This is a genomic window from Paenibacillus sp. P3E (assembly GCF_001909045.1).
Classification (GTDB): Bacteria; Bacillota; Bacilli; order Paenibacillales; family Paenibacillaceae; genus Paenibacillus_AQ; species Paenibacillus_AQ helianthi.
The window spans coordinates 1-40,903 of sequence record NZ_LVWH01000192.1 but is presented as its reverse complement, the minus strand read 5'-3'; the positions used below and the strand labels follow the sequence as shown (position 1 = coordinate 40,903).

General features: G+C 52.9%; 36 protein-coding genes and 2 riboswitches. Of the genes, 4 read left to right on the top strand and 32 right to left on the bottom strand.

From position 1 onward, the window contains the following. The first annotated feature begins 152 nt into the window (after nucleotides 1–152). Nucleotides 153–335 (top strand): transcriptional regulator, encoded by a 183-nt coding sequence (locus A3842_RS23110; protein WP_074084638.1) that lies wholly within the window; start codon nucleotides 153–155, stop codon nucleotides 333–335. 156 nt (nucleotides 336–491) lie between these two features. On the opposite strand, the gene A3842_RS23105 is transcribed toward A3842_RS23110, so the two are convergent. The 4 genes from A3842_RS23105 to metA form a co-directional block, all read right to left on the bottom strand. Beyond that, nucleotides 492–4,814, bottom strand: coding sequence for a bifunctional 2',3'-cyclic-nucleotide 2'-phosphodiesterase/3'-nucleotidase (locus A3842_RS23105; RefSeq protein WP_074102870.1), 4,323 nt, complete (start codon nucleotides 4,812–4,814; stop codon nucleotides 492–494). A 284-nt stretch (nucleotides 4,815–5,098) separates the two neighbouring features. Then, nucleotides 5,099–6,235 carry a cyclic dehypoxanthinyl futalosine synthase gene (gene mqnC, locus A3842_RS23100; RefSeq protein WP_074102869.1) on the bottom strand — a complete coding sequence of 379 codons (1,137 nt, stop codon included), beginning with the start codon at nucleotides 6,233–6,235 and terminating at the stop codon, nucleotides 5,099–5,101. 249 nt (nucleotides 6,236–6,484) lie between these two features. Then, nucleotides 6,485–7,651, bottom strand: a complete 1,167-nt coding sequence (locus A3842_RS23095) for an aminotransferase class I/II-fold pyridoxal phosphate-dependent enzyme (protein WP_074102868.1) — start codon at nucleotides 7,649–7,651, stop codon at nucleotides 6,485–6,487. A 148-nt stretch (nucleotides 7,652–7,799) separates the two neighbouring features. Then, complete coding sequence (gene metA / locus A3842_RS23090) at nucleotides 7,800–8,729, bottom strand: homoserine O-acetyltransferase MetA (RefSeq protein ID WP_074102867.1); 930 nt, start codon at nucleotides 8,727–8,729, stop codon at nucleotides 7,800–7,802. Between the two features lie 87 nt (nucleotides 8,730–8,816). Continuing rightward, nucleotides 8,817–8,955, bottom strand: a riboswitch (SAM riboswitch). 427 nt (nucleotides 8,956–9,382) lie between these two features. Here metA and corA point away from each other — a divergent pair. Further along, entirely contained in the window at nucleotides 9,383–10,318 is a 936-nt protein-coding gene (gene corA / locus A3842_RS23085) for a magnesium/cobalt transporter CorA (RefSeq protein WP_074084643.1), read from the top strand. 71 nt (nucleotides 10,319–10,389) lie between these two features. On the opposite strand, the gene A3842_RS23080 is transcribed toward corA, so the two are convergent. The 16 genes from A3842_RS23080 to A3842_RS22990 form a co-directional block, all read right to left on the bottom strand. Then, a complete protein-coding gene (locus A3842_RS23080) occupies nucleotides 10,390–11,334 on the bottom strand; it encodes a 1-phosphofructokinase family hexose kinase (RefSeq protein WP_074102866.1) in 945 nt (314 codons plus the stop codon). Between the two features lie 136 nt (nucleotides 11,335–11,470). Next, entirely contained in the window at nucleotides 11,471–12,490 is a 1,020-nt protein-coding gene (locus tag A3842_RS23075; RefSeq protein WP_074102873.1) for an HRDC domain-containing protein, read from the bottom strand. A gap of 280 nt (nucleotides 12,491–12,770) precedes the next feature. After that, nucleotides 12,771–13,652: an ROK family protein gene (locus A3842_RS23070; RefSeq protein ID WP_305953394.1), complete on the bottom strand. Its 882-nt coding sequence runs from the start codon at nucleotides 13,650–13,652 to the stop codon at nucleotides 12,771–12,773. Between the two features lie 613 nt (nucleotides 13,653–14,265). After that, nucleotides 14,266–15,762, bottom strand: coding sequence for a cobyrinic acid a,c-diamide synthase CobB (locus tag A3842_RS23065; RefSeq protein ID WP_074102865.1), 1,497 nt, complete (start codon nucleotides 15,760–15,762; stop codon nucleotides 14,266–14,268). After that, nucleotides 15,755–16,870, bottom strand: a complete 1,116-nt coding sequence (locus A3842_RS23060; RefSeq protein WP_074102864.1) for a cobalt-precorrin 5A hydrolase — start codon at nucleotides 16,868–16,870, stop codon at nucleotides 15,755–15,757. Before A3842_RS23060 ends, A3842_RS23065 begins: the two co-directional genes overlap by 8 nt. After that, a complete protein-coding gene (gene cobM, locus A3842_RS23055) occupies nucleotides 16,863–17,666 on the bottom strand; it encodes a precorrin-4 C(11)-methyltransferase (protein ID WP_074084647.1) in 804 nt (267 codons plus the stop codon). The genes A3842_RS23060 and cobM overlap by 8 nt, the downstream gene beginning before the upstream one ends. After that, nucleotides 17,663–18,391 (bottom strand): precorrin-2 C(20)-methyltransferase, encoded by a 729-nt coding sequence (gene cobI / locus A3842_RS23050; protein ID WP_256701819.1) that lies wholly within the window; start codon nucleotides 18,389–18,391, stop codon nucleotides 17,663–17,665. Before cobI ends, cobM begins: the two co-directional genes overlap by 4 nt. 41 nt (nucleotides 18,392–18,432) lie before the next feature. Next, nucleotides 18,433–19,677, bottom strand: coding sequence for a bifunctional cobalt-precorrin-7 (C(5))-methyltransferase/cobalt-precorrin-6B (C(15))-methyltransferase (locus tag A3842_RS23045; RefSeq protein WP_074102863.1), 1,245 nt, complete (start codon nucleotides 19,675–19,677; stop codon nucleotides 18,433–18,435). Beyond that, the gene (locus A3842_RS23040; RefSeq protein WP_083609698.1) at nucleotides 19,670–20,821 is read right to left on the bottom strand and encodes a cobalt-precorrin-5B (C(1))-methyltransferase; all 1,152 of its coding nucleotides are present in this window, start codon (nucleotides 20,819–20,821) and stop codon (nucleotides 19,670–19,672) included. The genes A3842_RS23045 and A3842_RS23040 overlap by 8 nt, the downstream gene beginning before the upstream one ends. 54 nt (nucleotides 20,822–20,875) lie before the next feature. Next, on the bottom strand, nucleotides 20,876–21,547 hold the full coding sequence (locus A3842_RS23035) for a precorrin-8X methylmutase (protein WP_074102862.1): 672 nt from the start codon (nucleotides 21,545–21,547) through the stop codon (nucleotides 20,876–20,878). Nucleotides 21,548–21,556: 9 nt separating this feature from the next. Further along, complete coding sequence (cobK, locus tag A3842_RS23030) at nucleotides 21,557–22,336, bottom strand: precorrin-6A reductase (protein WP_074102861.1); 780 nt, start codon at nucleotides 22,334–22,336, stop codon at nucleotides 21,557–21,559. 5 nt (nucleotides 22,337–22,341) lie between these two features. Next, nucleotides 22,342–24,975, bottom strand: a complete 2,634-nt coding sequence (cobJ, locus tag A3842_RS32665; RefSeq protein ID WP_178382396.1) for a precorrin-3B C(17)-methyltransferase — start codon at nucleotides 24,973–24,975, stop codon at nucleotides 22,342–22,344. Nucleotides 24,976–25,080: 105 nt separating this feature from the next. Then, a complete protein-coding gene (locus tag A3842_RS23005) occupies nucleotides 25,081–25,938 on the bottom strand; it encodes an energy-coupling factor ABC transporter ATP-binding protein (protein ID WP_074102860.1) in 858 nt (285 codons plus the stop codon). 50 nt (nucleotides 25,939–25,988) lie between these two features. After that, entirely contained in the window at nucleotides 25,989–26,777 is a 789-nt protein-coding gene (gene cbiQ, locus A3842_RS23000; protein WP_074102859.1) for a cobalt ECF transporter T component CbiQ, read from the bottom strand. Then, nucleotides 26,770–27,075 carry an energy-coupling factor ABC transporter substrate-binding protein gene (locus A3842_RS22995; protein ID WP_074084653.1) on the bottom strand — a complete coding sequence of 102 codons (306 nt, stop codon included), beginning with the start codon at nucleotides 27,073–27,075 and terminating at the stop codon, nucleotides 26,770–26,772. Before A3842_RS22995 ends, cbiQ begins: the two co-directional genes overlap by 8 nt. Further along, nucleotides 27,072–27,839 carry an energy-coupling factor ABC transporter permease gene (locus A3842_RS22990; protein ID WP_074102858.1) on the bottom strand — a complete coding sequence of 256 codons (768 nt, stop codon included), beginning with the start codon at nucleotides 27,837–27,839 and terminating at the stop codon, nucleotides 27,072–27,074. Before A3842_RS22990 ends, A3842_RS22995 begins: the two co-directional genes overlap by 4 nt. 198 nt (nucleotides 27,840–28,037) lie before the next feature. Continuing rightward, nucleotides 28,038–28,229: riboswitch (cobalamin riboswitch) on the bottom strand. A gap of 125 nt (nucleotides 28,230–28,354) precedes the next feature. Between A3842_RS22990 and A3842_RS22985 the strand changes: the two genes are divergently transcribed. Then, a complete protein-coding gene (locus A3842_RS22985; RefSeq protein ID WP_074102857.1) occupies nucleotides 28,355–29,293 on the top strand; it encodes an ArsR/SmtB family transcription factor in 939 nt (312 codons plus the stop codon). A 144-nt stretch (nucleotides 29,294–29,437) separates the two neighbouring features. Here A3842_RS22985 and A3842_RS22980 read toward each other — a convergent pair whose 3' ends face one another. From A3842_RS22980 to A3842_RS22930, 11 genes are all read right to left on the bottom strand, one after another. Next, entirely contained in the window at nucleotides 29,438–29,713 is a 276-nt protein-coding gene (locus A3842_RS22980) for a DUF6171 family protein (protein ID WP_074102856.1), read from the bottom strand. 13 nt (nucleotides 29,714–29,726) lie between these two features. Continuing rightward, complete coding sequence (locus A3842_RS22975) at nucleotides 29,727–31,223, bottom strand: alpha-N-arabinofuranosidase (protein WP_074102855.1); 1,497 nt, start codon at nucleotides 31,221–31,223, stop codon at nucleotides 29,727–29,729. 191 nt (nucleotides 31,224–31,414) lie between these two features. Next, complete coding sequence (locus A3842_RS22970; protein WP_074102854.1) at nucleotides 31,415–32,341, bottom strand: 5'-3' exonuclease; 927 nt, start codon at nucleotides 32,339–32,341, stop codon at nucleotides 31,415–31,417. Between the two features lie 45 nt (nucleotides 32,342–32,386). Next, on the bottom strand, nucleotides 32,387–32,752 hold the full coding sequence (locus A3842_RS22965; RefSeq protein ID WP_074084659.1) for an arsenate reductase family protein: 366 nt from the start codon (nucleotides 32,750–32,752) through the stop codon (nucleotides 32,387–32,389). A 108-nt stretch (nucleotides 32,753–32,860) separates the two neighbouring features. Continuing rightward, entirely contained in the window at nucleotides 32,861–33,913 is a 1,053-nt protein-coding gene (locus tag A3842_RS22960; protein ID WP_074102853.1) for an RluA family pseudouridine synthase, read from the bottom strand. A 1-nt stretch (nucleotide 33,914) separates the two neighbouring features. Further along, nucleotides 33,915–34,478, bottom strand: coding sequence for a cob(I)yrinic acid a,c-diamide adenosyltransferase (locus tag A3842_RS22955; protein ID WP_074102852.1), 564 nt, complete (start codon nucleotides 34,476–34,478; stop codon nucleotides 33,915–33,917). Between the two features lie 369 nt (nucleotides 34,479–34,847). Further along, a complete protein-coding gene (locus A3842_RS22950; RefSeq protein WP_083606739.1) occupies nucleotides 34,848–35,105 on the bottom strand; it encodes an aspartyl-phosphate phosphatase Spo0E family protein in 258 nt (85 codons plus the stop codon). 135 nt (nucleotides 35,106–35,240) lie between these two features. After that, nucleotides 35,241–36,458, bottom strand: a complete 1,218-nt coding sequence (locus tag A3842_RS22945; RefSeq protein WP_074102851.1) for an aminotransferase class I/II-fold pyridoxal phosphate-dependent enzyme — start codon at nucleotides 36,456–36,458, stop codon at nucleotides 35,241–35,243. A 15-nt stretch (nucleotides 36,459–36,473) separates the two neighbouring features. Continuing rightward, nucleotides 36,474–36,974 (bottom strand): Lrp/AsnC family transcriptional regulator, encoded by a 501-nt coding sequence (locus A3842_RS22940; protein ID WP_074084663.1) that lies wholly within the window; start codon nucleotides 36,972–36,974, stop codon nucleotides 36,474–36,476. A gap of 173 nt (nucleotides 36,975–37,147) precedes the next feature. Beyond that, the gene (locus A3842_RS22935) at nucleotides 37,148–37,534 is read right to left on the bottom strand and encodes a spore coat protein (RefSeq protein ID WP_074084664.1); all 387 of its coding nucleotides are present in this window, start codon (nucleotides 37,532–37,534) and stop codon (nucleotides 37,148–37,150) included. A 45-nt stretch (nucleotides 37,535–37,579) separates the two neighbouring features. Further along, complete coding sequence (locus tag A3842_RS22930) at nucleotides 37,580–37,816, bottom strand: hypothetical protein (RefSeq protein ID WP_054939665.1); 237 nt, start codon at nucleotides 37,814–37,816, stop codon at nucleotides 37,580–37,582. A gap of 176 nt (nucleotides 37,817–37,992) precedes the next feature. Between A3842_RS22930 and A3842_RS22925 the strand changes: the two genes are divergently transcribed. After that, nucleotides 37,993–39,219, top strand: a complete 1,227-nt coding sequence (locus tag A3842_RS22925) for an NAD(P)/FAD-dependent oxidoreductase (protein ID WP_074102850.1) — start codon at nucleotides 37,993–37,995, stop codon at nucleotides 39,217–39,219. A gap of 120 nt (nucleotides 39,220–39,339) precedes the next feature. On the opposite strand, the gene A3842_RS22920 is transcribed toward A3842_RS22925, so the two are convergent. After that, complete coding sequence (locus A3842_RS22920; RefSeq protein ID WP_074084666.1) at nucleotides 39,340–40,869, bottom strand: flavocytochrome c; 1,530 nt, start codon at nucleotides 40,867–40,869, stop codon at nucleotides 39,340–39,342. Nucleotides 40,870–40,903: the final 34 nt, after the last annotated feature.

The window sequence follows — 40,903 nt, the reverse complement described above, 5'->3', positions numbered from 1 at the left end:
CCATAAGATATGTATTTGATATGATTATGATATCACTTATGGATATTGTTGTAAACTAAAAATATCACTGCATTCCGTCCTATTATCTCTTATACTAAAGAACCTATCTGAATTCATAGTCTTACAATTAAATGGAGAAGGACGTGGAACACATGAGTGTTAAGGAGCAAGTATTGGATATTATCAAGGCATCAGCAACGCCGCTAAGCGCAGGCGAAGTTGAAAAGCTGTCTGGTCTGGAACGCAAAGCTATCGATAAAGCCTTCACTGAGTTGAAAAAAGAAAATGCAATTGTCTCCCCGGTCCGCTGTAAGTGGGAAGCTGCTACAAAGTAACCCCCAAAGAGACCCGTGTGCATTAAACATACACGGGTCTCGCCATATACTGGTCATCTCTAGCTATCACTGCATCAAAAAAAAGGAGCTCCGCTGTCATCCAAAGATGACACTGAGCTCCTTTTTGCATTTGTTATTTCATGCTGGGTTCAAAGCTTAGGAAGCCTTCTTTTCCAGCATACGGTAAATGATAACCGCCGCTTGAGCGCGGGTTGCATCGCTCTTCGGTGCGAATTTCTCTCCATCCACCCCATTGACAATACCAAGCTGTGTAAGCTGGGCTACTGCATCCTGGGCGTAAGAAGCAATCTTAGACTTGTCGTTAAAGTTTGCCAGCGCTGACTTGGTATCCATTGGTTTCAATTGATCTTTAAGTGCAGCGGCGATCATCATCGCCATTTCTTCGCGGGTCACTTCACGCCCCGGTTCAAACTTGCCGTTGCCGGAACCTTTCACAATACCCGCATTAACAGCAGCAGTGATGGCATCTGTGTACCATACTCCTTGCTTCACATCATTAAATGAGGCGTTTGCTCCTGAAGTACTGAGATTCAGGGCACGAACCAGCATCGTTATGAATTCAGCACGCGTTACGGTTTTGTTCGGTGCGAAGTTGCTTCCGTCCAGACCCTTCACAATACCTTTGGATGCCAAAGAGCTGATAGCCTCTTGTGCCCATGCCACTTTACCCAGGTCCTTAAAGTTCGGTGCAGGTGTTGCAGTTGGAGCTGTTGGTTTTACACTTGGTGCAGGTGTTGCTGATGCAGCCGGCGTAGCCGTAGGAGTAGGTGTTGGTGTTGCCACAGACCCTCCCGGGTTCGAAGTTGGAGCCGGAGCTACAGTATTATTCGTGATTCGGCCTTCAACTTTTGCTGTGATTTGACCGCCCTTGAAAGTATTCTTAACGTAATTGTAGAATACATCCAGGTCAATCGGACCGGCCAGGGATTCACTGGCTGCAGTCAGCACCTTATAGTTGTCGCCGCCTGCAGCCATGAAGTTATTAACTACCGCAGTATAGTTTTGAGTCATGCTGATTGGTGTTCCGTCTGTCTTGGTAAGATTAGCGATACGATCAGCAACCGGCAAATACATGTTGGCCGTATATTTCAGGCCGGAAATTTGCAGTGTCTTCGTATCTGCAGTTCCATCAGCTTTGGTTGCCCATTGCTGCTGCAGCAGTGTCTTGATCTGTGCACCGGTAAGGGTCAGCTTTACAAGCGTGTTGCCAAATGGCTGGATCTTGGCCAAGTCGCCAAAAGACACATTGCCTTTCGGAAGATCAGCGCGGATACCACCCGGATTCATAAAGGCGAAATCAGCGAGACCTTTTCCATCGTGGAAATCAGCTTGACGCATAGCGTCTGCAATCAGGTTCCCTAGAGCAGCCTCATTATTGTAAGCATCAGTGCGGGTTACTGTTCCGTCTGTAGTACCTACAGGCAGAGTCAGTTCAGGGTGAAGTTTCAGATATTTGTCCACCAGGGCTGCAGTTTCCGCATCTGGTGTAACATTCTTTTGAAGAGTGCTGGTTACAGTCGCCGATTTGCTCTTCACATCACCAGTTACACTATCAATAACCAGCTTGATGTCTTCGAAAGCTGTACCATAGGAATAGGCTTGAACAATCAGCTTGCCGTTTACAACGCCATTAGCAAGTGCATGGTTGTCCCCTGCTACCACGACGTCAACAGGTGAGTTCGCCGGAAGAGCGTTAGCTAGGTCAGCCGCTTCTCCCGTAGTCACATCTGCTTTGGTTGTCGCCGGATCATGTGCAAGCACAACAATCGTCTGTACGCCTTGCTTCTGAAGTTCTGCGGCATATTTTTCAATCGCTGCAACTTCTTCTGTGGCGCTCAGGAATTTTACGCCTTTGGTTCCCTCAGGAGAGACTTTGCTTGGAGTGGCTTTGGTTACCACACCGATAAATCCGATTTTCACACCGCCTACTTCTTTAATTACGTAAGGGTTAATGATCGGATCTCCAGAAGAGCTGTCTACCGCGTTTGCATTGATGTAGTCAAAATCTGCGCCTTTATGAACGATAGTAGTGTTATTGACGGTCTTAGGATCTTTACCGCCAAAAATCTGTGTTTTCAGGGCTTCAACACCTTGGTCAAACTCATGGTTACCCAAGTTGCCCACATCGAATTTCATCAGGTTCATCCATTCCATCGTCGGCTCATCACGCTCAAGCGAGGATACTGGCGCAGATGCGCCAACTGAGTCACCGTTATGGAAGAGCAACGCATTTGCATATTTCGCACGGGTATCTTTCAAGTACGCTGCAAGAGTTGCTGCAGTTCCTACTGCATCGCTACCTACATAAGAAGTGGTGTCGAGTTGGCCGTGGAAGTCGTTGACCCCGAGCAGGTGAACTTCCACATCTCCGGTTGGAGCAACTGGAGTTTCTTTTAGATTAAGATTATAGATTTCAAATCCTTTGACATCTTTAGTGCCTGTGTCTGTAACATTGGCAGGCTTCACAGCAGCTGCCTTCGGTGAAGAAGTGAAGGTCACATTGACGTTCCCTTTGATTGGAGCGATCGACCAGTTGTTGTCTGCTGTCGGATCAACGGTGCCGGCTGCACTGATATAATCCATCAGTACCTGGCGGTTTTCCATTTGGGAGTCAATAATCATTTTCCCAGCTTTAACACCCGGGAAGTTACCGCCGCCGCTTGCGCGGTAGTTATTGGTAACCACGATGAACTGTTGGTCATCCTTCAAAGGTTCATTGCCGTACGTAATGGAAGTCACACGGCTGGAAGACGCATCATTAATCGTTCCATCCGGCTTGTACTTCGCATTTTTGGTTACATCAATTGTATATTTAATACCATCGATGACATCGAAGTTGTAAACAGCGAAAGCCGAGTTCAAAAGCGGCTGTGGAGTGGAGATCGCCGGTTTGATACGGTTGAATGCACCTGCACTCATCTCTACCCATTCCTTCACTGTAGAGCCTTTGACCACAATGGCTTTCAGCGTGTTGTCATAGAGATACAGGTCACTTGCGCTCGCAATCGTAAGATCGCCCTTTTGAATTTCAGTATACTCCTCAGGGCCATTGCGTCCGGCCTTGAAGGGTGCGCCTACACTTAGAATCGGCAGGTCCTTATACGGGGCAAGCTTAGCATCCGTATTGACCAGATTCGAAACATATTGCTGCTGGGCATAGGTTACGATCTGAACGGTCGGATCATCCTGCACCAGAGCAAAGTAGCTGTTCATCGGAGCATTGGTTTTCCCGAGCGGCTGATTCACATATTTGATCGTTGCTGCATGGGCAGCTCCAGCCACTGCATCGATAGCAGGATCAACGGCTACTCCGGTAATGGAGCGTGTAGAAGCCTTTGAAGATGCCTTGTCAACTTTCCAGCTGCTGCCATCCTTTACGATCTTCAGATCGATCAGACCCAGGTTGCCCCCGCCATAACCGGCTTGAACAGCTGGAACGCCGTTGATATGACCGTTGAGGTTATCGATCTTTGCTACATCGGAATCATATGGCTTTTTGGTTGCCGGATCCTTAAAGGAAGCATCCAGCTTAGTGTCATCCCCGTTCGTCGGGAACACCTTATGCGTATGGGAGAAGGTGATGGCGTCAATGCCATCAACCTTGCTCAGCAGGTTAATGGCATTCTCAGCTCCGGTTCCCGCAGCTGCAGTCGCATCAAACCCGGAGTGGGCCATGGCAATAATGACATCTGCGCCGGCACCCTTCATGATAGGAACAAATTTGGCTGCAGTTTCAGCAATATCCTTGGTGATTACCTTGCCTTCCAGATTCACCTTGTCCCAATCCATGATTTGCGGGGTCACCAACCCAAGGAGGCCGACATTAACCGTTACCTCATTACCGTTGCTGTCCTTAACTTTTTTAGGAATGATGACATACGGTACAAACGTATTTTTATCATCGGATACATTATAAATATTTGCATTTACATAAGGGAATATTGCTCCGGTATCAGCCGCACCGCTTCCTTTGATCGTACGGTCCAGATAGTCCAAGCCATAATTGAATTCATGATTGCCAAACGTTGCAGCATCATACCCCATAAGGTTCATGGCTGCAATAAGCGGATGAATCTGGTCTGGACTTGTCTTAAAATCTGATACCTGGGCCATATATGTACCCAGCGGTGTTCCCTGAATCAAATCACCGTTGTCAAGAAGGAGATTGTTCGGTTCTTGGGTCCGGGCTTCTTTTACCAGCGTTGATGTGCGGTCCAGACCTACTGTAGTAGAAGCCGCATTTTTGAAGTAGTCCCAACCGTATACATTGGTGTGTACATCCGTGGTGCTCATCAAGCGCAGATTAACTGTTCCAGGAGCAACAGCTTCAGCGCCTGCAGCCTCTGCCTTGCTCGCCCCCAAAACCGGAACTGCAAAAACTCCGCCCAGCACTTGTGCTGCCAGAACGGTGCTCGCCAATAAAGCGGCTACTGGCTTGTTCCATCTTTTTTCTACCATAAGTCAGATATCCTCCCCATATGTTTCTTATTCCTACTTATGCTGACCGCAAGATTGTATCATATCCAAAATTATGAATCTAGCAAAAACCATTAAATCTAATTAATAGTTGTGTAAAATATCACATCATTAGGGCTTTTTTTGTTCTTAATGACGATAAAAGTTTACAAAAAACAAAAAAAACGCCTATTCTCGAGGTTTTCATTAACGAAATCACTCAAGGATAGACGCCGCAAAAAAATCTTACACACAACGTTATGAATCAATAGATTTTTATTGAAGAATTAGTTCTGCATTACAAAATCATTGTCAATCTTCACATTACCGTCCTCAAAGGTCCGCAGGATATCGTAGCGCGTGTTGCGCTGTGCCGGAATTTTGCCGGTCTCGCGGATCAGCTGCGTGATCGACTCAATGTTGACCTTGTAGGTCGCACCCGCCGAGGAAACCACATTCTCTTCTATCATCGTGCTGCCAAAGTCATTGCAGCCATATTGCAGCGACAGCTTGCCGACTTCAGGCCCCATGGTTACCCATGAGGACTGGAAGTTCTTGATGTTATCAAGCACCAGGCGGCTGATGGCTACCGTCTTCAGATATTCCTCGGGGGTCTGCCGGTCCAGCTTCAGGTTCGTATTATCCGGCTGGAAGGTCCAGGAGATAAATGCCAGGAACCCTTCGGAATCATATTTATTCGCAATACACTCATCCTGGGCTTCACGCACCCGCAGCAGATGAAGTGCCCGCTCCTCCATACTCTCGCCAAGGCCAATCACCATGGTCGCCGTAGTGTTCATGCCGATCTTGTGAGCGGTCTGCATCACATCCATCCATTCACGCCACGAGCCTTTGAGACGGCTGATTTTGCGGCGGGTCCGGTCATCCAGAATTTCTGCACCACCGCCGGGAAGGGAGTCCAGGCCTGCCGCATGAATCTCGCGGACCACCTGTTCCAGCGGCAGACCGGATACTTCGACCATTTTCATAATCTCCGCAGGAGAGAAGGAATGCATAGTGATCTCCGGGAACCGCTGCTTAATTCCGCGCAGTAAATCCGTATAGTAGCTGAATGGCAGGTTCGGGTTGGTTCCGCCCTGCATCAGGATTTCCGTTCCGTTGACGTCGATGGTTTCCTGGATTTTCTGAAAAATCGTCTCGTCCGGAAGCACATAACCTTCCTCCGAGCCCGGTTTCCGGTAAAAGGCGCAGAAACGGCAGTACACATCACATACATTCGTATAATTAATATTGCGGCCAATCACAAATGTAGCCAGCGGGTCTGGATGCCAGCGTTTCATGATGATATCAGCGGCAGCGCCCATTTTCTCAATTTCGTTGCTCTCGAACAGCCGAATCGTGTCCTCCAGGCCAAGACGTTCACCCTTCAGCGTTTTGTCCAGAATCAGATCTATCGCACTCATCGTTCGCAGCCTCCTTTTTATGCCCATACTATATAAGAATGGATAAATAAAATTTGTACAACTTTTAAATAAGCTCGTTACTCCATCGTATCACAATCCGAACGGCTTGAAAAACCTTTGCCTCGCAGCGGGAACAATATTGAGACTCGATGGTGAAACACTTAAATCCATATATTCTAAAAAAAAGCAGCCTCCGCTTTGAGGCTGCTGCCAAGTTCATTATTCAGCTGCCATAGTCTGAACGGATGCTTACTCCAGCTCGGCCCGGGCAGCTTCCAGCGCCTGACCAAGATCTGCAATCAGGTCGTCCACATGCTCAATGCCTACAGAGAAGCGCAGCAGACGGTCATCCACGCCGACCGCATCGCGGATTTCCACCGGAATGTCGGCATGGGTCTGGACCGCCGGATAGGTCATCAGTGACTCCACGCCGCCCAGACTCTCGGCGAAGGCGATCAGACGGATATGGCGCAGCAGCGGCTCGACATATCTGGCGTCTTTTACCTTGAAGGAGAAGATTCCGGTGTTGCCTGAGGACTGGCGGTTCTGAATCTCATAGCCGGGATGATCAGGCAGTCCGGGGTGGAACACCTCAGCGATGGCTGGATGCTCGAGTAAATAGCGGGCCATCGCCAGGGCATTGCTCTCATGTCGCTCCATACGCAGAGCAAGTGTCTTCATCCCCTTCATTAGCTGGTAGCTGTCGTTCGGCGCAAGCACTGCCCCCAGTGAATTATGAAGAATTGCCATTTCTGCAGAGAGCTCGGTGCCTTTGGTTACAATCAGTCCGGCGAGGACATCGTTATGCCCCCCCAAATATTTGGTTGCGCTATGAACGATGATATCTGCTCCCAGCTCCAGCGGCCGCTGGAAAAAGGGAGTCAACAGCGTATTATCGACAATGGTGAGCAGCCCATGACGGCGTGACCATGTACAGACCGCTTCAATATCCGTAATCATCATCAGCGGATTGGTAGGCGTTTCAATAAATACAGCCTTGGTATTCGAACGCCGTGAAGCCTCCAGCCCGTCCAGATCATTCGTATCCACATAGGAAGCGCTGATGCCATATTTGGAGAGTATCCGTTCAAGCAGACGGTAGGTTCCGCCATACAGGTCCAGCGAAACCACCAGATGGTCACCCTGTCCAAACAAGGCAAACACTGTCGTCAGCGCCCCCATTCCAGAGCTGCAGGCAAAAGCCGCGTCGCCCGATTCCAGCTGTGCCGCAGCTTCTTCCAGCACCGAGCGGGTAGGATTCTTGGTACGGATATAATCAAACCCCGTGCTCTGCCCGAGTCTGGGGTGACGGAATGCCGTCGCGTTGTAAATCGGATAATTAACCGCTCCTGTAGCCGGGTCCTCCAGTGAACCTATCTGTGCCAATCTGCTCTCAATCCTCAGTTTCTCATCCATTGCTGCTGCCTCCTAAGTGTGATGTATGCGCAAATCTCTTCTATATATCAAGCAGTAATGGCTTCGCTGTCCTATAAAAAGGATGGTACCATTTCAGTGAGGAATAGAAGGATAATCGATAGCGTGAAATATATAGAATCTTATATTTTTAAAATACTAAATAATCAGCCTGGTCTATATCGTAAGGGGTCTCCTGGTATACATAGTAATTGAGCCAATTAGCGAATAATAAGTTGGCATGGGCACGCCAGACAGCCGGCGGTGTGCGCTGCGGGTCATCCTGCGGATAGTAGTGCTTCGGAATGGCAATGTCCATCCCTTTGGCAATATCCCGGTCATACTCCCATTTTAACGAAAATGGATCATATTCAGAATGTCCGGTCACAAAAATTTGTTTTCCGTCAAGCGTTGAAACCAGATACACTCCGGCTTCCTCGGATTCGGCAAGAATCTGCAGCTCGGGATTCGCAAGAATATCTTCACGCGAGACATCCGTGTGCCGGGAATGCGGAACATGGAACACCTCGTCAAAGCCGCGCAGCAGCTTCACGTTAGTATGGCTCACGGTGTGCGGAAAAACGCCAAAACATTTCTCGTCCAGATCAACCTTGCGTACGCCGAAGTGATGATACAGCCCGGCTTGTGCCGCCCAACAGATATGCATGGTCGAGGTCACATTGTGCTTGCTCCATTCAAATATTCCCTTAAGCTCTTCCCAGTAGTTCACATCTTCGAACTCCAGCTGCTCCACCGGAGCGCCGGTTACAATCAGCCCGTCAAAACGGCGGTCGCTGATCTCATCAAAGGTTTTGTAAAAACTCTTCAAATGTTCTGCCGAAGTGTTCTTCGAGGTATGGGAGCTCGGGTGCAGTAGCACAACATCTACCTGAAGCGGTGAATTCCCGACCAGACGCAGCAGCTGTGTCTCTGTGGTTTCCTTGGTAGGCATCAAATTCAGGATGGCGATTCGCAGCGGGCGGATGTCCTGGTGGAAGGCCTGGCTTTCATCCATTACAAAAATGTTTTCTCCGGACAAAACTTCTTTCGCCGGCAGACTGTCGGGAATTTTAATTGGCATATCAGTTTCCACTCCTTCATTGAGCTGAATATAAAAAAGACCTTTCTCGGGCGAGAAAGGTCATATATCTGTTAGTCATATGCGCCTCTCTCATCTGCCAGAGAACTTGAGCCAAGCAGCCTGAAAGGCTTACCTGCAAAAGCTTCCGCAAGAATTAGCACCGTGCGTTCACACGCCGGTTGCCGGGTTTCATCGGGCTAGTCCCTCCACCTGCTCTTGATAAGATTTAGCTGTATTCAATTGAGAAAAAGTCACATAACGTTAAATGCTTTTCTTAAAATTCACTTTAAATCATGAACCTCCTTTTCGTCAAGTCCATACAATGCTAATGGGTCCTTTACAGCCTCAAGAATTTAGCTTGAAAGACCTATACCCGGAGGTTATACTAGACAAGGGTTTCAAAGGCCCTACCTGACGAAAAGAAGAGGTGAGAGAAGAATGGAAGGCGACCCGAGTTCGCAGTTAAGCGTCCAGAAAGAGCAACCACACAGGATTAACATCAGCTTGCCGGCGGCGGGAGCATTTCTTCTTCATGCCCTCGAACTGTCATTTGGCCTCATGGATTGACCGTACCTCCGGCCAAGCTGATTTTTCCCTGTGCCTATATTAGCACAGACCCTGGAGAAGACTAGGGTCAAGAGGAGTGGAATCAGATGAAAATCCGGTTGGTAAACGCAGGAGTTTTTACCCCTGTGGATGACATTGAAGAAACATTGACTGTCCCCGCAGAGGGATTTTATTGGATTGATGCGGATGTTGAGGATCTGGAGCTGCTTCAGCCTTTGTATAATCTGCATGATTTAGCCGTGGAGGACTGCCTCAGTGAAGAGGATCAGCGCCCGAAGCTTGAAATTTACGAAAGCCATTATTTTATTGTAGTTAACAGCATCCGTTTTGATGATGAGGAGATTTTCCTCCGTGCACTCAACGTGTTTCTGGGCAGACATTTCATTATTACCGTGACCAAGCAAAAGATTCACGAGCTGCGCGTGCTGAAGCCCGTTCTGTGGGAGCAGGAAGTCAGCGAGCCGGACCGGTTCCTCTATCTGCTGATCGACCTTGTCGTAGACAACTTTTTCTCCGTCGGTGACCGGATTGAAGCGCGGATTGAGAAACTCGAAGAGGATATCCTGATGCACACCAAGAAATCGCATTTGAGCGAGATCATCGGTCTGCGGAGTGAAATTCTCTGGTTGAAGAAAATGCTGGGACCACAGAAGGAAGTTATCAACACACTTAACAAAAAAGACCTCCGTCTGATCGATGATCAGCTGCAGAAGTATTTTAGCGATATTTATGAAAATGCGGTCAAGATCTCTGAAACCTTTGAAACGTACCGCGATCTCATGGGGAACTTACGTGAAGCTTACCAATCCAGTATCGCCAACCGTGCCAATGAGATCATGAGAGTCTTCACCGCCATTACCACTATATTCATGCCGCTGACGGTCATCACCGGGATCTACGGGATGAACTTTGATAATATTCCTGAAATCCATACCCGGTACGGCTACTATGGAGTCATTGCCGTCATGGTTACACTTGGCTGCGGGATGCTGGTTATATTCCGTAAAAAGGAATGGCTATGAATCATACTGGACGAATAAGCAGGACGAAGGCCCCCTATACCGCATGGTAAGGAAGCCTTCGTCTTTTTGGTTTACTTTAGAGCTTCTGCATCTGCCGCCTCTATTTGCGCGAACAATCGTTCCGCATCTCCGCGTTTACACAGCTGACGCTCAGGGTTCATTACGGCCGCCGCTCCAGAGGCGATTCCGAATTGAACGGCCCGGCGCAGCGGCCAGCCCCGTTCCAGGCTGTAGACCAGCCCGCCTACCAGACTGTCACCGGCTCCCACCACACTCAGTACAGGAACTTCAGGGGCCTTGAGATGTTCACAGCCATCCCTTGTTATCAGCAAAGCGCCCTCGCCGCCAAGGGATACCAATACTACCTCTGTCCGTCCTTGCTCGATCAGTTCCAGCGCAGCTGCCCGAACCTCCGCATCACCTGTAATTGCGTGTCCAGCCAGCTCCTCAAGCTCACGTGCATTGGGTTTGAGCAGATATACTCCGGCATCCGCAGCCTTTTGCAGTGCTTCGCCCGAGGTATCCACAATAACCTTCGCCTGCCATGGCTTCACTGCCTCAATGACGCGGCCATAAAAATCTGCCGGACAGCCTGGAGGCAGGCTGCCGCTGGCCACAATATAGCTAGGCTTCCCGGTCAACGACTTCAATTGATCCAGGCACTGCTCCCAGTCGCCTTCAATAAAATGGGGGCCCGGCATGTCAAACCGGAACTGTTGCCCTGTGGATTCCTCCACGACAATCAGATTTTCCCGCGTCTGTCCGGAAATCGGGATCTCCTGGTGGCTGACGCCCTCCTTACCCAGCATCTCATGCAGCAGTTGCCCGTGAAGTCCGCCAGATGCATACAGAGCCAAGGACTCTCCGCCCAATCTGTGGATAGCCCGGGAGACATTGATCCCGCCACCTCCAGGTTTATAGGATGCCTCCTTGCAGCGCAGCTTGTTGTCCGGTACTACCTTGTCAATCCCTGTGCTGGCATCTACGCTGGGGTTAACCGTTAATGTTACGATCATCGGGTCTCTCTCCTTTTTACTCGGAATACATGTATTTTACTCCAAGATACAGTATTCTCCTAAAGGGAGGTCTCCATGAAGAGTGCTTCAATCAAGACACTTCCAATAATGATTCTGAAGAGGATGACCAGACTACCTAGAAATTCGTTGCCACACCTAGTTGAACCGCCTGCCCCCGCCGGTAACGGATGCGGATTAGGCGCAGCCGCTCATAGTAGACATCCAACCCTTCTGCAGGAGAGAAGCCTTCCCCATAGGCTTTGTAAAGGACAGGCTTCAGGAAGGTATCTCCCATAAGCTCGTAGGCAGTCCATACCTCGGCTTGCTCGTTGGGGGATACATCCGCCATTTCAAGTGCAATGAGTTTCTCCACGGAGTATCCGTCTTTTTCCAGTTCTTCTACAGCTTCAAGCACCTCACGGCGGCTCACACCACCCTGTGCCTTCAACTGCTCCATCCCAAGACCTTCCTCGATTCCCTGCAGCAGAACCCTTCGCAGCCGCAGCCGCTCCAGCTGCTTCTTGTATTTCAGCTCCTTCTGCTTGTACTGCCAGGCCATAAACCGCTCCTCATCAACGGCCTGATGCACCCAGCCCAGTGGAAAACTATGCTCCCGCTCTATGGCAGAGGTGATGCTCAGCCAGTCTCCGCCGTATTGCGAGGCTTTGCCCTCGCCTACACCCGGAATTTGCAGCAGCTCCTCCGGTGTACGGGGAAGAAAGGCGCTCAGCATCCGCAGCAGCCGGTTGCTGGCAAGAATGTAAGGCGCCTTCCGTTCACTGGAGGCCTTCCCCCGGCGCCAGGCGCACAACTCTTCATAGATGGATTCGTTGCCATGATGCTCGCTGAAATATTGCAGTTTCAGCTGTTCCTGATTGCGGGTGCCGGTGAGGCTGTCCTCATCGTGAAAGGAACCATCAATCAGCGGCCGATAACCGTCGCCCATCTTCACCGCGAGCTCATGCCGGTAAACGCAAAGCATCTCATTCCAGGAGCCGCCTTCATACCACAAGTTGTCTCCCATTTCCTCTGTACCGGAGAATTCACGCCAGCCAAGGCGCCAATGGCCTTCTTCTTCCCCAATCCAGAGCTGGGCGAATACCTCCTGATCGGCCCCGGATATTCTGGATAAACGGTTCATAAATACAATTTGCATCTGCATTCCCTACCTTCCTCGTCTTACAGTATGCATCATTCCCGTGCTGGCCGGATTCCGAGTTTTGCCGGACAAGCCAAAGCCCCAGGATAATAAAGGATGGCTGAAAATCTGAAGGCTATTCATCCTTAAATTTACACACAAAAAAGCACCTCTCTCACGAATTGCGTGAAAGAGGTGCTTCCTCTGGATGCTATACTGTTAATGCTTACAATACCTATTTATAGCGAAACAGTCAATCTCTTTTTATTCCGGGCAAAAATGGCTTAGCCGGCCTCCGCTACTCCCGGTCCAATGCCAGCTTAGCCAGTCCAAGCGCTCCGGAAAGACCCGCATTATCCCCAAGCTGCGGCGGAACAATATAGCTGCCGATGGCCTCATTCAGTGCAGGATGCTGAACATAGCCGCCCAGCAGCTCCTGAAGCTGTGTATGAATCAGCGGGAAAAGCTGGCTCTGCTTCATGACTCCGCCACCCATGACAATCTTCTGCGGCGAGAGAATAAGCACGTAATTCATCAGCGCATGCGCCAGATAGTGGGCTTCCATTGCCCAGGCCGGATGATCCGCCGGCAGCTCACCTGCCGGTTTGCCCCAGCGGGTGCCAATCGCCGGACCTGCCGCCAGTCCTTCCAGGCAATCGCCATGATAAGGACAAAAACCTTCAAAAGTATCTTCCGCATGGCGGCGCACAAGAATATGTCCCATTTCGGGATGAGACAAGCCATGAACAAGCTTACCTCCCACTACAGCACCAGCCCCAATTCCTGTGCCGACTGTGATATAGAGACAACTGTCCAGCCCTTGGGCCGCACCCCACTTGTATTCTCCCAGCGCCGCACCATTCACATCCGTATCAAAGCCGATAGGCACTGAAAAATGCCCGGCAACCGTTCCAACCAAATTATATTGTCCCCAATAGGGTTTAGGGGTGGTTGTGATGTAGCCGTAGGTCGGGCTGCCAATCACCGGATCAATAGGACCGAATGAGCCAATGCCGATGGCTTCTACATTTTTCCCGCTAAAATAATCCAGCACAAGCCCCATTGTTTCCTCAGGTGTGGTCGTCGGAAAGCTGACCCGGTCGATAATCGTACCGTCCTCGTTTCCAATCCCGCATACAAACTTTGTTCCCCCTGCTTCAATAGCTCCAAGTACTTTCACTGCAGCATTCTCCCTTCCCATAAACGTTCGGCCGTAGACAGGCCATCCGTGTAATAGAGCGTTCTCTTCTGAAATATAGCCTCGGATTGGACCCAGCCAAATCGAGGGTCTTCTCTGAAATTCCATCCTCTGATAGTGCCGCAGAAAGAGCGGCATGGGTAGCATATGCCCTTATTATACGTGGCCTGCTGATATATGACAAGCGGTTGACACATCAAAAAAGAAACTAGTTAGTAGACGGAAGTCCAGGCTTCTACCACACTCAGGATCAGATTTAGTAAAATTAAAGTAGAATAAATTCACCTCACGTTACGCATCCGCCAGGCTGGAGCGAACCGATGTGGAAAAAGTAGACTTAATCTGTGCCGTATGGCTGACCCATCACCTGTAGTGGGAAAAAGTAGACTTAATCTGGTCCAATTGATCCTAAAATGGTAAATTCGCTTGAATTAAGTCTATTCCGTCCCACTAAACTCTTTTTCGGAGCGTATATCAGCGATTTAGTTTTACTTTTTCCACTAAGGTCATGGCTTGAAAGGCTTCACCGTCCCCCAAATGTGCGAACAGTCCATTCTGGTCAGCCAAACTCAATCCTCCTTCAAAGGTATCAGCCTTATGACTCCAGGAAGCCTGTCTTTCTCCCCCGGTAGATACGGCAGGCTTCTACAAGCCGGGCTGCTGCCGGAAAATAGGAAGCCAGATGGATATGCGCATAGGCTGCCATGACATTCCCGGATACATACCCTTCCGGCTGGCTGCCGCTTCTGCCATGACTGTCATAGGCATACAACTGTGACTCTCCCTGTGCATAGTTCATCTGGGAATAGTGGAATTCGTGACCACGCAGGCGTTCTCCCTGCTTCAGTAACAGGCAGTCTGCCCGGGCGGTTACTTCGCGGTAGCCGAGTGCAGCGCGCTGCTTCTGCATGACCGTGTCAGCGGGGATAATCCCGGCCATTTGATGCATAGCCCCGCTCCGGTCGGTAAGACTCCGGGCCAGCACCATGTAGCCGCCGCATTCCGCGTACAGCGGCATCCCGGCTGCCGCAGCAGCCCTTAGGCCATCCATGAAGATACTATTTCCGGCGATCCCGGCAGCAAATTCTTCCGGGAAGCCGCCACCGATGTAGATTCCGTCTGCTTGTGGCGGTACACCCTCGCCGCTAAGCGGACTGAAGTAAGCCAGCCTTGCCCCGGCTTGGGCCAGCAGCTCCAGATTATCGGCATAATAAAAATTGAATGCCGCATCCCGTGCAACAGCGATGACCGGCGCAGGATCATATGCAGTGACCATCGCTTGGGGAGTATCCTCTGACGGTTTCCCGGCTGCTGAAACCTCGTCCGACCCAAGTCCCTTCGCTTTAGGATAGCGAAGGGCCGGCGCTGCCGCAGCAAGCTCCAGCAGCAGATCCAGATCGGTACCGGCCTCCAGCAGGTCTGCGGCGCGGTCGAATAACGGCTCCAGCTCACCGCGTTCGACAGCAGGCAGCAGTCCTAAATGCCGCTCCGGGATATCCAGTCCCCGGTCCCGTTCCAGCCATCCGATGACCGGAATATGGCAAGCCACTTCAATCGCCGCTTTGACTGTCCGGTAATGGCTGGCGCTGCCGCAGCAGTTCACGATCACTGCTGCGATATGCACCCCTGGCTCCAGCAACTGGAAGCCTAGGACAATCGCGGCCGCACTGCGGCCCATGCTGCGCACATCCACCACCAGCAGCACCGGACTATCCGTGAGCAGGGCAATTTCCGCCGTTGATCCGGTAAGCGCGGTCGCCTCTTTACCGTCATACAGCCCCATAACGCCTTCAATGACCGACAGATCGGCGGCCTCCGAGGAACGCAAATAATACTCCAGCATATATTCGCTGGAGGTCATCCAGGCATCCAGATTCCGGGCCGGCCGTCCCGTTACAGCCGCGTGGTAGGCAGGATCGATATAATCCGGGCCGCATTTGAAGGCCTGTACGGTAAGACCGCGCCGGGCAAACGCCCGGAGCAGTCCCAGTGTCACCGTTGTTTTGCCTGATCCGCTACCTGTGCCGGCCACCACAAAGCGCGGACGGAGCTGTGAAGGCCGCTCCCGCTCCGCTCTGCTCTCCTCATTCATGCAAGCTCTCCCCCGCTTCGTTAAACCTGACTCTCACTACAGCAATGGTTACATTACCGCTTTTTTTCTTCTTGAGCACAAGATCGCGGGCACCTGAGGACAGCAGGGCTGCCGGCTCGCAGACGCCGTAAGCTCCAGTCGCCTTAAAGACCGTCTCCGAAGGCTGCTCCAGCACGACCGTATTCAGCTGCTCCGGCGAATATAAGGCCAACTTCCAGCCGTATTTTGCACATAAGGCTACCAGACCAGCTTCATCCCCTTTGATCCCTGCGGTGGCAACATTGCGGACACTAAGAAGCGAAAGCCCCAGCTCCACCAGTGTATCCTGCACCACCGTTTCAAGCTCCTCCTGCGAGGTGCCACGGTTGCAGCCGAGCCCAAGCACAAGGCTGCGCGAACGGTAGACTACGGCCCGCTCGCCCAGTGCCGCCGACTCCGGCCCGGTCAATAGCCGGTCCGTGACCACGATCGCCGCGCTGAACGGTGCTTCCTGCAGCTCTGCCATGCTTCCGCAGAGGCGGACATGGGCAGGCAGAACCGCTCCCGGCGGCAGCCAGCTGCGTTCGCCGCTCTCCTGCAGGAAGGCCACCGCCTCCCCGTTGACCAGGGCGGCACTGACCGTTTTCATCGGCGCGAAGTGGTCTGCGCGCCAGCCGAACTCTGCACCGAGCAGATCCACGGAGAAGATGCCCTGCACATCCGAGGCGGTAGTGATCACCGGATGGCTGTCCAGCAGCTGCGCGATCTGCAGCGTCAGCCTGTTGGCCCCGCCCAGATGCCCGGAGAGCATGCTGATGACATGCTCTCCGCTTTCGTCAATAACGATGACGGCGGGGTCGGTTCTTTTATCCGTCAGCAGAGGAGCTATCAGCCTGACCGCCGCCCCCAGCGAAAAGAATAGAATAATCCCTTCGTACTGCCGGAACAGCTTCGGAAGCAGCTCTCTGACCGGCTCCGCGAACACCTGGAGGGCGCTTGAAGTCTCTTGCAAGTCTCCGCTGTACTTGGCATAACCATACACCTCCGTATCCGCAAGCAGCGCTCCCAGCTTCAGCGCCAGACGGATGCCGTTTGTGGTAATAGCAACCGCCGCATACCGGCTAGCCATCGGATTCGGCTCCTTCCCGGCAGCCGTGGGTAAACGTCTTGTCGTACAGCTTGGAACGGTGCTGATCACGATCAGTAAGCGCCGGATCAAGCGCCCAGCCGGCGAGGATCATCGCATGCATGGTAATGCCCGCATCCCGCAGATCATCTGCAAGACGGGACACCGTTGTCCGCAGAATCTGCTGGTCCGGCCAGGTCGCCCGCTTCACAACAGCCACAGGCGTGTCCGGACTCCACCCGGCAGCGAGAAACTCTGCAGACACATGTCCCGCCAGTGAAGCGCTGAGGAACAGGGCTACGGTGCAGTGATGCGAAGCCAGCTGCCGCAGCTGCTCCCGCTCCGGCACCGGTGTCCGCCCTTCGGCACGGGTCAGAATCACCGTCTGCGTCAGGTCCGGTACCGTCAGCTCGGCGCCCAGCGCCGCCGCGGAAGCAAATACAGAGCTGACCCCCGGCACGATCTCATAGCTGACACCGCACAGCTTCAGCAGCGACATCTGCTCCAGAATCGCCCCGTACATGGAAGGGTCGCCAGTATGGACGCGGGCTACGCTCTTCCCCTTCTTCACCGCCGCTGCCATGATCTCTACCTGCTGCTCGAGATCCATTCCCGAGCTCTGCAGCACCTCGGCTCCCGGCTTGGCGCCGGCAATGAGCTCCCCGCTAACCAATGAATCTGCGTACAGCACCACATCCGCGGAGCGCAGGATCCGGCTGCCTTTTACCGTAATCAGTTCGGGATCACCCGGGCCGGCTCCTACAATATAAACCTTTGGCTCTAAGCTCGACTTCGTCATTTGCTCACCACCATAAGACTCAGATATTCCAGCTCATGACCACGCAGCTCGCGTGCATCCCGCCACACCGTTTCATACGGGGAGGTCACCTTGGTGACTACAGATGCTTTTCCTTCAAGGCCCAGCTCGTCCAGCACATCCAGCACCAGGTCCAGTACCTTCGCCACCTTTAAAAACACTACTGTATCATGATGCAGCAACGCCTCCTTCAGCGCCTCGCGGTCGTCCGTAGCCGGAATAATCCCCACCCGCTGATTGCCGTCGGCAAGCGGTTGTTCCAGCGCCGCAGCGGCCCCCAGCACCGACGAAATCCCCGGAATTGAAACAACCGGTACACCTGGATGCTGCTCCTGCATCAGCCGGGCCAGATGAATGAAGGTGCTGTACAGATTCGGATCGCCCTCCGTCACAAAAGCAACATCCCGGCCCAGCTTCAGCTCGTTCCAGCACAGTTCTGCCGTACGGTTCCAGCCGCTGGCCAGGAGATCCGGGTCTTTGGTCATCGGGAACACCAGGCCCAGCATAACCTTTTCGTCTGCATTAACATGCAGCTCTACAATCTCGTGGGCATAGGATTTCCCGCCCTTTTTGGTAGCCGGGTAGGCAATCACCGGACATTCCTTCAGCAAACGGCAGGCCTTCAGTGTAATCAGCTCAGGATCACCTGGACCCACGCCCACACCGTACAAGGTGCCGGTCCTGTTATCCATTTCTTGTGTTGTCATCTGCGCTTCCCTCCTATGTACTGCTAAGTAAGTGCAACATCCTAATCTTTGGGGTTATTGCAGTCCTGCCTGCGGCCGCTTACCACGTAAACGGGGTTCATCCCCTCAAACCGGGTCATGCCGAGAATCGGCTTCCCCCGGGAAGCTTGAATCTGCGTCACTTCGACAGCCATTCCTTCAAGCTTCAGCGACTCCATACTGGAATAGAGCGTCTCAACCGTTATCGCTCCGATAACAAGCCGCCCTCCGGGCCGCAGCCGCTGAGCACAGAGGGAAATAATCTCCTTCAGGTTGCCTCCGCTGCCGCCGATAAACACCGCATCCGGGTCCGGCAGCCGGTTCAGGCCAAGGGGTGCTGTGTCATGGATGATCTCAAAATCAGCGCGGAATTTACGGCGGTTGGCTTCCATGTTGGGCAGGTTCTCTGCACTTTTTTCAAGGGCGTATACCTTGCCGAGGCGGGCAATCCGCGCGCACTCCGCCGCCACTGCCCCCGATCCGGAACCGATATCCCAGACCACTGCGTCCTCGGATAAATTCAGCTCTGACAGGACAAAGGCCCGCACCTCGCGCTTCGTGATCAGGCCTTTCTCCGGACGCCGCTGCTGGAAGGTTTCGTCGGGATAGGCAAATCCCCGCCGCACTTCACGGACAGCCTCCGTCTTGCGCCGCAGGATCACCACGTTCAGCGGAGCAAAGCTCCCTTTTCCCAGCTCATCCAGCTCCCAGAACCGGCAGGCCTCCTCTTCCCCGCCCAGCCGCTCGCAGACAAATGCCTCATATTCCGTCATTCCAAACTCGCATAAATAGGCTCCTATGACTGCAGGGCTGTTGACCTCATCGGTCAGCAAAGCGATTTTGCGCTTACCGTCGATCCGCTGGGCCAGCCCCCGTATTGGACGGCCGTGCAGACTGACCAATTCCGCATCCTGCCAGCTGTCCCCGAGACGGGCAAACGCAAGCTGCACACTGCTGTAATGCGGAATCACCTCGACATGCTCCGGGCCGAATCTGCGGACCAGATACCCGGCAATGCCAAAAAACAGCGGGTCTCCCGAAGCCAGCACCACGGCACGGCGCTCTTTCCATACTTCCTCCAGTTTGTCTGCAAAGGCCTTCAGGCCGTTCTTCAGCACAATCTTTTCCCCTTGGTAGGTGTTAAAAAAAGATAACTGCCTCTCCCCTCCGAGCAGCACTTCGCTTCTATGCACCTTGCTCAGGCTATCCGGGGTCAAGCCTCCGGCTCCGTCCTCACCGATACCAATAATATATATAATGTCAGCCACGGATCTCCGTCCTTCCCAGCACCCGGCCCTTCATGGTGATCAGCACCATCTCCACCGTCATGCCGCCATGCACATGCTCCAGACAATGCCTGCAGGCATGCAGGCACAGCTGCTCAAAAAAAACGCCATTCCCGGCCTCCGTCATGTAGTCCACAACCTGTGAGGCTGTATTGGCTCCGGCAATCTCCGCTACCTGTCCGCAATCTGCCCCCGACTCCGCTGCAATCCTGGCCAGAAAACTGAAGTCGACCGGAGCATGTTTGGAATGAATCAGCATGGCGCCCTGCGCGACCTTCGAATACTTGCCTGCCATTCCTACCAGCGTAACTTTGCGGATTCCGAAGGCCTTGGCGTGTTCCAGCGAGTAGCCGACATATTCCCCCATCTGGATAAAAGCTTCCTCCGGAAGCGCTTCGAACATCGCCATAGCATATTTCTCACTGCTGCCGCCGGTGGTCAAAATAATCTGTTGGTTCCCCATTGCCGCAGCGACTGAAATCGCCTGCACCACGCTCGCCTTATAGGCTTCGGTGGAGAACGGCGTTACCACGCCGCGCGTACCCAGGATGGAAATGCCGCCGAGGATGCCAAGCCGGGGATTTAACGTTTTCAGTGCAATGGCTTCGCCTTCCGGCACACTGATGACCACCCGCAGCCCCCGGGCGGCGCCATGCTCCTCAAGCACCTCGGATACCTCCTCCAGGATCATGCGCCGGGGCACCGGATTAATCGCTGCTTCCCCAACCGGCACCGGCAATCCCGGCTTGGTCACTCTCCCCACACCTTTGCCACCATCAATCTCTACGCCAGGTATATCGCTCCAGCTTACAGCTGCCTCAATCCTGGCCCGATGCGTCGCATCCGGGTCATCTCCGGCATCCTTTACAGTTGCACAGAATGCCGAGTCCATGCCGCTGCGACCGCCCCCCGTCAGCTCGAACGTATGCCGGAAACCGGCGGGCAAACCAATCTCCACACGCTGAGGAACTTCGCCCGTAATCAGCAGAAGTGCTGCGCCTTTGGCGGCTGCGGCAGCACAGGCACCCGTCGTGTAGCCCCGGCGCAGCGCCGCCGGGGGATCAACATCCTCCAAATTCGCGCTGGGCTTACGGCCCTGCAAATCAAGTGACTCCTGTTGTCCCATGAGCTGAATGCCCCCCTTTCTCTGCTGTTTTAGCGTATTTTCACCACCGCTCTACTATCCCTGTTTCTGTGATTCTGCCGCTTGACGGACGGCCAGCAGGCTGAGTGCGTTGACTGCTGCAACCACAACCGTACTTCCGCCCTTGCGTCCGATGTTAGTGATATAAGGAATATCCAGCTTGCGCAGCTCATCCTTCGACTCGGCAGCAGATACAAAACCGACCGGCATGCCGATCACGAGTCCCGGTTGTGCAGCACCTTCTTTGATCAGACGGATCAATTCCAGCAGCGCCGTTGGCGCATTGCCAATCACATAGATCCCGCCAGGCGCTTCGGCGCAGGCTTTGCGGGTTGCGAGGATGGCGCGGGTTGTCCCTTCCGCCTTGGCAGCCTCAATCACATCCGGATCAGAGATATGTACCCGGACCTCGCCGCCGTATTTGTGAATCCGCTCCTTGGCAATCCCGGCTTCCACCATACGCACATCTGCAATAATGGGCTTCCCTTCCAACATAGCGGAAATTCCCGCCTCCATCGCCCGGGGATGAAACACCAGACTCCGTCCCAGTTCAAAATCGGCAGAAGCATGAATAATCCGCTGCACGACCGGGTACTGTAAAGGGCTAAATTCATGCTCCCCCAGCTCCCGGGTTATCATTTGAAAGCTCAGGCTTTCTATTTCCTGCGGCTGCACCGTAAGCGGCTTAAAATCCGTGCCAAACTCCATAGTTATCCCTCATTTCTTAATACAAGCTGTAACCGCGGAGACCATCTCTTCAAAGGACTGATACACCCGGCTGCTATCTCCAAAGACCGTTTGGGGGCGGGCAATCAAAATGACGCAGATTCCCATATCAAGCGCCGCATAAACCTTCTCATCGAGGGAACCTTCGGCGCCGCTCTCTTTTGTAACCATGACATGTGTACCGTACTGTCTATACAATGCTTCGTTCAGTTCCCGTGAAAAGGGTCCCTGCAGCGCAATGATGTTGCGCTGCTCTATCCCAAGGGAGAGGCATTTCTGTATATTTTCCAGACAGGGCAGCAGTCTTACTGTCAGCCGGATCGCAGAATCACCCAGCAGCTGTTCTGTAAAAATCTCTAAAGTTTTGCCGCCGGTAGTCAGCATAATAGAGCCTTCCAGCTGCTTGGCCCTGCGGGCAGCCTCTTCATAGGAATGCACAACAATCAATCGTGGATGCTTGTCATAACTGACGCTGCGCCGCTCATACCGCAGATAGGGCAGTCCTAGCGCAGCAGCGGCTCCCATCGCATGGGCATGCGCCTCCTGTGCAAAGGGATGGCTTGCATCGATGATGGCGCTGCAGCCGTTCTCCCGCAGACAGGCGATCATTCCTTGTTGATCCAGCCTTCCGACTCTGGCCGGAATGCCTGCTGCTTCAAGGCGTTCCGCACCGCTTACCGTCACGACGGATGCCAGCAGCCTAAACCCTTCACGGGACAGGGTCAGCGCTAATTCACGGGCATCACTGGTACCACACAGCATAAATATCATCGCGGTCAGCGCGCCTTTGGAGCCGTTGCCGGGTGCAGCACATCCCGTGAAACATCAGACGGGGTCAGGGTACCCGCAGCCTCTCCAGCCGCAGTTGCAGGTACACCTACTGTTGTCTCATGGTTGTGTACATGATGATCATGCGTGTGATCGTGCGTGTGATCGTGCGTGTGATCGTGCGTGTGATCGTGCCCGTGATGTCCGCCATGATGCCCGTGACCGCATTCGTGCCCGTGACCACATCCATGGCCTTCTCCCCCATGGGAGCCGTGATTATGCCCCTCTTCACAGTGATGGTGGTGGTGATGATGGTGATGAATAGATGCTTCATCGCGGTATTTGCAATTGTCGCAGTTGGCTGCGGTCCGGCCTGCTATAGTCTCATCAATCCGATCTAGCAGCATAGCGGACAGCAGCGGGTGTGAGCCTAGATAGCTCCCTGCCTCTACTTCAATCTCCGGGTGAGCTTCAGCAAAATCGTTCACCGTTTCGCTGAACTGCTTCATCAGCACCCCAGTGAACAATAAATACGGCAGCACGATGATTTTACGTGCGCCAAGTGCCAGGCACCGTTCCAACCCTGCGTTCAGCGAAGGCTTGGCCATGGCAATAAAGCAGGCCTCGACGCTTTTATAGGAAGTTCTTTCCCAGAGCATCCGTGTAAGTTTACAGAGGTCACTGTTCGCATCCGGGTCACTGCCTCCCCGGCCCATGATCAGCACAATGGTGTCTTCATCTGGTACATTGACCTTTTCCTCTGACAGTGCAGCTGCCGTCTCCAGCCGTGCAGATGCCTGAATCGGCCGCGACAACGGCATAGCCCCGGCGATGCGGTCCATCAGAATGTCTACCGCTCTCTCCTGCACGCCAATCGGTCGGCCATAGATAAATTCCACACCCGGATATTTCAGCTTTGCTTGATCCAGAGCCATCGGAATATCCAGCTTGGAATGTCCCGCCGCGAACAAAATAATCGGCACCACATAGACCTTACCGGCTCCTCCACGCACACATTGATCTATCCCTTCGGAAATGGATGGGGCCGACAACTCGATAAAGCAGGTTTCAATCGTAAGCTCCGGCCTCCGGGCAGCCAGCAAACTGGTGAAACTCCGCAGCTCCTCATTCCCCTCTTCCACACGGCTGCCATGTCCTACTAACAGCACAGCCGTTCTCCGGCGGGCACTTTCCGGGTTCTGCAGATGCTTGTGTTCAGCATGCAGTATGCTCTTCGAACTTGTAAAGTTCACAGCAATTCCCCGGCCCATCCGTTCAAAAAAAGTATAAAACCGCTCATTCGGATAGCCTTGCGCACAGTATTGTTCCACAACCGCTGTTACAGCGGCTATCGCTTCCTCTTCGTTCATTTCCTCACGGACCCGTGTGCCCGCATGTGCGGCACGTCCGGATTTTTTGCCGCCAAGGTACAGTTCAAAGCTTCCTTTGGAATAGATAAGGCCGATATCCTCCAGCACCGCTGAGTTGCACGCCATCCCGCAGCCAGTTACGCTGATCTGCAGTTCTCTAGGCGTAGATCGGCCGTTCAGCTGTTGAAATAACCGTTCTGCCGCTGCCCGGGCACCTTCTTTTCTCAAGTCACAAAAGCCACAGGTTTTCACCTTCACGTAGTCGCCCGGAGGCGATTCGTTTAGCCCTACCGCTGCGGGCTCATTGACTTCCGGTGGATACCCGACGTTCAGCACCGCTCCCGCGTTCACTGCATCCGTTTCACGTTCTGCTTGCACTTTCAGTACCGGACCAGCCAAGGTCTGCCCAGTAGTGGAAGCTTCACCGCCTGCCAGTGCCGCCGCCAGCGACCAAGGCTCCGCTGAGGTCCGCAGCCGTTCGTGCGGCTTCAATACCTGCGTATCTGCGCCTAGGCTATACTTGCGCCCGTAGCCGCGCGGTGTAACCAGGAGGCCTTCATAGACTATTGTGGCGGAATTCCCGACGATCACCGTCGAGAGCATACCGATCTCATGATTCAGCATATCCTGAAGCGTCGTGACGATGGTCTGCTGCCGGTCACGGTAGGCGCTTTTTACGATCCCGACCGGAGTGGCAGGTTCCCGGTAGCGGAGCAGAATCTGACGGGCCTCTTCAATCTGGTGGGTACGCTTCCCGCTGCGCGGATTGTAAAAGGCAATTACGAAGTCCGCGGCTCCCGCCGCTTCTACACGTGCCGCAATGCTCTCCCAAGGCGTAAGATGGTCACTCAGGCTGATCGTGCAGGAATCGTGCATAATCGGTGCCCCTAGCAGTGAGGAGCAGGATTGAATGGCCGATATCCCTGGAATCACTTCGACCTCTACACCAGTGTCGGGGGTCCAGCCCCGTTCGATCAGCACTTCGTAGACCAGCCCCGCCATTCCATATACACCCGCATCTCCGCTGGAGATGACCGCAATGGTCTGCCCGGCTTCGGCCCGGCGAACCGCTTCCTGGGCCCGGCTAACCTCCTCGGTCATGCCTGTACCGACAACTTCCTGATGGCGCAGAAGCGGCCGGATCAAGTCCACATAAGTGCTGTAGCCGATCACGGCCTCACTTTCTTCCAGCGCCGTTAAAGCGCGGCCCGTAATATGCTCCATAGCACCAGGCCCAAAGCCGATAATCAGCAGCTTTCCTAGCTTGTTCATTCTTGTTCCCCCGTTCGTGTGTAATGCTGTTCAACTGCTTCCTCTATGGCCTGCATCAGCGCATTAACCCTCACCGTAGTTCCTAACCAACCGGCTAGCCTGACACTACCCGTCCATCCTTTCACCCAGCAGACTGCCAAGCAGCGCCTTGAAATCCCCGGCATTCCGGGGAGCCGTGACTCCTTGCGTTACGTGCAGGGGCAGGCTGTGCCACAGCTCTGCCAGCAGCGGGAGCTCCAGGCCAATCGCCTGCAGAGTCTCCGGCCCCGCAAAAATATCATCCGGCGTTCCGGCGGCCCGGCAGGAGCCATGATCGAGCACGATGATCCAGTCCGCCCAGCGGTAAGCCAGATTCATATCGTGCGTGGCCATAACCACAGTTGTGCCCTTACGGTGTATACTGTCCAGGCCATCTAGAAGCTGTGCCTCGGACAGCGGGTCCAGGTAAGACGTTGGCTCGTCGAGCAAGATCAGCTCCGGTTCCATCGCTATTACGCCTGCAAGCGCCGTGCGCTTTTTCTGGCCCAGGCTGAGCTGATGGATGGGTTTATCCTTTAGAGCAGTAAGGTTCAATTGCTCCAGAACGGCAGCACAACGTGATTCAATTTCCTTCTCATCCATACCGGTGCCCCGCAGCCCGAAGGAGATATCCTCCATTGGCGTGCTCAAGATCAGCTGCTGCTCAGGGTCCTGAAACACCAGACCGACTCTGCGGCGCAGGGCGGCCAGTTCTTTTTTTGCGTAAGATACAGGCAGCCCCGCCTGCAGCAGCGTACCCTTTTGCGGCCGCAGCAGGCCTACCGCATGGAGAAATAACGTTGATTTACCGGAACCGTTATGTCCAAGCAAGGCTGTTTTACAGCCCTTTGGGACGGCCACGGTCAACCCGCGGAGTGCAGGCTCCATCGTGTCCGGATAATGAAACACAACATCTTCAAAGGCCAAACTGTAATCTATGTTCATGTGGCTCCTCTTCTCCAGGCGGCTTCACTCATGGATCATCATCTTTCGCATCAAGCCCATAGCAGCCACAGTTGTGCAGCCACCAGGAGCGCGATTCCGGCATAGGCTTCAAAGGCAAACCTTCGCGGCACTGTGCGCTTCACATAGGGCGGTAAAAGAATCTCCCCGGTAAATCCCCGGGTTGCCAGCCCCTGCGACAGCCCATAGTACCGGTGCATGGTGTTTGCGAACAGTGAAGCTGCCATACTTGCAGCCTCCTGCAGCTTCGACCAGAAGCCCCTTTGACCGCCGCGCAGGCGCCTGGCCAGAAGCAGTCCATGGGCTGTGTCATCCAGCAGGAACAGGAAGCGGTACATAATCAGCATCAGTTCCAGCACAATCTGCGGCATCCGCAGCCGGCGGAGCACCTGCAGCAGCTCGCCAAACGGTGTCGTCAGTATAATGAACAGGCAGCAGGCCAGGCAGGCTGACACCCGGGCCAGCAGCAGCACAGCCCGCATTCCCCCTGCCGGGGTCATGTACAGAACCCGGGACATGCCTGGAATCTGCAGATGCCAAGAAGCCTCTCCGGCAGCCGGATGGCCGAACTCCACCAGCAATGCCGGCAGGCTGAGGCCGAAGAACAACAACGCTGTGCCGACAAGAAGGCCATAAGCGCGCGGGGGGATTTTGGCGTAGAGAAGACACCACCGTATCATCCAGAGTGCAATAAGCATCTGAAGCGCCGGATGCAGCACATAAGCGAGTATGAACATAACTGCCGCAAAAAGGCTCTTCCACATCGGGGACAGCTGCCTCAGGGCATTGTTGCAGGATAACGCATCCATTCTTCTAATCATTCAGCTTCTGCCGGTTCTGCTGGTTCTGCCGGTCCTGTCTTCCCCTCAAGAGACCCAGCGTATAGCCGATCACTCCTGCACCAAGGGCTGCCTGCAGCGCGAACAGCATGCTCTCCGTCTCACCCGGCAGCTCAGCCAGCGGTTTGAACCAGGGCTTGTATGTGGGATCAATCTCCGTGATTGCACTCTCGGCCGCGTCATCGGCTCCGCCGAAATCCCCGTTCACAAGCAGAAGCGGCAGGACCACCAGCAGAATCACTGCGAGCAGCATCAACAGGTTTCTCCATTTGTTCTTCACCGTTCGCCGCCTCCCCCGGCTGCACGTTTGAGCAGTGACAGCTCCTGCGGACTGTAAGCCTTCAGCCAGTTCCAGAGCAGCACGGTCAAGAGTCCTTCGCTGACTGCCAGCGGAATCTGGGTCACGGCAAATATACCGCCAAATTTAGCAAAGGAAGCCAGCACGCCGCCATCTGCCGACGGAAAAGCCACCGCAAGCTGAAAGGAAGTGACGACATAAGTCATCAGATCCGCTACCGCAGCCGCACAGAACACCGCCAGCTTTTCCCGGCCGTTCAGTTTCATGATCAGCCTATAGGCCGCATAACCGGCAAAAGGTCCGGCCACCGCCATGGAGAAGGCGTTCGCGCCAAGTGTAGTAATTCCGCCGTGCGCCAGCAGCAGTGCCTGGAACAACAGCACAACCGATCCGATCACGCTCATCGGCAGCGGCCCCAGCATCACAGCGCCAAGTCCCGTCCCTGTAGGATGGGAGCTGCTTCCGGTTACCGACGGCATTTTGAGGGCGGACAGCACAAATGTGAAGGCACCCGACAGACCCATCAGCAGCTTCAGCTCGGGATTGTCCCGGGTGATTCGGGTAAGCTTACGGACTCCAAGTAAAAAGAATGGCAGAAAGGCCGCCCACCAGAACAACGCCCAGCCTACCGGTAAAAAACCTTCCATAATGTGCATCGCTTCAGCTGTGCCCGGTTCATTCAGCAACAAATAAACGGCAAATACACAGACCAAAGCTGCAAAACGCCAAAAACTGCGTTTGTGCATTCAAAAACCTCCATCCTTAATTTTCATATGCATGAAACATATACACTCTTACCTTTCAAACCAAAAACTCCCGCCCTGAGGGGGTGGGAGTTATATGTACGTGTTCAGATCACAAAGAGAAGGCTGCTCCGCCGCCAAAACAAGCAGCGCACCCCCATCTGATCATCCGTTCGTACACCGCTCCTATCCGCGTAGAGTCGTGTGTGCGCAAACAAGGTAGGTCTCCTGGCTCGGGATCACAGCATGGCTTTCGTCTTCCCCGGAGCTATCACCGAGTGACCTTTTGAAAGCCGGCTCTTCCTTACAGTGGCGGGACCGCTCGGGAGTTGCACCCGATTCCCTGTTATCCCTTGATATACAATCAAAGGCACCTTGTTTCGTCGCTGATTCATCCTGTACATCATAGCGGACATCGCTCACACATGTCTGTGATAAAAGTGCAGCCGCAGGAAGCTTGTAAGAATGCCACTTGAGTAATATAATTATTAACTATAATCCTGAATCGGAGGCCTTTCATGAAACTTGATCTTACTGAAGAATCCCTGCCGGTGTACGAAGCATTATCCAGCTCTGTACGCCTGCATATGCTCCGTCTGCTCGCCGTTCAGCCCATGAATGTCAAGGAATTAGCCGGATCGGTCAAGCTCAGCAGTGCGATCATGACCATGCATGTGCGTAAGCTGGAAGCCGCCGGGCTGATCCGCACCCATATGGCTCCGGGACGGAGCGGCCTGCAGAAGATCTGCACGATTGCCGTGGACCATGCTGAGATTCTGTTCCCGGGCCAAGACAAAACGGAGCGCAAAAGCCACCGGAATGAGATTCCGGTCGGGCATTATTCGAATTTCCAGATCGAACCGACCTGTGGACTGGCTACGACCGAGCAAGTCATCGGCAGCTTTGACGATCCGCGTTATTTCTGGGATCTGGAGCGGATGAATGCCGGTATTCTCTGGTTTGGCAAAGGGTATGTCGAATATAAAATCCCCAACTTTCTGCTGTCCAGCCAGCAGCCCGAGGAACTGGTTATAACGATGGAGATTGCCTCAGAAGCGCCGTCCATCAATAACAATTGGCCTTCGGACATCACCTTCACCCTGAACGGGCACAAACTTGGCTTTTGGACCAGTCCCGGCGATTACGGAGACAGACAGGGCAAATATACACCCTCCTGGTGGCCTGCACTCACCAATCAATATGGATTGCTCAAGCAGCTGAGGGTTACGCCCAAGGGCACTTTTATGGATGGTCATAAACTGTCTGAGGTTACGCTTGACCAGGTGGGCATTCGCAGCAAACAATGGACGTTCATGCTTTCAGTGGAAGAGGACGCCGAGCATATCGGGGGCCTTACCCTGTTCGGCAAAGGGTTTGGCAATTACAACGAAGACATGCTGGTTGATCTATACTATACAGATATGCCGGATAGCAGTGAGGCGGCTGGATCTGCTTAAGCCCGCTTATACGTGAGTGAACAAAAATAAGAACCCCCGAGTTCCACAGTTTACCAAACTGGTGGAATTCGGGGGTTTTGGGTTCAGTCATATTCATGCGATGCTGTATTCTAGACTGCCTGGCCTGACGACTTCTGTACGCGCCTATTCGTTAACAGGCTGCCATAGACCGCCGCCGGGGAGCGGACAACCGCGCGCTTTCAGCCGGGCCACAACCGGTATGATGCAGCCGCAGGCCGTGCAGGTTACGCCATCCTGCAGTTTGGGGCAGGTCCTGCAGATGGCGACCCGCTCCGTATACACCTGATCTGAAGCGGTGTTGCCTTCATTGAACATGGATGACGCCATTATACGGGCGATCTGTGCTTCTGTTACTTTATAATCGTCCCGGCAGCCTTTGCAGGCAGAGGTTGTGGCCATAACAGTACTCCTTTTATGCGTTCGGTGTAATTTCCAGTACCGTTACCGACATCGCCGGCAGTTCCACAGTAAGCGTATCTCCTTCCAGCTTGAAGGCAGTGAAGAGCTGCGGAGCAACCGCTTCCGGCTCACTGAACGAGTTATGGGCATCGATGGTTGCCCCGGCAAGCGTAGTGCCGGAAATCTGCACCGCTTTACCGGCAAGTCCGCGCAGCTCCAGCGGAAGCACCGCTGCGGATGCATGATTCAGGTTGCACAGGCTTACATGAATGACACCTTCAGCTGTTACCGATGCCGAAGCGGATACTTCCGGAATCTCCTTACCGTCATAGCTGTAAGAACCGCTGTCCAGCGTCAGATCGAGCAGTTCGGCGTCCTGATGCACCTTGTACATATTAAATACATGATAAGTCGGAGTCAGCAGCATTTTCTCGCCTTCGGTAAGAATAACGGCCTGCAGCACGTTAATCGTCTGGGCAATATTCGCCATCCGCACACGGTCGCTGTGCTTGTGGAAAATATTCAGTGTCAATCCGGCAACCAGCGCATCGCGGATCGTGTTCTGCTGATACAGGAAGCCCGGGTTCGTGCCCGGCTCCACATCATACCAGGTACCCCATTCATCTACGATCAGGCCGACTCTTTTCTCAGGATCGTATTTGTCCATAATCACGCTGTGGCGGGATACCAATTCTTCCATGTGCAGCGCCTTTTCCAGTGTTGTGAAATATTCCGAAGTTTCAAAGCCGGTAGCCGCACCCTTATGCTCCCAAGTTGCGCCGGGAACGGTATAGTAATGCAGCGTGATGGAGTCCATAAACTTGGCAGCTTCGCGCATCAACACTTCCATCCAGTGATAATCGTCCGAATTCGGCCCGCAAGCAATCCGGTGAATCTTGTTGTCCCCGTAGTTGCGGACGTAGGTCTGGAACTGCCGGTACAGATCAGCATAAAACTCAGGACGCATATTGCCTCCGCAGCCCCAGTTTTCATTGCCTACACCAAAATACTTGACGGCCCACGCTTCCTCGCGGCCATTCTTCATGCGCAGCTCAGCCATCGGAGACACGCCGTTGAAGGTCAGATACTCTACCCATTCGGACATTTCCTGTACCGTTCCACTGCCTACATTACCGTTGATATAAGGCTCGCACTCCAGCATAGCGCACAGCTCCATAAACTCATGCGTTCCAAAATGGTTGTTCTCCACAGTACCGCCCCAGTGAGTGTTGATCATCCGTTTGCGGCCTTCGCGTGCCCCAATGCCATCCTTCCAGTGATATTCATCGGCAAAACATCCGCCCGGCCAGCGCAGCACTGGCACCTGGATTTCCTTAAGCGCTTTCACCACATCATTGCGGATACCCTTGGTATTCGGAATCGGTGAATCCTCTCCTACCCAGATCCCCTCATAAATACACCGTCCCAAATGCTCGGAAAAATGTCCATAAATGTTCCGGTTAATCGTTCCCTTGCGGATATCCGTGTTAAGCACTGCACGCTGAGCCATTCCAATGCCGCCTCTCTAAGATTAATGTATTTATTAATTATTTAATAAGTATATTAACATTATAATAGCTTTGCTTCACATTCGTCAATAACAAAAAGCGCCCCCCTGCCGCTGGCGGCACAAGAAGCGCTATGTCTACAAATTAACTATTTGGGCAGTGGTTCGTCTTGCTGAATAGATGGAATGGAGTCTTAACCCAGATCCCCCAGCTCGATCTGCACAATGCCCCGTTCATCCTGTACCGTGCCGACTAAATGCATCAGGCTGCCGAACTCCAGCTCCTGAAATTTGCGGGCCGCGTTCTCGCGCTGCAGCTCCCACAGGCATTCTGCAAGTGTACAGACTACCGGCACATCGCAGCGAATTTCGGCCAACTCGCGCGAGAGATGGAGCATATCGAGATCAGCTTCGATTTTGGCGCGCACTCCTTTGGGCAGCAGATGGAGATTCTCGATCACGCCTTCCACGGTACCGTATTCCGTCAGCAACTTCAGTGCTGTCTTCTCCCCGATGCCGCGTACGCCGGGATAATTGTCACTGGTATCGCCCATGAAGCCCTTCAGATCAATCACCTGGGCAGGCGTTAGCCCTCTTTCTTCCAGGAGCTCCGCAGGATCGTACACTTTGTAGTTGGAGCGGCCTTTTTTCATAATCACGACCTTTACGCTGTCACTGACCAGCTGCAGCATATCATGATCTCCTGTCAAAATATAGACCTCGGACTCTCCGCTGTAGCAGGACGCAAGCGTGCCGATGCAATCATCTGCTTCATAGCCCACCAGGCCGATATTCGGCACACCCAGCTCAGCTACCACCTCTTTGACCAGATCGAACTGCGGGATCAGCTCCAGCGGCGCATCAATCCGGTTCGATTTGTAGCCGTCATATTTCTCGGTGCGGAAGGTCCCTTTGCCCATATCCCAGCAGCAGACGACGTGGGAAGGCTCAAACGTGCTAACCGCATCGAAGAAATACTGCAAAAATCCGTACACCGCATTCGTCGGCATTCCAGCCTTAGTCTTGCGGATATATCCTCCATAAGCGGTCGCATAAAAAGCCCGGAACAGCAGAGCCATTCCGTCGACGATCATTACCCGGCCCTTCGTTTCTGAACTCATGTGTAACCTCTCCTTGTATCTTCTTATTTTCAGTTGTAGAAGGAATCAGGCCTTGTTCCATGCAGCAGCGTACTGCTCTTCCTTGTAGCCCACGGTAACGTTAGTGCCGTCAGTGACAATCGGACGTTTGATCAGCATGCCATTGCTGGACAGCAGTTCCAGCTGCTCCGCTTCGCCGAGACTGGGCAGCTTATCCTTCAGTCCAAGATTCTTATACACTTCTCCGCTTGTATTAAAAAACTTCTTCAGTTCCAGCCCGCTGCCCGCCACCAGCACGCGCAGTTCAGCCACAGTGGGCGGCTGCTCGGCTATATGCTGCAGCTCCAGCTCATGGCCGGCTTCCCTAAGCCATTTTACGGCACTGCGGCAGGTGCTGCATTTAGGATATTGATAGACTTTTAAGTGACTCATCAGCTGCTCCTTCGGTGTACATTGAAAATTTCAAACCTTTTCCCGTATAGCTCGCTTGAGGTGAAATCAAAGGCACTTTTACCTCTCATTTCCCCACAGAGCCGTTGGCTACTCCCCGGCCGCATCCCGCTGCAGTCTCTCCTGCAGCAGCGCCAGATCGGGTGGCAGCGGTGCTTCAAAAACCAGCTCCGTGCGCAGCACAGGATGCTGGAAGGACAGCCGAACCGCGTGCAACGCCTGGCGCGGAATGGAGGCGTCCAGCTCCATTATACGTTTCAATTGCGCGCGCTCTGAACCATCCAGCTCCACTACGCGCTCCGGTTGCGCTTGCTCCTCCGCAATCTGCGCCTGAGGCACCCCGGCGGGCACTCCCGCCTTGGCGTATAGCGGGTGACGGTACATGCCGTCACCGATCAGCGGGCAGCCGATGGAGCCCATATGCACCCGGATCTGGTGGGTGCGGCCGCTCTCCAGCTTCAGCTCGACCTTGGCCGCGCCGGGGTACATCTCCTTGACCTCGTAGCGGGTCAAAGAGGGATAACCCTCCGGCGTTACGATCCGCCGGTGCGGCTCCGCCGGGTCGCGGTCGATCGGGCCGTCGATATCGCCGCTTGGCGCAGCAGGAACACCATGCACCCAGGCGTTGTAGCGCTTGTCCACCGTTCCGGCAATCATCTGCTCGGAAATATGCTGGTGGCTGTATGGATTCTTGGCAATGACTAGCACACCCGACGTCTCCTGATCCAGCCGGTGAACGGGACGAAATCGGAATTGCTCGCTCTTTTGCGCCCAATAGTAGACGACTCCATTCGCAAGCGTATCGGTATAATGCCCGTGGGTAGGATGCACAATGATTCCCGCCGCCTTGTTGACGACCAGCAGATGCTCATCCTCATACAGGATCTCAAAAGGAATCGGCTGCGGCAAAATATCCTCCGAAGTCTCCTGTTCCATGCGGATCTCCACAGTATCGCCAGCGGCTACCTTCACGCTGATATAGACCCGTTCCCCGTTCAGCATAATGCCCTGGTCCGTCATTTTGAGCCGGGACAGCAGCTTGCGGGAGACATCCATCCGATTCTGCAGAATGGTCTTAAGCAGCCAGCCGTCCTCAGACGGCGGCACTTGATATGAAATGGGTGAATAATAGCTCGTTGTCATGTTAATTGCGGAACACCTTTTTGCTGCGCACATACTCTACGTCTGAAATCCCGAGCCGTGTATTGGCCGTGCGGGCCAGCGCAAAAAAGTAATCCGACAGCCGGTTCAGATAGATTACTGCCTCCGGGTTGATATCCGCACTCCGTCCCAAGGTAACTGCGCGGCGCTCCGCGCGGCGGCATACCGTACGGCAGACATGCAGCACAGATGACAACTGGCTTCCTCCCGGCAGGATGAAGCGCTCCAGCACCGGATTTTCTGCCTGCAGTGCATCAATCCAGCCTTCAAGACGCTCAGCCATCTCACTTTTCACCTTATATTTGTTCTCACTAAGCTTCACAAAAGCCAAATCCGAGCCGCAGTCGAACAGCTCATGCTGAATCTCCAGCAGCTGCTCCCGCACATCTGTGAACTTCTCGTCCTCCATCAGACTGCGCGCCTGGCCGACAAAGCTGTTCAGCTCGTCAATCGTTCCGTAGGCCTCAACGCGTACATCGTCCTTGCCTACGCGGCCGCCAATGACTGATGTTTCCCCTTTGTCCCCCGTACGTGTATAGATCGCCATTCTTTGTCCCTCCTGCCTCTAAAGTCACATATTCTTAGTTTAAACGCTCCTATGTAGATAAGGCAAACAAAGTTCGGCATTTCTGACATGTAAATAACTCCCTGAACCAGGGTTATCCATTGAATGTTCTGCTACACTTACGGTTTTCTAAGCTTGCATCATGATCCTCATCCTCTTTCCTGTACAGCACAGTCAGTAGCGTGTGCACATTCGTATGAAATCATTGTATGCCTAAAGCCTGACCCCGACATCGGAATGACGCCGCTCCTGCCCTCCGTCTACGGACGTGGAAGAATATCACCGTCTGTGCCAGTCTAACCTCAACAAAAAAGGGACCCGGAGGTCCCCAGTCAAAGAACATTCGCAGCTTCAGCGTCTGCGGAAATGCCCTCTCATGTATTCATTAATTTTCAGGTCCAGCAGGCTGCTGATTTCGATCACATTAGCCGAAGTGAACGAATTCTCCTGTGCAAAAAGCTGTTCCATTCTGCTGCGGAGAATACGGATTTCATCTTCCAAAGAGAGTCTGTGTGCGTTAACATCACCCTTGGGGGGCCTTTTCCCGCTTCCGGTCAAACATTCCCCGCCATAGGAAGGCAAGTAATAATCGGCGCTGAGCACAATCATCCCTCCTAAATGTATGATTCAGAAAAGAAAATCCATGTAAGTACTAACACAGGTGTTTCTTGTCCTCAGAGTAAAATAATACCATACAATAAAGAGATCCGCTATAGTCCGATTATCTTCATCTTTGTTGCCTCATTACAGATGTTCACGTTCCAGTTGTGAGACAAATGCCCCTATCCGTTCTACAGCCTCGTTCAGCTGGGAGACAGAAGTGGCGTAGGAGCAGCGGAGATACCCTTCGCCCCCAAGTCCAAAGACGCTGCCGGGAACCGCGGCTACCTTATACTCCAGCAGCAGCCGCTGGGCAAATTCGTCGGAAGTGAGTCCAGTGCGGCGTATGCTCGGAAATGCGTAAAATGCGCCTTGCGGCTCATGGCATTCCAGTCCGGCATCACGCAAGCCCTTGACAATCAGGCGGCGGCGCTGGTTATAGGAGTCGGTCATCCGGTCCTTCTCTTCCATACCATTGGTTAATGCCTCCAGCGCAGCCACCTGACCCATGGAAGGCGCACACATGACGGTGTATTGATGGATCTTCAGCATCGCGGAGATTAAGTCCGGATGTCCGCAAGCATAGCCCATTCGCCAGCCGGTCATAGCAAATGCCTTGGAGAAGCCGCTAACCAGAATCGTCCGGTCAATCATCCCCGGCAGCGAAGCGAAGCTGACATGATTGCTGCCGTAAGTGAGTTCCGCATAGATTTCATCGGAGATCACGATGAGATCATGCTTTTCCACAACTTTGGCAATCGGCTCCCAGTCCTCGCGGCTCATAATCGCACCCGTCGGGTTGCTGGGATAACAGAGAATCAGAATTTTGGAGCGCGGGGTAATCTTGGCTTCCAGCCCCTCTGCGGTAAGCTTGAAGTTGTTCTCCCCGAACGTTTCAATGCCGACAGGAATCCCGCCGCCAATCGCGGTAATCGGAGAATAGGAAATATAACAAGGCTCAGGAATAAGAATCTCATCTCCGGGCGAGATCAAGGCGCGCAGGGCCAGATCAATGGCTTCACTGCCGCCCACTGTGGCGATAATCTGATTGGCCGGATTATAATCAACGGCGAAGCGGTTGTGCAAATACTCGGCGATGCCTTCCCGAAGCTCCGGCATACCCGCGTTCGAGGTATAGCCCGTAAAACCTCTCTCCAGCGAATATACGCATGCTTCTCTAACATGCCATGGCGTCTTAAAGTCCGGCTCCCCGACCCCAAGTGAAATAATATCTTTGCTGCCTGCCGCCAGATCAAAAAACTTGCGGATGCCCGAAGGCTGAATCTGCTGGACCAGCGGCGCCAAATAGGAACTCATTGATTTGCCTGTATCTCCGGTATGCTGACTGTTATTCGTGATCATAGATGATTACTTCCTTTACGGAGATATCATGAGACGGTTGTCTTCCTCATGCTCTTCAAAGATGATACCGTCCTGTTTGTATTTTTTGAGCGTGAAATTCGTTTTGGTCGAGAGCACCGCATCAATTGGGGACAGCTTCTCAGATACGAAATTGGCGACCTCCCGCAGATTCCGGCCTTCCACTTCTACTAAGAGATCATAGGCTCCCGACATGAGGTAGACCGATTTCACCTGGGGATACAGATATATCCGTTCAGCAATTCCCTCGAAGCCCCGGCCCCGTTCCGGGGTGATCTGGACTTCAATCAGCGCTGTGACCCGTTCATCGTCCACCTTATCCCAGTTCACAACAGTGGCATATTTAACAATGACATGGTCTTTCTCCATTTGCTCAATCACTTGTTTGACGTCGTCTTCTTCCGCTCCCAGCAGCGTTGCCATCAGTGCTGTAGAGCTCCGCGCGTCCTCCTTGAGCAGTTCCAGCACTTTCCTCTTCAGTTCATTCATTTCCTTCATGCCTTCCCTCCTGCGAAAAGAGTTTAATACTAATATGACATGAAAATGGCACTTCTGCAAACAAAATAACCCCGCAGGAGCGGGGTTAACGGATTGCATGATCTGGAGAAGCTTATTCTCCCCGAGATGCAGGAAAGAGATAGCTTTGCTGCGTCGGGTAGGGGATAGCAGGGTTACATATAGTAGGAACTTTGCACGTTAGGCTGATGCTGCGATACATTAGGTGCCTGTCTGTAATCGCCAGTCCCATTTAATTTTTGCTGTACAAAATGTTGGCTTTTTTGCTGGATCTGCTGTGCGCTTTGGATCTGCTTGTCCACGGCTTGGCGAAGGGCTTTGTCCGGTGCTTGATAGAATCCCATCTGAGACATCTGGTTATACAAATCCCCTTGAATACGAAGCGTATCCATGGTCAGGTCATTGAAGACCCGGCGCACGGTTTGACAATTCGATTCTGTAGCCGCTGTCGTATATTCGCGTACGGTCCGTTTCAGGTCATCCAGAATCATAGTTAACAGATCTTCATCCGCCATAAATTGAGCTCCGTTTTGTGCGTACACTTAATAACCTCCTTGAATAATTTTAGATTTCATGCTTAAAAGCACTTATTGCTGCGGTTGTGAGGGCGCATATTGCTGGTGCTGCTGCAGAAGCTGAATCAGCATTCCCATGTGATGGGTATGGCTCTGGATTTGCTGGTTGCAAATCTGGTTCACCGTCGAGTTCTGAGTACTGCCGGCGGTTGCGGCCAGCTGCTTAATCAGCAGATCCTCATTGGAGATGGAGTCCGCAATATATTCCAGTTCTTTTCCGCTAAGTGCCTGCATTTGCGTAGATTGCATGTTCTTGTATCCCTCCTTCTATATGGTTCAAGCCGTATTAGTATGCTGCGGATAGAAACTAAATATGTGCCAAAAAGCACAGCTCCCTACACGTAAAGAAGACCTCAATGATGTATGAGAGCCTGAACAGCGACCAATAATACCTTATCGGAATCTCATAAAGGGGAGATCAACAGATGGAATTACTCAGCGGGAAGACGCCCTGGGAGAGAACTTTGCCCCATTTTCCTGTATATCCTGTGCTGGATGGGAATATCACATGCGATTGTCTGATCGTAGGCGGGGGAATGGGAGGGGCAATGGCTTCATACCGTTTGTCCAGAAGCGGAGCGAGTACTGTATTGATTGATAAAAGGGCTGTAGGTCACGGCAGCACGCACGCCAATACAGGCTTGCTGCAGGTGGCAAATGACAAATCACTTACCTCCTGCATAAATACTTTTGGAGCAGAGGAAGGCTTATTATTCTACAAGTTATGCCGGGAAGCTGTCGGTAAAATCCTGGAACTCCCGGGCAAGCTGGATATTGATCCGCACATTATTCCCAGAAGCAGCCTGTTATATGCCAGCTTCCCGGAGGATGTTGCTCCATTAAGGCTGGAGTATGAAAATCTGGCGGCACATGGTTTCGACGCAGAATTCTGGGAGGAAGACAAGATTAAGGCACATTACTCTTTTTCCAAGCCTGCGGCACTCTACTCCAAAGGCGATGCGGATACCAATCCATTCCGTATGCTTCACAGCCTGATTCATAAGGCCCACGCAAGTGGTGTCCGGGTATACGAACATACGAAGGCCCGCCATTGGGAGTTCGGTACAGACGGGGTCACCTGCTACACAGAGCAAGGCCGGATTTCCGCCAAAAAAGTTATTTTTGCGATGGGTTATGAAACTCAGGAGATGAAAAAAGACCGGGGAGCCGAGCTGATTAACACTTACGCGATCATGACCCGGCCCTTGAAGAAATTCCCCAAATGGCATGAGCAGAGCATGATCTGGGAAACGGCCCGGCCTTATTTGTATTTCCGCACGACTATTGATGGACGCATCATTGCAGGAGGCAAGGACGAACAGTTAACGGGTCCCTTGGAGAGGGAAACCAGAGTGTTGTCCCAGAGCCAGAGGCTGCTTGAAGAGCTTGAAGCACTTTTTCCGGAGATCAAAGGAGTAGAAGCGGAGTTCTCATGGGGTGGTGTATTCGGAACCTCACGTGACGGGCTGCCTTTTATTGGTCCTCATCCAGAGTACCCCCATTGTTACTTCATCGAAGGATACGGGGGGAATGGAACGGTCTATAGCATGATCGCTGCAGAACTGCTGTCCGACACCCTGGCAGGAACAGCCCGGCCGGAGCTTGAACTATTTTCTCTCACCCGGACAACCAAACCTTCTCCGGTATCCTAAGGGACTGTTCCTTGCGTTCCGTTCGCGGGCGTCCAACCATAATCCAGCTCACCAAAAAGGCCGTCCCAGGCAGCCATTTCGCGGCTTCCGGGACGACCCTCCAGGTAAAAAACTGATCTGCTATTGTGCTTGTACGAATTCAGCCGACTTAATTCCTGCTTGACGTCCGAAAATAATAATTTCTGCTACAGAGTTGCCGCCGATCCGGTTTTGACCGTGCAGTCCGCCCACCACTTCACCAGCCGCGAACAGACCTGTGATTGGTTGACCTTCTTTATTAAGCACTTCTGTGTTCGTATTAATCTTCACACCGCCCATGGTGTAGTGGATCCCAGGGCCAATTTTGATTGCGTAGAATGGCGCACCGGACAGGTCGTGATCCATACCGGTAGTTCTGCCGAATTCGGCATCCTTTTTATTCTTCACCGCAGTGTTCCATGTGTCTACGGTTGTCTTCAGCTGATCTGCAGGAACACCCATTTCTTTAGCCAAGGCTTCGATGGAATCACCCTTAAGAACAAATCCCATTTTATCATACTGTTCAATCGCTTTGACACGGGATCTGACACCGGAATCAAAGACAAGGATCGCAGCCTTTTCAGGAAGCTTATTAATGGCTGCGGTGACATGATCCCGGGTATCCATTTCGTTAACAAACCGTTTGCCTTCACTGGAGACGAGCAGAGCGCCTTCCCCGCGAACGGCTTCCCCGATCAGATAGGATTTCTCCTGCTGTACTGTCGGGTGAACCTGGATTTGATCCATATCGACGGTTGTACCGCCGAGTTTCTCAATCATCTTAATCCCGTCGCCGGTGCTGCCGATCTGGTTGGTTGTTACCAACCCTTCCAAATCCGGTCTAACCTCTGCAATCATTTCTTTATTGGCTCCAAAACCGCCGGTTGTCACAATCACAGCAGAACCTGTTATTGTTTTTTCATCGGCCTGGTTAAAGAGAACCTTGACTCCATTAACCTTACCGTCTTTTTCGGTAATTTCCTTAACATCAGCATTCACGAACAATGGAATGCCTTTTTCTTGTACGTTTTTCACCAAACCTTTGACCAGGTATTGCCCTACTGCCGAACCGTCTTCAGGACGGTGTGTGCGCTTTTCCTTCATACCACCGGTAATTGTGATGTTGTTCAAACGGATTCCAATGGAATCCAGCCAGTCGATCGCACTCGCGGAATTGTCAACGAAGAAACGAAGCATCTCTTTGTCATTGGTACCATGACCGCCCTTTAGGGTCTCTTCATAAAATAAATCATTGCTGTCTTCAATGCCTTGCTCTTTCTGGAACTTCGTCTGCGAAGCATTCATTCCGGAAGAGGATTTGGACGTATTGCCGCCAGCTACCGGCATCTTTTCAAGGATAACCGGATTCAGGCCTTTAGCCTTGGCCTCAAGCGCTGCCGACATGCCGGCACCACCCGCACCCACAATAATGATATCGTATTTATCTTTTAATTGATCGTACGGAGTATAACTTGCTTCAGATGCCCCTGAAACTGCTTCTGTTTCTTTTTTGGTCTCAGTGTTCTTACTCTTGCTCTCAGCGTTGTTGCTGTTGCCGTTGTTGCCGCATCCCGCGATCACCAGCATAACAGAAAGAATGAGAATAAGAGCAGCGGCTGCTTTCTTTTTCATGTTGAATCTTGCCCCCTTGTGCATATTTTCACAA

What these genes read in the sequence shown, in the direction of transcription:
- A3842_RS22980 (WP_074102856.1), bottom strand. Translation starts at nt 29,713, where the DNA reads ATGGCCACAACCTCTGCCTGCAAAGGCTGCCGGGACGATTATAAAGTA.
- A3842_RS22940 (WP_074084663.1), bottom strand. Translation starts at nt 36,974, where the DNA reads ATGAAGGAAATGAATGAACTGAAGAGGAAAGTGCTGGAACTGCTCAAG.
- A3842_RS23105 (WP_074102870.1), bottom strand. Translation starts at nt 4,814, where the DNA reads ATGGTAGAAAAAAGATGGAACAAGCCAGTAGCCGCTTTATTGGCGAGC.
- A3842_RS22920 (WP_074084666.1), bottom strand. Translation starts at nt 40,869, where the DNA reads ATGAAAAAGAAAGCAGCCGCTGCTCTTATTCTCATTCTTTCTGTTATG.
- cobK (WP_074102861.1), bottom strand. Translation starts at nt 22,336, where the DNA reads ATGATATTTATGCTGTGTGGTACCAGTGATGCCCGTGAATTAGCGCTG.
- A3842_RS22990 (WP_074102858.1), bottom strand. Translation starts at nt 27,839, where the DNA reads ATGCACAAACGCAGTTTTTGGCGTTTTGCAGCTTTGGTCTGTGTATTT.
- A3842_RS23080 (WP_074102866.1), bottom strand. Translation starts at nt 11,334, where the DNA reads ATGATCGTAACATTAACGGTTAACCCCAGCGTAGATGCCAGCACAGGG.
- A3842_RS22960 (WP_074102853.1), bottom strand. Translation starts at nt 33,913, where the DNA reads ATGACAACGAGCTATTATTCACCCATTTCATATCAAGTGCCGCCGTCT.
- mqnC (WP_074102869.1), bottom strand. Translation starts at nt 6,235, where the DNA reads ATGAGTGCGATAGATCTGATTCTGGACAAAACGCTGAAGGGTGAACGT.
- corA (WP_074084643.1), top strand. Translation starts at nt 9,383, where the DNA reads ATGAAAATCCGGTTGGTAAACGCAGGAGTTTTTACCCCTGTGGATGAC.
- A3842_RS23065 (WP_074102865.1), bottom strand. Translation starts at nt 15,762, where the DNA reads ATGAATGAGGAGAGCAGAGCGGAGCGGGAGCGGCCTTCACAGCTCCGT.
- A3842_RS22985 (WP_074102857.1), top strand. Translation starts at nt 28,355, where the DNA reads ATGAAACTTGATCTTACTGAAGAATCCCTGCCGGTGTACGAAGCATTA.
- A3842_RS23035 (WP_074102862.1), bottom strand. Translation starts at nt 21,547, where the DNA reads ATGGAGTTTGGCACGGATTTTAAGCCGCTTACGGTGCAGCCGCAGGAA.
- cobJ (WP_178382396.1), bottom strand. Translation starts at nt 24,975, where the DNA reads ATGAACAAGCTAGGAAAGCTGCTGATTATCGGCTTTGGGCCTGGTGCT.
- A3842_RS23040 (WP_083609698.1), bottom strand. Translation starts at nt 20,821, where the DNA reads ATGGGACAACAGGAGTCACTTGATTTGCAGGGCCGTAAGCCCAGCGCG.
- A3842_RS23005 (WP_074102860.1), bottom strand. Translation starts at nt 25,938, where the DNA reads ATGAACATAGATTACAGTTTGGCCTTTGAAGATGTTGTGTTTCATTAT.
- A3842_RS22925 (WP_074102850.1), top strand. Translation starts at nt 37,993, where the DNA reads ATGGAATTACTCAGCGGGAAGACGCCCTGGGAGAGAACTTTGCCCCAT.
- cbiQ (WP_074102859.1), bottom strand. Translation starts at nt 26,777, where the DNA reads ATGATTAGAAGAATGGATGCGTTATCCTGCAACAATGCCCTGAGGCAG.
- A3842_RS22975 (WP_074102855.1), bottom strand. Translation starts at nt 31,223, where the DNA reads ATGGCTCAGCGTGCAGTGCTTAACACGGATATCCGCAAGGGAACGATT.
- A3842_RS22955 (WP_074102852.1), bottom strand. Translation starts at nt 34,478, where the DNA reads ATGGCGATCTATACACGTACGGGGGACAAAGGGGAAACATCAGTCATT.
- A3842_RS22970 (WP_074102854.1), bottom strand. Translation starts at nt 32,341, where the DNA reads ATGAGTTCAGAAACGAAGGGCCGGGTAATGATCGTCGACGGAATGGCT.
- cobM (WP_074084647.1), bottom strand. Translation starts at nt 17,666, where the DNA reads ATGACGAAGTCGAGCTTAGAGCCAAAGGTTTATATTGTAGGAGCCGGC.
- A3842_RS23095 (WP_074102868.1), bottom strand. Translation starts at nt 7,651, where the DNA reads ATGGATGAGAAACTGAGGATTGAGAGCAGATTGGCACAGATAGGTTCA.
- A3842_RS22945 (WP_074102851.1), bottom strand. Translation starts at nt 36,458, where the DNA reads ATGATCACGAATAACAGTCAGCATACCGGAGATACAGGCAAATCAATG.
- cobI (WP_256701819.1), bottom strand. Translation starts at nt 18,391, where the DNA reads ATGACAACACAAGAAATGGATAACAGGACCGGCACCTTGTACGGTGTG.
- A3842_RS23110 (WP_074084638.1), top strand. Translation starts at nt 153, where the DNA reads ATGAGTGTTAAGGAGCAAGTATTGGATATTATCAAGGCATCAGCAACG.
- metA (WP_074102867.1), bottom strand. Translation starts at nt 8,729, where the DNA reads ATGCCAATTAAAATTCCCGACAGTCTGCCGGCGAAAGAAGTTTTGTCC.
- A3842_RS23075 (WP_074102873.1), bottom strand. Translation starts at nt 12,490, where the DNA reads ATGCAAATTGTATTTATGAACCGTTTATCCAGAATATCCGGGGCCGAT.
- A3842_RS23060 (WP_074102864.1), bottom strand. Translation starts at nt 16,870, where the DNA reads ATGGCTAGCCGGTATGCGGCGGTTGCTATTACCACAAACGGCATCCGT.
- A3842_RS22950 (WP_083606739.1), bottom strand. Translation starts at nt 35,105, where the DNA reads ATGATTGTGCTCAGCGCCGATTATTACTTGCCTTCCTATGGCGGGGAA.
- A3842_RS22930 (WP_054939665.1), bottom strand. Translation starts at nt 37,816, where the DNA reads ATGCAATCTACGCAAATGCAGGCACTTAGCGGAAAAGAACTGGAATAT.
- A3842_RS22965 (WP_074084659.1), bottom strand. Translation starts at nt 32,752, where the DNA reads ATGAGTCACTTAAAAGTCTATCAATATCCTAAATGCAGCACCTGCCGC.